Annotated in this window: 44 protein-coding genes and 1 riboswitch (1 of these 45 running past the window's edge); of the genes, 19 read left to right on the top strand and 25 right to left on the bottom strand. The window is 73.2% G+C overall.

Annotated features, from left to right (window positions below):
- Together AB0I29_RS22540 and AB0I29_RS22535 are read left to right on the top strand one after the other, a co-directional pair.
- Positions 1-679: the 3' portion of a DUF4194 domain-containing protein gene (locus AB0I29_RS22540; RefSeq protein ID WP_285105232.1), read on the top strand. The gene continues 41 nt to the left of window position 1, outside the view; 679 of the gene's 720 nt are visible here — the last part of the coding sequence; the start codon falls outside the window, past its left edge; it ends in the stop codon at positions 677-679.
- Positions 676-4,899 carry an ATP-binding protein gene (locus AB0I29_RS22535; RefSeq protein WP_357485984.1) on the top strand — a complete coding sequence of 1,408 codons (4,224 nt, stop codon included), beginning with the start codon at positions 676-678 and terminating at the stop codon, positions 4,897-4,899. Before AB0I29_RS22540 ends, AB0I29_RS22535 begins: the two co-directional genes overlap by 4 nt.
- Before the next feature lie 221 nt (positions 4,900-5,120).
- On the opposite strand, the gene cofE is transcribed toward AB0I29_RS22535, so the two are convergent.
- Positions 5,121-5,915, bottom strand: a complete 795-nt coding sequence (gene cofE / locus AB0I29_RS22530) for a coenzyme F420-0:L-glutamate ligase (protein WP_357485982.1) — start codon at positions 5,913-5,915, stop codon at positions 5,121-5,123.
- Positions 5,916-6,022: 107 nt separating this feature from the next.
- On the opposite strand from cofE, the gene AB0I29_RS22525 reads away from it, so the two are divergent.
- On the top strand, positions 6,023-7,594 hold the full coding sequence (locus AB0I29_RS22525; RefSeq protein WP_357485980.1) for a serine/threonine-protein kinase: 1,572 nt from the start codon (positions 6,023-6,025) through the stop codon (positions 7,592-7,594).
- A 13-nt stretch (positions 7,595-7,607) separates the two neighbouring features.
- Here the strand turns inward: AB0I29_RS22525 and AB0I29_RS22520 are convergent, their stop codons facing one another.
- The 3 genes from AB0I29_RS22520 to AB0I29_RS22510 all read right to left on the bottom strand — a co-directional run bounded on the left by AB0I29_RS22520 (position 7,608) and on the right by AB0I29_RS22510 (position 10,298).
- Entirely contained in the window at positions 7,608-8,600 is a 993-nt protein-coding gene (locus AB0I29_RS22520) for a TIGR03557 family F420-dependent LLM class oxidoreductase (protein ID WP_285105240.1), read from the bottom strand.
- Between the two features lie 83 nt (positions 8,601-8,683).
- Positions 8,684-9,559 carry a hypothetical protein gene (locus AB0I29_RS22515; RefSeq protein WP_357485977.1) on the bottom strand — a complete coding sequence of 292 codons (876 nt, stop codon included), beginning with the start codon at positions 9,557-9,559 and terminating at the stop codon, positions 8,684-8,686.
- Positions 9,560-9,569: 10 nt separating this feature from the next.
- Complete coding sequence (locus AB0I29_RS22510; RefSeq protein ID WP_357485975.1) at positions 9,570-10,298, bottom strand: DUF6597 domain-containing transcriptional factor; 729 nt, start codon at positions 10,296-10,298, stop codon at positions 9,570-9,572.
- Positions 10,299-10,423: 125 nt separating this feature from the next.
- Between AB0I29_RS22510 and AB0I29_RS22505 the strand changes: the two genes are divergently transcribed.
- Positions 10,424-14,044: an ABC transporter ATP-binding protein gene (locus AB0I29_RS22505; RefSeq protein WP_357485973.1), complete on the top strand. Its 3,621-nt coding sequence runs from the start codon at positions 10,424-10,426 to the stop codon at positions 14,042-14,044.
- 8 nt (positions 14,045-14,052) lie between these two features.
- On the opposite strand, the gene AB0I29_RS22500 is transcribed toward AB0I29_RS22505, so the two are convergent.
- The 4 genes from AB0I29_RS22500 to AB0I29_RS22485 form a co-directional block, all read right to left on the bottom strand.
- Entirely contained in the window at positions 14,053-15,852 is a 1,800-nt protein-coding gene (locus tag AB0I29_RS22500) for an ABC transporter ATP-binding protein (protein ID WP_357485971.1), read from the bottom strand.
- The gene (locus AB0I29_RS22495; RefSeq protein WP_357485969.1) at positions 15,849-17,555 is read right to left on the bottom strand and encodes an ABC transporter substrate-binding protein; all 1,707 of its coding nucleotides are present in this window, start codon (positions 17,553-17,555) and stop codon (positions 15,849-15,851) included. Before AB0I29_RS22495 ends, AB0I29_RS22500 begins: the two co-directional genes overlap by 4 nt.
- Before the next feature lie 101 nt (positions 17,556-17,656).
- Positions 17,657-18,664, bottom strand: a complete 1,008-nt coding sequence (locus AB0I29_RS22490) for an ABC transporter permease (RefSeq protein ID WP_285105250.1) — start codon at positions 18,662-18,664, stop codon at positions 17,657-17,659.
- On the bottom strand, positions 18,661-19,662 hold the full coding sequence (locus AB0I29_RS22485; RefSeq protein ID WP_357485966.1) for an ABC transporter permease: 1,002 nt from the start codon (positions 19,660-19,662) through the stop codon (positions 18,661-18,663). The genes AB0I29_RS22490 and AB0I29_RS22485 overlap by 4 nt, the downstream gene beginning before the upstream one ends.
- 322 nt (positions 19,663-19,984) lie before the next feature.
- Here AB0I29_RS22485 and valS point away from each other — a divergent pair, with 322 nt between their 5' ends.
- On the top strand, positions 19,985-22,750 hold the full coding sequence (gene valS / locus AB0I29_RS22480; protein WP_357485964.1) for a valine--tRNA ligase: 2,766 nt from the start codon (positions 19,985-19,987) through the stop codon (positions 22,748-22,750).
- A gap of 74 nt (positions 22,751-22,824) precedes the next feature.
- Here the strand turns inward: valS and AB0I29_RS22475 are convergent, their stop codons facing one another.
- The 3 genes from AB0I29_RS22475 to AB0I29_RS22465 all read right to left on the bottom strand — a co-directional run bounded on the left by AB0I29_RS22475 (position 22,825) and on the right by AB0I29_RS22465 (position 25,233).
- Complete coding sequence (locus tag AB0I29_RS22475) at positions 22,825-23,331, bottom strand: DUF1877 family protein (RefSeq protein ID WP_285105254.1); 507 nt, start codon at positions 23,329-23,331, stop codon at positions 22,825-22,827.
- A gap of 174 nt (positions 23,332-23,505) precedes the next feature.
- Complete coding sequence (locus tag AB0I29_RS22470; RefSeq protein WP_357485962.1) at positions 23,506-24,684, bottom strand: Vms1/Ankzf1 family peptidyl-tRNA hydrolase; 1,179 nt, start codon at positions 24,682-24,684, stop codon at positions 23,506-23,508.
- A 201-nt stretch (positions 24,685-24,885) separates the two neighbouring features.
- On the bottom strand, positions 24,886-25,233 hold the full coding sequence (locus AB0I29_RS22465) for a chorismate mutase (RefSeq protein WP_285105256.1): 348 nt from the start codon (positions 25,231-25,233) through the stop codon (positions 24,886-24,888).
- 150 nt (positions 25,234-25,383) lie between these two features.
- Here AB0I29_RS22465 and AB0I29_RS22460 point away from each other — a divergent pair, with 150 nt between their 5' ends.
- Positions 25,384-27,216 carry an AMP-dependent synthetase/ligase gene (locus AB0I29_RS22460; RefSeq protein WP_357485959.1) on the top strand — a complete coding sequence of 611 codons (1,833 nt, stop codon included), beginning with the start codon at positions 25,384-25,386 and terminating at the stop codon, positions 27,214-27,216.
- A 129-nt stretch (positions 27,217-27,345) separates the two neighbouring features.
- On the opposite strand, the gene clpX is transcribed toward AB0I29_RS22460, so the two are convergent.
- From clpX to AB0I29_RS22410, 10 genes are all read right to left on the bottom strand, one after another.
- Positions 27,346-28,635, bottom strand: coding sequence for an ATP-dependent Clp protease ATP-binding subunit ClpX (clpX, locus tag AB0I29_RS22455; protein WP_285105259.1), 1,290 nt, complete (start codon positions 28,633-28,635; stop codon positions 27,346-27,348).
- A 289-nt stretch (positions 28,636-28,924) separates the two neighbouring features.
- Positions 28,925-29,638, bottom strand: coding sequence for an ATP-dependent Clp protease proteolytic subunit (locus AB0I29_RS22450; protein WP_285105261.1), 714 nt, complete (start codon positions 29,636-29,638; stop codon positions 28,925-28,927).
- A gap of 43 nt (positions 29,639-29,681) precedes the next feature.
- On the bottom strand, positions 29,682-30,293 hold the full coding sequence (locus AB0I29_RS22445; protein WP_285105319.1) for an ATP-dependent Clp protease proteolytic subunit: 612 nt from the start codon (positions 30,291-30,293) through the stop codon (positions 29,682-29,684).
- Positions 30,294-30,548: 255 nt separating this feature from the next.
- The gene (gene tig / locus AB0I29_RS22440) at positions 30,549-31,937 is read right to left on the bottom strand and encodes a trigger factor (protein ID WP_285105263.1); all 1,389 of its coding nucleotides are present in this window, start codon (positions 31,935-31,937) and stop codon (positions 30,549-30,551) included.
- 254 nt (positions 31,938-32,191) lie between these two features.
- On the bottom strand, positions 32,192-33,001 hold the full coding sequence (locus AB0I29_RS22435) for a carbohydrate ABC transporter permease (RefSeq protein ID WP_285105265.1): 810 nt from the start codon (positions 32,999-33,001) through the stop codon (positions 32,192-32,194).
- Positions 32,998-33,921, bottom strand: a complete 924-nt coding sequence (locus tag AB0I29_RS22430) for a sugar ABC transporter permease (protein WP_357485955.1) — start codon at positions 33,919-33,921, stop codon at positions 32,998-33,000. The genes AB0I29_RS22435 and AB0I29_RS22430 overlap by 4 nt, the downstream gene beginning before the upstream one ends.
- Positions 33,918-35,222: an extracellular solute-binding protein gene (locus AB0I29_RS22425; protein ID WP_357485953.1), complete on the bottom strand. Its 1,305-nt coding sequence runs from the start codon at positions 35,220-35,222 to the stop codon at positions 33,918-33,920. Before AB0I29_RS22425 ends, AB0I29_RS22430 begins: the two co-directional genes overlap by 4 nt.
- A 73-nt stretch (positions 35,223-35,295) precedes the next feature.
- Positions 35,296-36,429 (bottom strand): NAD(P)/FAD-dependent oxidoreductase, encoded by a 1,134-nt coding sequence (locus tag AB0I29_RS22420; protein ID WP_357485951.1) that lies wholly within the window; start codon positions 36,427-36,429, stop codon positions 35,296-35,298.
- 29 nt (positions 36,430-36,458) lie between these two features.
- Positions 36,459-36,848 carry a hypothetical protein gene (locus AB0I29_RS22415; RefSeq protein ID WP_357485949.1) on the bottom strand — a complete coding sequence of 130 codons (390 nt, stop codon included), beginning with the start codon at positions 36,846-36,848 and terminating at the stop codon, positions 36,459-36,461.
- 308 nt (positions 36,849-37,156) lie between these two features.
- Positions 37,157-38,260 (bottom strand): glycoside hydrolase family 5 protein, encoded by a 1,104-nt coding sequence (locus tag AB0I29_RS22410; RefSeq protein ID WP_357485947.1) that lies wholly within the window; start codon positions 38,258-38,260, stop codon positions 37,157-37,159.
- A gap of 189 nt (positions 38,261-38,449) precedes the next feature.
- Between AB0I29_RS22410 and AB0I29_RS22405 the strand changes: the two genes are divergently transcribed.
- The 3 genes from AB0I29_RS22405 (at position 38,450) to AB0I29_RS22395 (ending at position 42,712) form a co-directional block, all read left to right on the top strand.
- Positions 38,450-38,746: a hypothetical protein gene (locus tag AB0I29_RS22405; RefSeq protein WP_285105274.1), complete on the top strand. Its 297-nt coding sequence runs from the start codon at positions 38,450-38,452 to the stop codon at positions 38,744-38,746.
- A 73-nt stretch (positions 38,747-38,819) separates the two neighbouring features.
- Positions 38,820-41,243, top strand: a complete 2,424-nt coding sequence (gene cofG, locus AB0I29_RS22400; protein WP_357485944.1) for a 7,8-didemethyl-8-hydroxy-5-deazariboflavin synthase CofG — start codon at positions 38,820-38,822, stop codon at positions 41,241-41,243.
- The gene (locus AB0I29_RS22395; RefSeq protein WP_357485942.1) at positions 41,240-42,712 is read left to right on the top strand and encodes an NAD(P)/FAD-dependent oxidoreductase; all 1,473 of its coding nucleotides are present in this window, start codon (positions 41,240-41,242) and stop codon (positions 42,710-42,712) included. The genes cofG and AB0I29_RS22395 overlap by 4 nt, the downstream gene beginning before the upstream one ends.
- 3 nt (positions 42,713-42,715) lie before the next feature.
- On the opposite strand, the gene AB0I29_RS22390 is transcribed toward AB0I29_RS22395, so the two are convergent.
- Genes AB0I29_RS22390 through AB0I29_RS22380 form a run of 3 tightly spaced genes read right to left on the bottom strand, consistent with a single transcriptional unit; the run spans position 42,716 to position 46,812 of the window.
- Entirely contained in the window at positions 42,716-43,363 is a 648-nt protein-coding gene (locus tag AB0I29_RS22390; protein WP_285105280.1) for a response regulator transcription factor, read from the bottom strand.
- 8 nt (positions 43,364-43,371) lie between these two features.
- Positions 43,372-44,706, bottom strand: a complete 1,335-nt coding sequence (locus AB0I29_RS22385) for a histidine kinase (protein WP_357485940.1) — start codon at positions 44,704-44,706, stop codon at positions 43,372-43,374.
- A gap of 57 nt (positions 44,707-44,763) precedes the next feature.
- A complete protein-coding gene (locus AB0I29_RS22380; RefSeq protein ID WP_357485938.1) occupies positions 44,764-46,812 on the bottom strand; it encodes a serine hydrolase domain-containing protein in 2,049 nt (682 codons plus the stop codon).
- 255 nt (positions 46,813-47,067) lie between these two features.
- Between AB0I29_RS22380 and AB0I29_RS22375 the strand changes: the two genes are divergently transcribed.
- The 9 genes from AB0I29_RS22375 (at position 47,068) to AB0I29_RS22335 (ending at position 56,166) form a co-directional block, all read left to right on the top strand.
- Positions 47,068-47,658 (top strand): hypothetical protein, encoded by a 591-nt coding sequence (locus AB0I29_RS22375; protein WP_357485936.1) that lies wholly within the window; start codon positions 47,068-47,070, stop codon positions 47,656-47,658.
- A 77-nt stretch (positions 47,659-47,735) separates the two neighbouring features.
- On the top strand, positions 47,736-48,758 hold the full coding sequence (locus AB0I29_RS22370; RefSeq protein WP_357485934.1) for a proline racemase family protein: 1,023 nt from the start codon (positions 47,736-47,738) through the stop codon (positions 48,756-48,758).
- Positions 48,755-49,714 (top strand): ornithine cyclodeaminase family protein, encoded by a 960-nt coding sequence (locus tag AB0I29_RS22365; RefSeq protein ID WP_357485932.1) that lies wholly within the window; start codon positions 48,755-48,757, stop codon positions 49,712-49,714. The genes AB0I29_RS22370 and AB0I29_RS22365 overlap by 4 nt, the downstream gene beginning before the upstream one ends.
- A gap of 116 nt (positions 49,715-49,830) precedes the next feature.
- A complete protein-coding gene (locus tag AB0I29_RS22360; RefSeq protein WP_357485930.1) occupies positions 49,831-51,180 on the top strand; it encodes an FAD-binding oxidoreductase in 1,350 nt (449 codons plus the stop codon).
- Between the two features lie 208 nt (positions 51,181-51,388).
- Positions 51,389-51,541, top strand: a riboswitch (cyclic di-AMP (ydaO/yuaA leader).
- 3 nt (positions 51,542-51,544) lie between these two features.
- Positions 51,545-52,378, top strand: coding sequence for a C40 family peptidase (locus AB0I29_RS22355; protein WP_357485928.1), 834 nt, complete (start codon positions 51,545-51,547; stop codon positions 52,376-52,378).
- Between the two features lie 92 nt (positions 52,379-52,470).
- Positions 52,471-53,898 (top strand): cytosine permease, encoded by a 1,428-nt coding sequence (locus tag AB0I29_RS22350; protein ID WP_357485926.1) that lies wholly within the window; start codon positions 52,471-52,473, stop codon positions 53,896-53,898.
- Entirely contained in the window at positions 53,895-54,503 is a 609-nt protein-coding gene (locus AB0I29_RS22345) for a cysteine hydrolase (protein ID WP_357485924.1), read from the top strand. Before AB0I29_RS22350 ends, AB0I29_RS22345 begins: the two co-directional genes overlap by 4 nt.
- A gap of 69 nt (positions 54,504-54,572) precedes the next feature.
- Positions 54,573-55,466: an SMP-30/gluconolactonase/LRE family protein gene (locus AB0I29_RS22340; RefSeq protein ID WP_285105295.1), complete on the top strand. Its 894-nt coding sequence runs from the start codon at positions 54,573-54,575 to the stop codon at positions 55,464-55,466.
- A 148-nt stretch (positions 55,467-55,614) separates the two neighbouring features.
- On the top strand, positions 55,615-56,166 hold the full coding sequence (locus tag AB0I29_RS22335; protein ID WP_285105296.1) for a hypothetical protein: 552 nt from the start codon (positions 55,615-55,617) through the stop codon (positions 56,164-56,166).
- An 84-nt stretch (positions 56,167-56,250) separates the two neighbouring features.
- Here AB0I29_RS22335 and AB0I29_RS22330 read toward each other — a convergent pair whose 3' ends face one another.
- Positions 56,251-56,745 carry a YbaK/EbsC family protein gene (locus AB0I29_RS22330; RefSeq protein WP_357485921.1) on the bottom strand — a complete coding sequence of 165 codons (495 nt, stop codon included), beginning with the start codon at positions 56,743-56,745 and terminating at the stop codon, positions 56,251-56,253.
- 411 nt (positions 56,746-57,156) lie between these two features.
- On the opposite strand from AB0I29_RS22330, the gene AB0I29_RS22325 reads away from it, so the two are divergent.
- The coding region (locus AB0I29_RS22325; protein WP_357485919.1) for a sigma-70 family RNA polymerase sigma factor at positions 57,157-57,671 on the top strand (515 nt) is incomplete at its 3' end.

Genomic DNA, 57,671 nt, shown 5'->3' with positions numbered 1-57,671 from the left:
CGACCCGGCAGACCTCCGCACCGCGCGCCCCGGGCGACCGGCCGGCACGTCGTCGGGTGGCGCCCCGACGTCGGGCGGCGTCGCTCCCGGAGCCGGCGGCGAGGCCGGGAGCCATCTGTGGCCCGGCGACCACGGCACGCTCCCCGCGCCCGCGCGCCTCGCGCTGGCGCGCCTCGTGCGCGGCCCCTACCTCGCGGCCGAGCCCGAGCCCGACACCTGGCGTGCGCTGCTGGCCCACGAGGACGTGGTCCGCGAGCGCCTCGCCGACCAGTACCTCGACCTGGTGGTCGACGCCGACGCGCAGGTCGCGTTCGTGCGGGACGTGCCGGCGGCCGACGCGCCGCAGGTGGTGCGCGAGGTAGCGCTGACGTTCCTGGACACGGCACTGCTGCTGCACCTGCGCGCGCTGCTGCTGGACTCGTCGGACGGACGGGTGGCGATCAGCCGCGACGAGGCGGCCGACCACCTCGCCGTGTACCGGCGGCGCGGCGGCGGTTCGCCGATGGACTTCAGCCGGCAGCTCGACGCGACGTGGGCCCGGCTGATCGAGTCCGGCATGCTGGAGCCGCTCAGCGGCGACCGGTGTGCGGTCTCCCCCGTGCTCCGGACCGTGTTCGGGGCGGACCAGGTCGCGGCGCTGAGCGCCGAGTACGTCCGGCTGGCGAAGGAGAGCGCATGAAGACCACGCACCCGTCCCCCACCGGGCAGTGGCGCCTGGCGCGCGTCGAGCTGGTCAACTGGGGCACGTTCTCGGGCCACCACGTGGTGCCCGTGCCGCGCGAGGGGTTCCTGCTCACGGGCCACTCCGGCTCGGGCAAGTCGTCGCTGGTCGACGCCGTCGCCGCGGTGCTGACCCCGCCCGAGCACCTGCGGTTCAACGTGGCCGCGGCCGGGACGGCCGCCACCGAGCGCGAGGCGGGCGACCGCGACGTCGTCTCGTACGTGCGCGGCGCGTGGCGGCACCGGACCGACGAGAGCACGGGCGAGGTGGTGGCCGACCACCTGCGCCAGGGCGCCACCTGGTCCGGTGTGCTGCTGCGGTACTCGAACGGCACCGACGCCGACGACGGCACCGTGACCCTCGTGCGCCTGTTCCACCTGACGCGGGGCTCGTCGACGCCGTCGCTGCTGCACGTCGTGGTGCCGGGCGAGGCGGGGCTGCTGGACTTCGAGCGGTACGTGCGCTCCGGCCCCGACGTCGCGGGCGTGACCGCCGCGTGGCCCACCGCGACGGTGAGCGAGCGGCACGCGCCGTTCGCCGCGGCCTTCACCCAGGCGCTGGGCATCGGCTCGGAGCAGGCGCTGGTGCTGCTGCACCGCACCCAGTCGGCGAAGAACCTCGGCAGCCTGGACGACCTGTTCCGCGGGCACATGCTGGACGAGCCCGGCACGTTCGAGCTGGCGGCCCAGGCCGTGAGCCAGTTCGCGGACGTGGCGCGCGCCTACGCCGACATCGAGACGTCCCGCCGGCAGATCGAGCACCTGGGCCGGCTCTCGGCGCTGACCAGGACGTACGACGAGGGGACGGCGGCGGGGGTGCGCGCGGCGACGCTGCGCGGCTCGCTGGAGACCTTCAAGGACGCGTGGAAGCTCGACCTCGCCCACGGTGCGCTCGCGGGCGCACGGGCGGCGGAGGAGCGGGCGCAGCACCACCGCAAGGCCGCGGACACCGAGGTCGACGTCGCCGCGAACACCCACCAGCAGGCCGTCAACGTGCTGGGCGCGCGTGGCGGGCAGGCCCTGGCCACGCAGGCCGACCGCCTGCAGCGGGCGGGCGAGATCGCCGCCCTGGTCCGCACGCGGCGCGGTGAGCTCGCGACCGACCTCGAGTCCGTGGGCATGAACATGCCCGAGACGTTCGCGGAGTTCGCGGCGCTCAAGGAGAAGGCCCGGTGGGAGCTCGGCGGCGCCAGGCCGCCGGCCACGGGCGCGGTGCCGACCCTGACGGGTGCGGTGCCCGCCGTGGCCGCCGCGTCGACCGGGCAGGTGGCGGCCGTCGCGACCGGCGCCGTCCCGGCGGTCACCACGGAGGCGCTGCCTGTCGTGGCGACAGGCGGCGTGCCGACGGGCGCGGTGGCCACGGTCGGCCGGTCCCGCGCGCCCGAGGCACTGGACGGCAACATCCGCGAGGCCCTGGCGGCGCGCTCCGCCGTCGGGCAGCGGCACGAGGCCGTCGCCACGCGGATCCAGGCCGTGCGGCAGACCCAGACGAACGTGCCGGCGGCGCTCGCCACGGCCCGCCGAGCGGTGGCCGAGGCCGCCGGGCTCGACGTCTCGGTGCTCCCGTTCGCGGCCGAGCTGCTGCGCGTGCGCGAGGACGACGCAGCCTGGCGCCCCGTGATCGAGGAGATCCTGCGCCCGCTGGCCACGCTCGTGCTGGTCTCCCCCGCGCACCGCGCCGCCGTCGCCCGCGCCGTCGAGGCCGGCCCCGGGCTGCGCTACCGCGTCGTGGGCGTGCGCAACGACGCGCCGCGGTCCACCGACGACTCGTCGCTGGTGCACAAGGTCGAGGTCAAGGACGGTCCGGCGTCGGGCTGGCTGCACCGCCGCCTGTCCGAGCAGTACGACTACCTGTGCGTCGACGAGCCCGCCGGGCTCGACCTGCACGAGCGCGCCGTGACCCGCGAGGGCCTGATCAAGCACGGGCCGGAGGAGATCGAGCAGCCGGTGCTGCCCGGTGTCGAGGACTGGGCGCTCGGCTGGGACGCCGACGACCGGCTCGACCAGCTCCTGGAGCTCGCGCGCGAGACGCAGGCCCGCCTCGCCCGGGCCGACGAGGCCGTGGCCGACGCGGTCGCCGAGCAGCGCGAGGCCGTGCGCCGTCAGCTCACGCTGCGGCACGTGGCCCGCCGCGAGTGGCGCGAGGTGGACATCGAGACCGCCGAGGCCGACCTGACCGACGCCCAGGCGTCGTTCGACCGGCTGCTGGACGGCACGATGGACCTGCTGCAGGCGTCGCAGGACGTCGCGGCCGCCGAGACCCGGCTGGACCAGGCCCGCGCCGCCGCCGCCGAGGCCGCGGACGCACTCGCCGAGGCCCGCGCGCACCGTCGCTCCCTGGAGCACGTGGTCGCCGAGCTCGGGGACGCGCCGACCAACGCGATCCCGCTCGCGCACCGCCAGGAGCTGGAGAAGCGCTACGCCGCCGTCCGCAAGACGGTGACGCACGAGGTGATCGACGACGTCTCGCTGACCGTGTCCCGCACGCTGGACGCGGAGCGCGAGGCCGGGCTGCGCACGTCCGGCGCGGCCGAGCGGGAGATCGTCGGGCTGCTGGCCGAGTTCCGGCGCCGCTGGCCCGCGATCACGCGCGACCTCACGGCGCAGGTGGGCGACCGGGCGCGGTACCTGGAGGTGCTGGAACGCATCCGGACGTCGCGTCTGCCCGAGCAGGAGGCCCGGTTCTCGGACCTCCTGACCGACCAGGCCCGCCGCGCCCTGCGCAAGCTCGCCGCCGAGATCCGGCAGGCGCCGGCGACGATCCGCGAGCGGATCGTCGGGGTGAACACCTCGCTGCGCCGGTCCCCGTTCGACACCGACCGGTTCCTGGAGATCCGGGTCAAGGAGCGGCGGCCGGCGGCCGTCGAGGAGTTCCTGACCACGCTCGACACCCTCACCGGCGACACCGAGCCGGAGTACGAGGTGCTGGAGCGACTGGTGCGTCGGCTCGGGTCGAGCGACCCCGCCGACCGCGCCTGGCGCGCCCTGTGCCTCGACACGCGGCGGCACGTGCACTTCACCGGCGTCGAGGTCACCGCGGGCGGCATCGCGCTGGCCGTGCATGACTCCTCCGCGGGCCTCTCCGGCGGTCAGCGGCAGAAGCTCGTGGTGTTCTGCCTGGCCGCGGCCCTGCGGTACCAGCTCGCCGGGGCGTCCGACTCGGCGACGCCCGCCTACGGCACGATCCTGCTCGACGAGGCCTTCGACAAGGCCGACACGGCATTCACCCGCACCGCGATGGACACGTTCACCGCGTTCGGGTTCCACATGATCCTGGCCACGCCGCTCAAGCTGCTGCAGACCCTCGAGGACTACGTGGGCGGCATCGGCCTGGCGACCTGCCGGGAGATGCGGGAGTCGCGCGTGGACGTGGTCCTGCTGGAGACCCCGCTGCCCGACGTCGACCCGGTCGCCACCGCGACCCGGGGCGGGGCCGGCGGTGGGGCGGGTGCGGCCGGAGGTTCGGGTGTCAGCGGTTCGGGATCTGGCGGCTCGGGATCCGGCGGCTCGGGATCCGGCGGCTCGGGATCCGGCGGCTCGGGATCCGGCGGTTCGGGATCCGGCGGTTCGGGTTCCGGCGGTTCGGGATCTGGCGGTTCGGGATCTGGCGGTTCGGGATCTGGCGGAGGTTCGGGTTCCGGCGGTTCAGGTGTCAGCGGTTCCGGTGGCGGGCCGACAACGCCGCCGCCGTCGCGTGGTGCTGGTGCCGGTGCCGGTGCTGGTGCCGCGGGGGCGGGTGCTCCGGCGTCGGGCGCTCCTGCTGCGCAGGTCACGAACGGACCGGTGACCCCGTCGAGCGGGCCGACGCCGGGCCAGGGACAGCAGTCGACCGCGCAGCCGCCGTCGTCCGCCGGACCGGCTCAGGCTGGCGCCGCTACCGCGACCACGGCCCCGGCCCCGGCCACCACCCCGGCAGGCGACAACACGGCGACTCCGGCGCGCGGGCTCCCCGCGGTTCCGCCTCCCCCGCCCGGTCCGGCGCCGACGGGGCTCCAACCACTGACGTCGGTGGCGCACCCGCCGGCGGCCCCGGCCGCGGCGGAGGCTCCCGCCGGGACGCCGTCGGACACGATCGACGACGGCGAGCCGGAACCGGACTGGTCCGCGACGGTGACCGTCGAGGAGTCCGACGCGGCCTCGCCCGTCGTCCGGATGACGTCGCGCCGGCCGTCGCTGTAGGTCGGTCGGACCACGCCCCCTGACTCGGCGCCCGGCACCGGGCGAGTCAGCAGGGTGGTCCGACCAGCCTGCTGACTCGGCACCCGGCATCAGGCGAGTCAGCAGGGTGGTCCGACCAGCCTGCTGACTCGGCACCCGGTATCAGGCGAGTCAGCGGGGTGGTCCGACCAACCTGCTGACTCGGCACCCGGCGTGGCGCGAGTCAGCGGGGTGGTGCGCCGTCAGCCAGCGCCGGCGCCGGTCGCCGCCCGGCCGTCCGCCAGGCCGCGGGCGTAGGCCTCCGCCGAGCCCTCGCGGAACAGGTCGTCCGCGCTGGCCCGCACCAGCGCGCGGGCGCCGGGTCCGTCCTCGGCGATGACGTGCCGGCCCATGCCGCGCACGACGGCGACGGCCCGGCCCGCGGACTTGCCGCGCACCAGCTCGGACGCCGCGGCGATCTCGTCGACGACGGCGGTGACCGTCACGTTGAGCGGCCGCCCGTGCGTGTCGGTGCTGCCCCGCAGGTCGTCGGTCGGGCTGATGCCGGCGCAGCCGATCGCGATGTCGACCAGCGCGTCGCGCCAGGGCCGGCCGGCCGTGTCGGTGACTACCACGCCGATCCGCTCCAGGCCCAGGCGCTGGGTCAGCGCCGACCGGACGGTGCGGGCCGAGGCGTCGGGGTCCACGGGGAGCAGCAGCACGGTGCCCTCCGGGGTGTTGCTCGCGTCCACGCCGGCCGCGGCCATCACGAGGCCGAGCTTGTTCTCGACGATCCGCAGCGGTGGCAGCCCCGGCCGGGCGCGCTGGGCGACCACGCGGACGGTCTCGTCCGTGATCGCCTGCTCACGGTCGTCGGCGGCCACGACCCGGCCCTCCGCCTTGGACACGATCTTCGAGGTCACGACGACGACGTCGCCGTCACGCGGCCGGTCCTGCTCCTCCAGGCCCGCCAGGAGGTCGGCGATCAGTCCGCCGAGGTCGTCGCCGGGGGTGATCTCGGGCAGCCCGTCGGGGGCCCAGACGCTCAGTCGTTCCACGGGACCATCCTCACATCGACCAGCGGGCGGCCGTGCCGGCGCGATACCCTGCCAGGCGTTCGTCACAATTGTCTGTTTGATACCGCGATCGATGGGGGAACCGTCCGGTGTTGCACGACCCGCCCGCACGAAGGACGGCGCCCGTACCGGAACCGGCAGCCCTGCGCCCCGGCGAACCACGCGCGATCGGACCGTTCCGGATCCGCAGCCGGCTCGGCAGCGGCGGCATGGGAGACGTCTACCTCGGGACCACGCGCCGGGGGCAGCAGGTCGCGATCAAGCTGATCCGCGGGGCACAGCTCGACGACGACGAGTTCCGCACCCGGTTCCGGCGCGAGGCGCGTGCCGCGGCCAGGGTGCGCAGCCGGTTCATCGCGAACCTGGTCGACGCCGACGCCGACGCGGACCTGCCCTGGCTGGCGACCGAGTACGTGGCCGGGCCCACCCTCTCGCAGGAGCTGGCGGCCAACGGGCCGTTGGCCGAGGCCGACGTGCTGACCCTGGTGACGGGCGTCGCCGAGGCGCTGTACGAGATCCACCGCGCCGGCCTGGTGCACCGCGACGTCAAGCCGGCCAACGTGATCCTCGGGCCGGACGGGCCGCGCCTGATCGACCTGGGCGTGGTCGCGGCGATCGACGCGACGCGGCTGACCCTGACCGGGCAGCCCGTCGGCACGCCGATGTACATGGCGCCGGAGCAGGCGACCGGCAGCCGCGCGACGTCGGCCGCCGACGTCTGGGCCCTGGGGGCCCTGGCCTACTACGCCGCCACGGGCAACCACCTGTTCGAGGGCGACCACCCCGCCGTCGTCCTGTACCGGGTGTCGGCGGAGGACCCGTCCTACGCCGACAGCCCCGCGTACCTGCGCCCCTTCCTCGACGCCCTGCTGGTCAAGGACCCGGAGCTCCGGCCGTCCCTCGACGCGATCCTGCGGTCGCTCGGCGTGCCGCAGCCCGGCGGTGCCGCGCCGATCCTCGTCGCCCCGGCGAGCGGCCCGGTCGCGTCCGCCTCGGGCCGGGCGGCGAGCGTCGCGCCGGGGCCGGCCCGGACGGATCGCGCCGACCGCTCCCCGCGGCGGACGCGCGGGCGGCTCCTGCTCACGGTGGGCTCCGTGACGGCGGGGGCGCTGGTGCTGGGCGGCGCCACGCTCGGCCTCTGGAACTCGCTCACGGGCGACGACACGGAACGCAGCGACCTGGGTCAGAGCGAGACGGCCGACCCGCCGCAGGATCCCGTGACTCAGTCGCCGGGCGGCAGCACCGGTCCCGGGGCGGGCACACCGGGCACGGACGTCCCGGCCGGGGACGGGAGCGCGGGCGCCCCGTGGGCGCGGGGTACCGCGCAGGTCCTCGCCGACGGCTCGTGCTGGACCGTCAGCGTCGACCGGGTCGAGGGGCATCAGGTCACCCTGACGTTCTCGTGCGACGGGGTGGGCACCAGCGAGTACCGCCACCCGACGCCGAGCAGCTGGCTCCGGGTCTACGCCGTGGGGGTCGACGGCACCGTCCGCCGCGCCACCGCCGCGGACGCCGCCGCGCAGGACACCTTCTGGGCGCACGGCAACCTCGCGGACACGGGCGACGTGACCGCCACCGTCAGCCTGCCCGACGTCGGGCCCCTCGCCTCGGTGGCCGTGCAGAACAAGGACAGCGAGGGCTGGTACTGGGCCGCACGGTGACGCGTGCGCGCCGTCACCGCACCAGCTTGGGCAGCACCTCGCGCCCGAACGTCTCGATCCACTCACGCTGGTTGCGGCCCGCGTTGTGGAGGTAGATGCGGTCGAACCCGAGGTCGACGTACCGCTGGATCGACGCGCGGTGCTCGTCCGGGTCGGCGGAGACCAGCAGGCGCCCCTCGAAGTCCTCGGGCCGGACCATCCGGGCGAGCTGGGCGAAGTCGTGCGGCGAGCGGATGTCGGACCGCGGGAACCGCATGCCGCCGACCGGCCACTCGGTCAGGGCGTTGGCGACCGCCTCGTCGTGGGTGGGCGCCCAGGAGAGATGGAGCTGGAGCGCCTTGGGCATCCGCGCCGGGTCGCGGCCGGACTCGCGGGCGCCGTCCGCGAACCGGGTCAGCAGGGACGCCATCCGGTCCAGGGGTGCGGCCTGCGTGATCAGCCCGTCCGCCGTCCGCCCGGCGCGGCGCGCCGTGACCGGGCCCGCCGTGGCGACCAGGATCTCGGGGGCGGCGTCCGGCATGGTCCACAGCCGGGTCGACTCCAGCTTGAAGTAGGTGCCCGCGTGCTTGACGTCGCGCCCCGCGAGGGACCCGGCGAAGAGCTTCCGGATGATCTCGACGGCCTCGAACATGCGGTTGATCCGCTCGGCGGCCTCGGGCCAGTAGCCGCCCACCACGTGCTCGTTGAGCGCCTCCCCCGAGCCGACGCCGAGCCAGTGCCGGCCGGGGTTCATCGCCGCGAGGGTCGCCGACGCCTGGGCCACCACCGCGGGGTGCCACCGGAAGGTCGGCGCGGTCACCGGCCCGAGGTCGCCCGTGGTGTGCTCCGCGGCGGCCGCGAGCACGTTCCAGACGAAGCCCGCCTGGCCCTGCTGCGGGGTCCAGGGCTGGAAGTGGTCGGCGGCCATGACGCCGGAGAAGCCGTGCGCCTCGGCGAGCGCCGCCAGCTCCACCGCCTCGCGGGGCGCGAACTGTTCGAGCATCGCGGCATAGCCGATGGTCACCACGCGGGACAGCCTACGGCCCCCGCTACCGGATGTGTCAGACGCCCAGATCCCCCGGGTGACCTGAGCGTCTGACACATCCGGGTTCAGATGCGGCCGTGCGCCCGGAGCGCCTTGAGCGCGCCCAGCGTGGCGAGACCGCGCGCGTCCACGGTCTGGCCCGGCGACCAGTGCAGGTAGTCGAAGTCCCAGCCGCCGTCGTCGAGCTGCTCCCGCCCCAGCCGGTCGAGCTCGTCCGCGATCAGTCGCTCGGGGAACAGCGCCCGGCTGGGCGCGCCGGGCTGCGGGGACAGCAGCAGGGGCCGGAGCTTCTCGTCGTCCTCCCCGCCCGAGACGGAGATGGTCCCGTCCTCGCGCAGGGCGGGCCGCAGGCGCTCGACGGCGGTCGCGACCCGGTCCGGCTCGGGCACGGCGTCGAGGAAGTGGATCGCGAACATCACCGTGTACCCGTCCACGGAGTGCTCCCCGTCGAGCTGCTTCCAGCACCAGGCGGTCGCGGCGTCGAGCCAGGGGTGGTCCAGGCCGAGCTCCCAAAGGTGGCCGGCGATCGCGTAGGTGAGGAAACCGTCGTCGTTCGGCACCATCCACGGGGCGGCCGGGTAGCCGGCGGCGGTGGGCAGCACGTGCGGTACGCGGCCATCGGGCAGCGCGACGCCGCCGAGCCAGTCGGCGGTCTCGCGGGCCAGCGTCGTGACCTCGGGGTCGGCGGCCGTGCCCAGCTCGGCCAGCACCTCGAGCGCGGACAGCGCGCCCGAGACCTGGCTGTCCGGCCCGCGCAGGTCGGGTTCCAGGGCGTGGCCCCAGCCGCCGTCGTCGTTCCGGTACGGGCGGAGGGCGTCCAGGACCCGGGCGGGCGGGGCGCCGTCGAGCCGCACCGCGAGGCGGTGCCGTTCCAGCAGGCGGGCGTCGTCGTAGACGAACCGGCGGGCGGCTTCGAGGTCGATGCTCGTCGATGTGCTCATGGCACCGACGCTAGGCGGCGGTCAGGGTCGCGTCTTCCAGAAATCGGACAGGTGTGAGACCGGTGAGGCGACGCACCTCGTCGGACATGTGGGCCTGGCTCGCGTACCCGGCCGCGGCGGCACGCTCCGCGAGGGACGCCGGAGCACCGCCCGAGAGGGCGATCAGCCGCCGCAGCCGGGCCACCCGCCCGAGCATCTTGGGCCCGTAGCCGACGGCGTCCACCGTGCGCCGGTGCAGGTGTCGCTCGCTGACGCCGAGCTCCTGCGCGACGCCGGAGATGCGCGACCCCGGCGCGCCGAGCCGCCGCGCGGCGGCCGCGACGAGCCCGTCCCGCTCCGCCTTGCGCCGCAGCACGGTGCGCGCGAGCAGGTCGAGACGCCCGGCCGGGTCCGCCGCATCGAGCGCGTCGGCGAGCGCCGGGCCGACGTCGGGCCACACCTCCGCGAGCGGAACCCGCTGGTCGCGTACCTCGGACGCCGGGATGCCCAGGACCGCGCCGGCCGCGCCGGGCCGGAGCCGGATGCCGCTGGTACGCGATGTCGGGGCCGCGCCGGAGCCGGAGACGACCGGGCCGGTGTCGGCGCCGACGATCACGAGCTCGCCGTCGATCCGCACGAGGTCCACGCAACCGTCCGGGATGATCCGCTGCTCGTGGCCCGGCGGGGCGTCGTGCTCCCACAGGCAGGCCACCACCGGCAGCAGGCCGGTCGGCGGTGCGAGCTCACGGTACGGGGTCACGGCGTCCACGCTACGCGCCGTCTCCGACACTCCCCCGTGTCAGAGCCACAGGTCACCCGAGGGACCTGTGGGTCTGACAGGTCGGGGCTCGGTCGAGTGTCAGTGACCGGTGGCAGAGTCGTGTCGTGCCCCTCGTACCGGCTCGGCCGAGCCGCAGGATCCGGCTGCCCCGCGATCAGCGCCACAGCCCGTGGCGCCGACGCGCGCTGCGGGTCGGCGTCGTGGCGGTCCCGGCCGCGCTGCTGGCGGCCGGGGCGTCGTCGTACGCGGCGGTGGTCACCGGCCGGATGGCCGCGGACCCGGCGCGGGACACCCTGGTCCTGCTCGCGGTCGTGAGCACGGCGGTCGTCGTGTTCGACGCCGTGACGTGGCTGGTGGTGCAGCGGGGCGTGGCCCGCGCGGAGGCGACCCTCCGGTCCGAGCTGGCGGCGGCCGCCCTGGGCCAGCCCCTGCCGGAGCTGGAGGAGCAGGCCGTGGGCGAGCTCCTGGACCGGGTCAACGGCGATCCCGAACGGCTCACCCGCGCGATCAGCGGCATCGGCATCACGCTCGGCCAGGCCGCGATCAGCCTCGTGGTGGGGTGGGTGGCCGCCGGTCTCGTGTGGTGGCCCGCCTGGGTGGCGTTCCCGCTGGTCGCCGCGGCGGTGCTGGTGTTCGCGCGCCGGTCGGCGCGGCCGCTGCGCGACCTGAGCAGGCGCAGCTCCGAGGCCGGCTCGGAGCACATGGCGCAGTTCGAGGAGGCCGTGGCGGCCCGGGACGACCTGCGCACCGCGCAGGGGCAGCGGTACGTGCTGCGCCGGTACGCCGAGCTGGCGGCGCGCCAGATCCGGCTGCGGGAGGACTGGTCGGTCGCGTTCTCGCGGGTGCGGCTGCGCACGGAGCTGCCGCTGGACGCCCTGGTGGGCGCGGTGCTCGTGGGCGGGGTGTGGGCGGTGAGCGGCGGCGCGCTCGACGTCGCCCGGCTGGTCACGCTGTGGCTGCTGGTGACGGGGTTCGTGGGCCGGGTCGACGTGCTGGGCCGGCTGCTGCCCCGGGTCGAGGAGGCGATCGGCACGTTCCAGCGGGTGCGTGACCTGCTCGACACGCCTCAGGAGCCCGCCGGGGGCGCGTCGTTCCCGGGCAGCCCGGGCGGGGTCGAGGTGGAGCTGCGCGACCTGACCTTCGCCTACGGCGGCGGCTTCGCACTGGGGCCCCTGTCCCTGACCGTCCCGGCGGGCACCACCTGCGCGCTCGTGGGGCGCACGGGGTCCGGCAAGACCACGGTGACCAAGATGCTGTCGCGCGCGGTCGAGCCACCCGCGGGGAGCGTGTTCCTGGACGGCCGGGACGTCACGAGCCTGGACGTGCACGGGTTGCGCACGCGGGTCGGCGTCGTCGGGCAGCGCACCGAGATCCTGGCCGCGACGCTCGCCGACAACATCACGCTCTGGGCTCCGGTCCCGGCCGCCCGCGTGGAGCAGGCCGTGGACGCGCTCGGCCTGCGGGCCTGGGTCGCCTCGCTGCCCGACGGGCTGGACACCCGCCTGGGAGCCGACGGCGTGACCCTGTCCGCGGGCGAGGAGCAGCTCGTCGCCTTCGCGCGGCTCCTGGTGCGCGACGTCGACGTCGTGGTGCTCGACGAGGCCACCGCGCGCATGGACCCCGCCACGGCGGAGCGGGTCACCCTGGCCGCACGGACGCTCCTGGCGGGGCGGACGGCGATCGTCGTCGCCCACCGGCTGCCCACCGCACGGCATGCCGACACCGTGGCCGTGCTCGACGGCGGCCGCCTCGTGGAGCACGGGCCCTGGGACCGGCTGGCGGCGTCGGACGGCCACTTCGCCCGGCTGGTCGCGGCGGCGGGGCTCGCGGACGGCGAGGGAGCGCCCGAGCCCGTCGTGCCGACGGGTCTGGCCCCCGACCTGGTCCCAGCCGGCGGGGACGGGACCGGTGACGTCGCCGCCAGGACGGCGGGCGCCTCCGGTCCGCACACGGCTGCGTCGCATCCCGCCGGATCGGTTCCCGCCGGGCCTCCGCCCACCGGACATCATCCCGCCGAGCCGCGCCCGGCCACGCCGCGGCCGTCGATGGTGCGAGCGGTCTGGAGCACGCTGCGCGCCCGGCCGTCGTGGCTGCTGCTCCCGGCGGTCGTGTTCGAGGTGACGGACTACCTCACCTCGACCGGGCTCGTCGTCGGCTGGCTGTGGGCGTCGGCCGTGGTGGGTCTGGAGCAGGGGTCGGCGCCCTGGCTGCTGGTAGGCGCGATACTCGTGGCCGTCGTGGCCAACACGCTGCTGCCGCTCACCGTCCGGCTGTCGAGCACCCGCTGGTGGGTCGACTCCCGACTGCGGCTGCACCTCTCCCTGCTGCGCGGCCAGACGGCGCAGCGGCGCACGGTGCGCGACGCCCCGGGCGAGATCGCGGCGCGGGCGCAGGAGGACTACCGGCTCACGGGCCACAGCCAGGCCTGGCGCGAGCTCCTGACGGCGCCGATCACCCTCGCCCTGCTCGTCGTGCTGAGCGACAGCCTGCTGGCCGGCGCGATCGGCCTGGCCATGGCCGCGGTGATGTTCGCGGCGCAGGTGCTGGGCAGCCGGTCGGTCGCCGCGGCGGCGCGGCGGGCGGGCGACGCCGCCGCGGAGCTGGGCCGGCTGCTCGGCTCGGCCCTCGACTCCGTGCGGACCGTCAAGCTCGCCTCGGCCACCGGGGGTGTGCTCGCGCAGGTCGCCCGGGTCGACGGCCGTCGCGTGCACGCGTCCCTAGTGGAGGAGCGGACCAACTTCCTGGTCGGCCTGGCGCCGTCGGTGCTGAGCCGCGTCGCGACGGTGCTCGCCTGGACGCTGCACCTGGCCGGCACGTGGTCGCTGGGCACGACGCTCCTGGTCAGCACGTCGATCGGCACGTTCAGCTGGATCGGGTACAGCCTGGGTGCCCTCGTCACCAGCGCCGCGTCCGCCCGCCGCTGGGTCGAGGTCACCTCCCGGTACGCCGGCACCGAACGGCTCGCCGACGTGCCCGACGATGTCGACCTGTTCGCGGGCACCGCGATCCCGGCCGGGCCCGGGCCCCTCGCGGCGCCGAGTCGCCTGCGCGAGCTGCGCCTCGACGGCGTCACCGCGACGCACGACGACGGCACGGTCGGCGTCTCCGGCGTCGACCTCACCGTCCGGCGCGGCGACCTGGTGCTCGTGGTGGGCCGGGTCGGCTCCGGCAAGTCGTCCCTGCTCGGCGCGCTGTCGGGACTGGTCGACGTCGGCGGGCGGCTGTCCTGGAACGGCGCCGCCGTCACCGATCCTCAGACCTTCCTGCGCCCGCCCCGCGTCGCGCACGTGGCCCAGGTGCCGCACGTCGTCTCCGGGACCGTCGCCGACAACGTGCGGCTCGACCACGAACGCCCGGTCGACGGTCCCGTCCGGTCCGCGGGCCTCGACCGGGACGTCGCCGAGGCGGGCGGCACCGGCACGATCGTCGGGCACCGCGGCCTGCGGCTCTCGGGCGGCCAGGTCCAGCGGCTCGGCCTGGCGCGAGCCCTGGCGACGGGCTCCGACCTGCTGCTCGTGGACGACGTCTCCTCCGCACTCGACGCCGTCACCGAGGCCGAGGTGTGGACCGGCCTGCGCGCCGCGGGCACCACGGTCCTGGGCACCACGTCGCGCGCCGCGACCCTCGCCGTCGCCGACCGCGTGGTGGTGCTCGACGGCGGGCGCATGGCCGCCGTCGGACGCTGGCGCGACCTGGCGCCACGCTGGTCCCACCTGGCCGGCTGACCCGACGGTCAGGCCCGCACGCCCTGCCGCTCCGCCCGGCGGTCCGCCTGCGCGTCCGGATCCGCCACGGGCGCGGCCGTCACGAGCGCCCACGTGTACGGGTCGGCGGGCGCGCCCAGCACCTGCGCCGTCGGGCCCGTCTCGACGATGCGCCCCTCCCGCATGACGGCGACCCGGTCGGCCACCCGCTCGACGACCGCCAGGTCGTGGGACACGAACAGGCACGCGAAGCCGAGCTCGGCCTGCAGGTCCCGGAACAGGTCCAGCACGTGCGCCTGCACGGAGACGTCGAGCGCGGACGTCGGTTCGTCCGCCACGAGCACCTGCGGACCGAGCGCCACGGCCCGGGCGATCGCCACCCGCTGCCGCTGCCCGCCGGACAGCTCGTGGGGGTACCGCAGCCCGTACTCGGGGCCGAGCCGGACCAGCTCCAGCAGCTCGCGCACGCGGGCGTCCCGGGCGGTCCGGTCCAGCCCGGAGTGCAGGCGCAGCGGCTCGTCGACCGACTGCCCCACGGTCCAGCGCGGGTTCAGCGTCGAGGCCGGGTCCTGGAACACCACGCCCGTGGCCCGACGGCGCTCCGCCCGCTCCCGGCGCGACGCGCGCGCCAGGTCGACGCCGTCCACGACCGCACGGCCCGACGTCGGCCGCAGCAGCCCGGCGACCACCTGGCCGAGGGTCGACTTGCCCGAGCCCGACTCCCCCACCAGGCCCAGCACCTCGCCCCGGCCGATCGAGAGCGTGACGCCGTCGGCCGCGACCACGGGGTGCCGGCCCCCGTAGGTGACGGTGACGTCGTCGAGCAGCACGACGCCGCCGGACGCGTTCGCGGCGCGCACGTCCCGCGGCTCCGCCTCGGCACGAGGCGCCGCCTCGACCTGTGGCCTCGGCCCTAGCCCTAGCCCCGGCCCCGGCCCCGCAGGCTCCACCCTCACCGCGGGCTCGCCCAGCCGCGGCACCGCCGCGAGCAGCGTGCGCGTGTACTCCTCGCGCGGCGCCGCGAAGAGCTCGCGCACCGGCGCGGCCTCCACGATCCGCCCGTCGCGCATCACCACCACGTCGTCCGCGAGGTCGGCCACCACGCCCATGTCGTGCGTGATGAGCAGCACCGCCGTGCCGCGCTCGTCCCGCAGCCCGCGCAGCAGGTCGAGGATCCCGGCCTGGACCGTGACGTCCAGCGCCGTCGTCGGCTCGTCCGCGATGATCGCCACGGGGTCCTGCGACAGCCCCATCGCGACGAGCGCGCGCTGGAGCTGACCGCCGGAGAGCTGGTGCGGGTACGCGGCGGCCACCCGCTCCGGATCGCGCAGCCCGGCCTCGGCGAACAGCTCCAGCACCCGCTCGTGCGCCGCCCGCCGGGTCGGCCGGTCCGGCCCGCGCCGGTGTGCCCGCAGCGCCTCGGCGACCTGGTCGCCGATCGTCAGCACCGGGTTCCAGGCGCTCATCGGCTCCTGCGAGACGAGCGAGAGCACCGCGCCGCGGACCTCCCGGAAGGTCTCCGCGGAGGCATCGACCAGCTCGGTCGCCGCTCCTCCACCGGGTCCGGCTTCGGCACCAGCCCTCGCGCCGGCCCCGCCGTCCAGCCGGATGGACCCGCCCACCGCCGCGGCGTCGGGCAGCAGCCCGAGCACCGCCATCGCGGAGACCGTCTTGCCCGAGCCGGACTCGCCGACGAGGGCGGTCACCCGCCCCGGGCGCAGCGCCCAGGAGACGCCGTCGACGGCGGGCCGCTCGGCGTCGTCGAACACGACGGACAGCCCCTCCACCGTCAGGAGGGGCTGTCCGTCGTCCACCAGGGTGCCGGTCACTTGGCCAGCGAGACCTGGAGGTAGTTCGGGTAGGCCGGGAAGTCCGGGATCCGGAAGTTCTCGACCTTCGAACCGTGCAGGAACGAGTTCTTCGTGTAGATCAGCGGGACCACCGGGGCGTCGCCCAGGATCAGCTGGTCGGCCTCGACCCACAGCGAGGCCGCGGCGTCCACGTCGGTCTCCTCGGTCGCGCGGTCGATCAGGTCGTCCGCGTCCGGGTTGCTGTACCGGGCCAGGTTGTACCCGCCGTCGCCCACCTGGGACGAGTGGAACAGCGGCTGGATGTTGCCGTTCGCGCTCGGGAAGTCCGGCTGCCACGACGACAGCGTGAGGTCGTACTTCGAGCCGTCGCCCTGCGTGACCGTCTCGGTCCACACGTCCTCGGCCTGCGGCACGATCTTGACCTTGAGACCGGCCCGCTCCAGGCCCTGCTGGATCGCCTGGGCCTTGGCCAGCGTCGGGGCGTCGTCCTCCACCACGAGACGCAGCTCGCGGCCCGACCAGCCGGCGTCGTCCAGCAGCTTCTCGGCCTGCTCGACGTCGCCCTCCGGTGCCACGTCGTTCACGCCGTTCGAGTACTCCTCGCGGCCGGGGATGCCGGGCGTCACCAGCGTGGTCGCGAAGTCGCCCGCGATCTCGCCGCCGGACGCGACGCGGTACGCGTTCTTGTCCACGGCCAGGCTGATCGCCTTGCGGACGTCGAGGTCGTCCAGGCCGTCGGCCTCGGTGTTGATCGCGAGGTACGCGAGCGCCCCCGGGCCCGAGGTGACCAGGCGGTCCTTGGCCGGGCCCTGCTGGACCTGGGCGAGCTGCGCCGGCGGCACGAACGTGGCGCCGAACGCGGAGGCGTCGGTACCGGAGTCGGCGATGAGCCGCTGGGCCACGACCGTCTCGTCCTGGCTCAGCTCGAAGACCACCGAGTCCGGGCCCGCGGTGCGGGCGTCGTCCGTGGCCGGGTCCCACTCGGGGTTGCGCTCCAGGGTCACCGAGGTGCCCTCGACCGTGTCCGCCACCCGGTAGGGGCCGGTGGCGACGGGCTGGGTCGTGTAGGTCTGGATGTCGTCCTTCGCCTCGGGGACGGCACCGAACGCCGGCATCGAGACGATCCACGGCCAGTCGCCGTACGCGCTGTCGAGGTGGAAGACGATCGTCTTGTCGTCCGGTGTCTCGATCGAGTCGAGCTCGTCGCCCTGGTACGGGCCGCCGTACTCGTCAGCCCCCTCCAGCAGGTTCTTGTGGTAGCTCAGGCCGCCCGACAGCTCGGGGGCGAACGAGCGCTCCACGGAGTACTTGACGTCCGCCGAGGTGATCGGCGTGCCGTCCTCGAACTTCAGGCCGTCCTTCAGCGTGTAGGTCCAGCTCGCCCCGTCGTCCGACGGCGTGCCGGTGTCCGTCGCGAGGTCCGGGACCACCTCGGTGGTGCCGTCGGCGTTGGTCTGCCACGCGGTGAGCCGGCGCTCGACCAGGCCGAGCGTCGTGATCGCGAGGTTCTGGCTGGTGGCCGGGTCCCAGTTGATGGCGGGGCTGGCCGTGAGGATGCGCAGCTCGCCGCCCTGCTGGACGGCGGTCGCCTCGTCGCTCGAGGCCGCGCCCGGCTGCGAGTTCGCGTTGCAGGCCGTCAGCGCGAGCGTGGCGGCGACGGCGATGCCGGCGACCGCGACGCGGCGGGCAGGCCTGCGGGTCGTACGTGGTGCGAGGTTCATCTGGTCCTTCTCGTCTCTACGGAGTTCTGGGGTGCTGCGGCAGTACGGGACACGGGGTCCCGCGGGGTACGGGGTCGGACGTCACCGACGACATCGCCGGGTCATCGGGTTCTCCCTCCGCGCCGCACCCGCGGGTCGAGCACGCCGTAGACGACGTCGACCGCCAGGTTCGCGATCACCACGATGGCCGCGGTGAACACCGTGACGCCCACCAGCAGCGGCACGTCGGTGGCGCCGACCGCCTCCATGAGCAGGGCGCCGACCCCGGGCATGGAGAACACCCGCTCGGTGATGACGGTGCCGCCGAGCAGCGCGCCGAGGTCCAGCGCGAAGAGCGTGACCACGGGGATCGCCGCGTTGCGCAGCGCGTGCCGGGTGACGACCCGGCGTTCCGTGATGCCCTTGGCGCGGGCCGTGCGGACGTACGGTGAGCCCAGCTCCTCCAGCATCTGCGAGCGGGTCAGCCGCGTGTAGACGGCAGCCGACAGCAGTGCCAGCACCGACCACGGCAGCACCAGGTGCCACGCCCAGTCCACCGGGCTCTGGGCGAACGGCACGTAGCCGGACACCGGGACCATGTCGAGCGTGAAGCCGAACAGCAGGATCCCGAGCAGGCCCACCAGGTAGCTCGGCGCGGAGACCCCCGTGATCGCCCCGATCATGAGCCCGCGGTCCAGGGCGGTGCCGCGGCGCACCGCGGCCACGGCGCCGGCACCCACGCCGACCACCAGCCAGAGCACCGCCGCGCCGATCGCGAGCGACGCCGTCACGCCGAAGCGCCCCGCGATCAGCTCGGTGACCGGCGCGTTCCGGGCGAAGGAGTAGCCGAGGCACGGCCGCGGGCAGTCGATGGACGCGCCCGCCGAGCCGAAGGTACGGCCGGTGAACACGCCGCGCACGAACTCCCACCACTGCTCGACGACGGACCTGTCGAGGCCCATGAACGCGCGTGCCGTCTCCAGCCGCTCGGGCGTGCAGGGCCGGCCGCAGGCGAGCTGCGCCGGGTCGGCCGGCAGCAGCACGAACAGCGCGTAGGTGAGGAACGAGACCGTGAGCAGCACGAACACGAGCGTCGCGAGCCGGGTCGCGAGGAACTTGACGAGCGTCATCGCGCACCCCCGCGCCGGCGACGACGCTTCGAGCCGCCGCCCCGCGGGTCGAGCGCGTCCCGCAGGCCGTCGCCGAACGCGTTGAACGCGAGAGTGACGCCGAACAGCGCGAGCCCCGGGAACAGCAGGTAGACGGGGTCCACGGAGAACCAGGTGACGGCGTCGCCGATCGACCGGCCCCACGACGGCGTGGGCGGCGGCACGCCCACGCCCAGGAAGGACAGCGCGGCCTCCGACCCGATCGCACCCGGGATGGAGATGGTCGCGAACACCACGACGGTCGAGGCGAGGTTGGGCAGCACCTGCCGGAACAGCACGTGCGCGTGCGAGGCACCCAGCGCCTGGGAGGCACGCACGAACCCGGAGGCGCGCAGCGCCATGACCTGGCCGCGCACCACGCGGGCGATCGACGACCAGCCGAACAGCCCGATCACGAGCACCAGGAGCAGCAGGCGGGGGAACCATTCGGGCGCGACGGCGCCGACGGCGATCATGAACACCAGCGCGGGCAGCCCGATGAGGACGTCGACCAGCCGGGCCACCACCCAGTCCACCCAGCCGCCGAAGTAGCCCGCGACCAGGCCCAGCACCGTCCCGACCAGCATGGACACGACCGTCGCCCCGAGACCGACCAGGAGCGACGTGCGCGAGCCCATGACCACGATCGCGAACAGGTCGCGGCCCGTCAGCGGTTCGACCCCGAACCAGTGCTCCGCGCTGATGCCGCCCAGCGGCCCGGCGGGCGCCCCGGTGGGCCCGAGCGCGTCGAGGTCGTAGGTGTAGGGGTCCACGCCGAGCGCCCGGGTGATGAGCGGCGCGGCCAGCGCCACGAGCGCGTACGCCACGGCGACGACGGCGCCCACCAGGGCGAACCGGTCCCGGGCCAGACGGCGCCAGAGCGACACGCGGCCGACGGCGGCGACAGCGCTGTCGGCGACGGCGCCGAAAGCGGCCGACGAGGTCGGGGCGACCAGCTCGTCGGAGCGGTCGAGCGACATGGGACTCCTAGGAACGACGGGACATGACGGGGAGGCGGTGCGGCGAGCACCGACAACACGACATGCGCACGATTCGTCTCCTGGAAAGCGTCGAACGGCCGGGATGACGGTCTGACCGGTGTGCCCGGTTCCGGGCCAGGCAGAACCATAGTCCATGCCTCTGGCAACCATCGACCATCTCGAATGATCTGTGGCGGACGTCTCGCCGGCGCACCCCGCTCGCCCGTGCCGTCGCGGCCGGGTACCGACCCGTCCGCCCACGCCCTCCCGGCCTGTGGAGAACGTGCGCTTCGGCTTGCTCGAATCTGGGACACTGGTGCGCATGAGCATTCCCGCCTCCACCGGGCCGACGGACCCGGCTGCGACCACTCCCGCACCTGACACGACACCGACCCGGACCGCCACCGCGGTACCGGGCGCCGAGGTCGTACGCGCGGTGGTCAAGGAGGTACCGGACAAGGTCAGCACGGACGGCCTCGAGGTCAAGTTCGACGAGCGCTGGACCGCCGAGCAGACCTTCGCCTTCGACCGCACAAAGACCCGTGCCGAGATCTACTCGATCGACACCCCGCCGCCCACGGCGTCGGGCTCCCTGCACGTGGGGCACGTGTTCAGCTACACGCACACCGACATCGTGGCCCGTTACAAGCGCATGCGCGGCCTCGAGGTCTTCTACCCCATGGGCTGGGACGACAACGGGCTGCCCACCGAGCGCCGCGTGCAGAACTACTACGGCGTGCGCGTCGACCTCTCGCTGCCCTACGACCCCGACTTCACGCCGCCGTTCGAGGGCACCGACAAGAACGTCAAGGCCGCCGACCAGGTCCCGGTCAGCCGGCGCAACTTCGTCGAGCTCTGCGAGCGGCTGACGGCCGAGGACGAGAAGCAGTTCGAGGAGCTCTGGCGGCGCCTCGGCGTCTCCGTGGACTGGGCCCAGACGTACCAGACCATCGGGGACTCCTCGCGCGCCACGGCGCAGCGGGCGTTCGTCCGTAACTTCCAGCGCGGCGAGGCCTACCAGGCCGAGGCCCCGGGCCTGTGGGACGTCACGTTCCAGACCGCCGTGGCCCAGGCCGAGCTGGAGGCCCGCGACTACCCCGGGCACTTCCACAAGGTCGCCTTCCACAAGCCCGACGGCGAGCCCGTCTACATCGAGACCACGCGCCCCGAGCTGATCCCGGCGGCGGTCGCGCTCATCGCCCACCCGGACGACGAGCGCTACCAGCACCTGTTCGGCACCACCGTGACGTCCCCGCTGTTCGGGGTCGAGATCCCGGTCCTGGCGCACCACCTGGCGGAGCCCGACAAGGGCGCCGGCATCGCGATGTGCTGCACCTTCGGTGACCTCACCGACGTGCAGTGGTGGCGCGAGCTGCAGCTTCCGACGCGCTCGATCATCAACCGCGACGGCCGCATCACGCGCGAGCTGCCGGAGTGGCTCACGGGCGGTCCGGGCGCCGAGCTGTTCGAGGCCGAGGTCGCGGGCAAGACGACCTTCAGCGCCCGCAAGGCCATCGTCGAGGCGCTCACCGCGTCGGGCGACATGCCGAGCGAGCCCGTGGCCACCCAGCGCAAGGCCAACTTCTTCGAGAAGGGCGACAAGCCCCTCGAGATCGTGACCTCGCGCCAGTGGTACATCCGCAACGGCGGCCGCGACCAGGAGCTGCGCGAGGAGCTGCTGGCCCGCGGCAAGGAGCTCGACTTCCACCCCGACTTCATGCGGGTGCGCTACCAGAACTGGGTCAACGGTCTCAACGGCGACTGGCTGGTCAGCCGCCAGCGCTTCTTCGGCGTCGCGATCCCGCTCTGGTACCCGGTCGACGCGGCGGGCGAGGTGGACTACGACCACCCGATCGTCCCGGCCGAGGAGGCCCTGCCCGTCGACCCGACGTCGCAGGCGCCCGCGGGCTACACCGAGGAGCAGCGCGGCCAGGCCGGCGGCTTCGTGGGTGACGCGGACGTCATGGACACCTGGGCCACCTCGTCCCTGACCCCGCAGATCGTCGGCGGCTGGGAGCGGGACCAGGACCTCTTCGAGCGCGTGTACCCGATGGACCTGCGCCCCCAGGGCCAGGACATCATCCGTACGTGGCTGTTCTCCACCGTGGTGCGCTCGCACCTGGAGAACAAGGTGCTGCCCTGGAAGAACGCGACGATCAGCGGCTGGATCCTCGACCCGGACCGCAAGAAGATGTCCAAGTCCAAGGGCAACGTCGTCACGCCGATGGACCTGCTCGTCGAGCACGGCTCCGACGCGGTGCGGTACTGGGCGGCCTCAGCCCGCCTGGGTACCGACGCGGCGTTCGAGGTGGGTCAGATGAAGATCGGTCGCCGCCTGGCGATCAAGGTCCTCAACGCCTCGAAGTTCGCGCTGTCGTTCGGCGGCGGCGCGGGCAGCGAGATCGCGCTCGACCCGGCGGCGGTCACGGTCTCCCTGGACCGGTCGATGCTCGCGGGCCTGGCCGGCGTGGTCGAGCAGGCCACGGCGGCCCTGGAGGCCTACGACCACACGCGTGCGCTCGAGCTGACGGAGACGTTCTTCTGGACGTTCTGCGACGACTACCTCGAGCTCGTCAAGGACCGCGCGTACGGCGCCGGCGCCGACGTCGCCGTGGTCTCCCCGGAGACCACCTCGGCCCGCACCGCCCTGGCCATCGCGCTCGACACCATGCTCCGCCTGCTGGCGCCCTACCTCCCGTTCGCCACGGAAGAGGTCTGGTCCTGGTGGCGCGAGGGTTCGGTGCACCGTGCGCCGTGGCCCGTGGCGGAGCCGCTGCGCGCGGCCGGCGGCGACGCCGACCCGGCCGACCTCGCTGCCGCCGGGCACGCGCTCGCCGCGCTGCGCAAGGTGAAGTCCGAGGCCAAGGCCTCGATGCGCACGCCCATCGTGGCGGCGTCGCTGGCCGTCCCGGCCGGCTCGCTGACGGCGGTCGAGACCGCGGTCGAGGACGTCAAGGCCGCCGGCCGCGTCACCGGCCCGCTCGACCTGGTCGCCGCCGCGGAGGGCCAGGGCGACCCGGCCGTCCAGGGCGGGATCGTCGTCACCTCCAGCGAGCTGGGCGAGGCCCCGCCGCGCAACAAGGGCTGAAGCTCGGGCAGACAGACCGGGGGCGGGACGCTGACCAGCGTCCCGCCCCCGGTCTTTTCCACGACCGTTGTGGCTCAGTTGAGCATCAGCACCACCGCGTCGCCCGCCTCGGCAGCGGCACCGTAGAACGCGGCCAGCTCGCCGTACGCGACGGCCAGGCGCTCGTGATCGGTCTCCGCGGCGTGCTCGCCCGGGTCCGGGCACACGTCCTCGTCGCACACGTGGTCGGCCACGGCCAGCGGAGCCAGCGTGTCGAACGACGTGCCCACCAGGAATGCGGCCGCCTTCTCCACCTCCTCCGGGCCGAGATAGCGCACCGGCGTGATCCCGTCGGTGGAAGCCAAAGCCGCACCGCCCTGCACCGGGTCGACGGGCATGCCGCCGTGCACCCGGAGCACCGTGTGGAGCGGACCCCACACGGTGCCGATGCTGAAGTACCTGGCCTCCTGTGCCGGAAGATCCACCTCCACCCATTCGCCGGCGAGCTCGTCGATGTGCTCCAGCGCCCAGGTCAGATCTGTCCGTGCCTTGTCGAAGTCGTCGGCGGCAAGCCGCGCGTACTCACAATGAATCATCCCCATGGCCCGAGACCGTACCGATAATGCGTTTCCGTGTGTATGGGCAAAACGGACACATTCCGGCGCAACAATTTCTCATACGCGGTAAATCGGAAATTCCATCCAGTCTGGCGCCCGTTCTGAGCGCCTTTTGTCCGATCAACCGGCCGAGAATTCACATCGAATTCACGTGGGAGGTCAGTGCAGCCGACGATCGTCGCCGGACATGCTCGCCACCACCTCGGTGGGCGTCCCGTCGTCCCGCCAGCGCAGGGTCGCACCGACGCCGTCCATGAGCTCCACCGAACCCTCGGGCGCGAACGTCAGACCGGCGTCCTGACCGACTGCCGCCCGCACGAGCGCGACCGTGGCGGGCAGCTCCTCCAGCCGCTCCGTCACCCCCATCGCCTCGAGGTCGGACCGGTCGCCGGCGATGTGCATCGGGTCAGGGCCGATCCACAGCTTGCGCCCGTTCATGGGCCCGGGGCCCGTGCCGTACTCCTCCGCGAGCACGAGCTCCTTGACCTGCCCGCGCGCGAGCACCGCCACGACGTCGTCCACCGAGGTCACGGCGTTCGACTCCCGGCCGAGCTCCTGACGCAGCTCCGCCAGCACACGCTCGCGCCGCCGCTCCCGGTACGAGTCCAGGACGTCGGAGACCCGCTCGGCGAAGGCACCCTCGTGCACCCCGCCGCCGCGCCCGCCGCCGGGCACCTCGACCAGCTTGTCGGCCGTCGGCGCGGTCAGTGCGGCCCGGGTGAGCGAGACCGCCCGCTTGTCCCCGGTGAGCAGCACCAGCTCCGGGTCGGACTCCGCCACGTGCCGTTCGATCTCGGCCGCCACGGCGGCGGCGTTGCGCTCCCAGGAGTCCTCGGCACGGGACTCGATCCGCGCCCGCTTGATCCCCGAGGAGCTGGTCTTCTCGATCTCGTCGTGCGGCGCCTGGAAGGTGCTGTGCACCTTGGCGTCCGGCCCCGCGCGAAGAAAGTCCGCGCCCGCCCGGTCCACCGTCACCTTGAGCACCTCTACCGACTCGTCGGCGGCCAGGGCCGCCTGCAACAGGGCCGGCACCGCCTCCCAGGAACCGGAGCTCGCAGTCGGCGGGTTGTTCACCACGCGGTCCACCAGCACGCCCGTCTCGTCGGCGATGACGACCCGGCCGTGCGGTCCCGGGACCCTCGTGGGTCGCAGCACCACCTCTTCGATCGCGTCCAGCACGGCGTCCGGGGTGTTCTGCTGCGCCAGGTCCCTGCGCACGGCGTTCCAGCGCCCGCCGACGTCGCGGTCGGCGGCGTGCTCCGACGGCGTCGCGTCGAGGCACAGGGTGGCGAACGGTCCCGGGTGGCCGAGGAGGGGTTTGAGCCAATCGATCTTCATGAACACCTCCGCATCACCCGCCGAGGTCGAGGCGATGCCCTACCGCATGACCTCGCCCCGGCGTTGACTCCAGGAAACGACGGATCCCGGGCACACGCCACCCCTGTGGGGGAAATTTCCGTGACCTGTACAGGAGATATTCCCACCCGACGTTTGCCCAGCGCTCGGAGAGGGCAAAAGAGCGTCAGGCACAGGTCACCTTCAAGCGTAGGTGTCGACCTCGGGCAGGTTGTCGCCCTTGTGCTGCGCGGCGATCAGCTCGTGGTGGCGGATCACCTCGCTCACGATGAACTGGCGGAACTGCTCGGCGAACTCGGGGTCCAGGCCGGACTCCTCGGCGATGCTCGTGAGCCGGGCGATCTGCTCCTGCTCACGGGCCGGGTCCGCCGGGGGCAGCCCGCCGACCGCCTTGAGCTCCCCCACCCGACGCGTCACCCGGAACCGCTCGGCGAGCAGGTAGACCAGCGCCGCGTCGATGTTGTCGATGCTCCCGCGGAGCCGGATGATCTCGGACGGCACCGGAGCGCTGGTCGGTTCGTTGTCAGACACAAGAAGAGGCTAACCGCCCGTGACCGCCCCGGGCGAAAGGCTGTTCCGACCTGAGACGGGGATCCGCTACAGTCTGCCGAGCAGGCCGCAACTTGGTGAAGGCCCGGTACTGGGGCTTCACCTCTTCAAGACTTCAACGGAGAGCAGCACATGACACTTGCCACGTCGCCGGCATGGGTGGAGGTGCCGGCGGGCACCAGCATCAACACGATCCTCGCGGACCGCGTGGCCCGCTCCGGAGACGAGGCGCTCATCGAGCGGCGTGACGCACCAGACGGCCCGTGGATCAAGGTGTCGGCCAGCCAGTTCGAGGACGAGGTGCTCGCCGTCGCCCGCGGCCTGGTGGCGCGCGGCATCAAGACCGGCGACCGCGTCGCGATCATGTCGCGCACCCGGTACGAGTGGACGCTCCTCGACTTCGCCATCTGGGCCGCCGGCGCCGTCGCCGTGCCGGTCTACGAGACCTCGTCGGCCGAGCAGGTCCAGTGGATCCTGTCCGACGCCGACGTGCGGCTCATCGTGGTCGAGTCCGCCGCGCACGCCGAGACGGTCAAGCAGGTGCGGCCCAGCCTGCCCGGGCTCGAGGACATCCTGCTGATCGACGAGGGCGCCGTGCTCGACCTGCGCAAGGCCGGCACCAACCTCTCCGCCGGCATCGTGGCCGAGCGACGCGACGCCGTCCGGCGCGACGACCTGGCGACCATCATCTACACCTCCGGGTCCACCGGACGCCCCAAGGGCGTCGAGCTCACGCACGGCAACTTCGCGCACCTGACCCTGAACGCCGCCGCCGGCATCCCGGAGCTGCTCAGCGCGGAGAACGCGCGCACGCTCCTGTTCCTCCCGCTGGCGCACGTGTTCGCGCGCTTCGTCGAGGTCGCGACCATCGCCGGCCAGGCCGTGCTGGGCCACGCCCCGGACATCAAGAACCTGGTGGCCGACCTGGGCTCGTTCCGCCCGACGTACCTCCTGGCCGTGCCGCGCGTGTTCGAGAAGGTCTACAACAGCGCTGAGCAGAAGGCGTCGTCCGGCCTCAAGGCGAAGATCTTCGCCTGGTCCGCGCGCGTCGCCGAGGACTACTCGCGAGCCCTGGACGTGCCCGAGGGCCCGGGCCGCACGCTCAAGGTCAAGCACGCGATCGCCGACCGGCTGGTGTTCAGCAAGCTCAAGGCCACCATGGGCGGGCAGCTCAGCTGGGCCGTCTCCGGCGGCGCGCCGCTGGGCGAGCGCCTGGGCCACTTCTTCCGCGGCGCGTGCGTGACCATCCTCGAGGGCTACGGCCTCACGGAGTCCACCGCCCCGACGGCGGTGAACCTGCCCGGGAAGATCGTCATGGGCTCGGTGGGCCCGGCCTTCTTCGGCACGGGCATCCGCATCGCCGACGACGGCGAGGTGCTGCTGAGCGGACCGCACATCTTCCGCGGCTACCGCAACCAGCCTGAGCTGACCGCCGAGGCCCTCGTCGACGGCTGGTTCCGCACCGGCGACCTCGGCCGCCTCGACGAGCACGGCCACCTGCACATCACGGGGCGCAAGAAGGAGATCATCGTGACCGCCGGCGGCAAGAACGTCGCGCCGGCCGTGCTCGAGGATCGAATGCGGGCGCACCCGATCGTGAGCCAGGTCGTGGTGGTCGGCGACCAGCGCCCGTTCATCGGCGCCCTCGTCACGCTCGACGCCGAGATGCTGCCCGGCTGGTGCGCCGCGAACGGCCTGCCCAAGCTGTCGGTGGCCGACGCCCGCGTGCACCCGAAGGTGCTCGCCGAGCTCGACAAGGTGGTCGCACAGGCGAACGAGGCGGTCTCCAAGGCCGAGTCGATCCGCAAGATCACGGTGCTCGACCTCGACTTCACCGAGGCCAACGGGTACCTCACACCGTCCATCAAGGTGAAGCGGGCCAAGGTGCTCGCCGACTTCGCAGGAACCGTCGACGCGCTGTACGGCGCCCCGGTGCCGAACGCGCAGCCGGCCGCCACGCGCTGACCTCGACCCCACCGCGAACCACGCGGCCCGCTGACGACAGCCCGCGGACGACAGAGAGCCGGAGCACACCCACAGGGTGCGCTCCGGCTCTTCGTATGCCGCTCTCCGGCCCGCGGAGCGGGCGAGGGGCTACGCGCTCTTCTCGCGGGGCTGACGGCCCCGCACGGGGCTCTTGCGGGGCACCACGGTCGGGTTCACGTTGTCGAGCACCACGGAGCGGGTGATGACCACGCGCTCGACGTCGTCGCGACTCGGCACGTCGAACATGACCTGCTGGAGCACCTCCTCGAGGATCGCCCGCAGGCCGCGTGCGCCGGTGCCGCGGAGCAGGGCCTGCTCGGCGATGGCCTCGACGGCCGGCTCGTCGAACTCGAGCTCCACGCCGTCGATCTCGAACATGCGCTTGTACTGCTTCACGAGCGCGTTCTTGGGCTCCGTCAGGATCCGCACCAGGGCGTCGCGGTCGAGCGACGAGACGGAGGCGATGACGGGCAGGCGGCCGATGAACTCGGGGATCAGCCCGTACTTCTGCAGGTCCTCGGGCCGCACCTCGGCGAAGAGGTCCTCGTCCCGGGCGATGGACTCCATGGGGGCGCTGAACCCGATGCCGCGCTTGCGGGATCGGGCCGCGACGATGTCGTCCAGCCCCGCGAACGCGCCGGCCACGATGAACAGCACGTTCGTCGTGTCGATCTGGATGAACTCCTGGTGCGGGTGCTTGCGCCCACCCTGCGGGGGCACCGAGGCCGTGGTGCCCTCGATGATCTTCAGGAGCGCCTGTTGCACGCCCTCGCCGGAGACGTCACGCGTGATCGACGGGTTCTCGGCCTTGCGGGCCACCTTGTCGACCTCGTCGATGTAGATGATGCCCGTCTCGGCCTTCTTGACGTCGTAGTCCGCGGCCTGGATGAGCTTGAGCAGGATGTTCTCGACGTCCTCGCCCACGTAGCCGGCCTCGGTGAGGGCGGTCGCGTCGGCGATGGCGAACGGGACGTTCAGCATCTTGGCGAGCGTCTGCGCCAGATAGGTCTTGCCGGTGCCGGTGGGGCCGATGAGCAGGATGTTCGACTTGGCGATCTCCACCGGGTCCTGGTCGTCGGGGCTGATGGAACGCCCCGCCTCGCCGGCCTGGATCCGCTTGTAGTGGTTGTAGACGGCAACGGCCAGGGCGCGCTTGGCGGGGTCCTGGCCGATGATGTACTGCTCGAGGAAGTCGAAGATCTCGCGGGGCTTGGGCAACTCTGTCAGACCGAGCTCCGCAGCCTCACCGAGCTCTTCCTCGATGATCTCGTTGCACAGCTCGATGCACTCGTCGCAGATGTAGACGCCGGGTCCGGCGATCAGCTTCTTCACCTGCTTCTGCGACTTGCCACAGAAGTTGCACTTCAGCAGTTCCGCGCCGTCACCGATTCGCGCCACTACCTGTCTCCTCGCCTTGTGCACCCTCGCGGAGTCCTGCACGGGCCGGCTGGCCCAGCAGATCCGCGACGTCGAGCGGTCTCAGATCCATTCCACACCACCGGTGGCCTGTTGTCAGCCGGGCGGCCCGGCGGGTCGCCTGACCGATTTTCACCAGATCATGACAATTTTGTCAGATTCTGCGCGGCGTGTCCCACAATGCCCGACGCCGGGGCGGATCGTCCACCGGTATTGGTGGCACGGCCCCGGCGTCGGACGCCTGCGGTCCGGGCGGACCAGACCGGAGCGGTCAGTTCGTCACGACCGCGACGGGCTTGCGCGACTCGAGCACCTCGTCGACCAGGCCGTACTCCTTGGCCTGGGCGGCGGTCAGGATCTTGTCGCGCTCGATGTCGTCACGCACCTGCTCCTGCGTCTTGCCGCTGTGCGTCGCGAGCGTCAGCTCGAGCCACTCGCGCATGCGGATCAGCTCGTTCGCGTGGATCTCGATGTCCGAGGCCTGCGCGTAGCCGCCACCCTCCATCGCGGGCTGGTGGATCAGCACGCGGGAGTTCGGCAGCGCGAGACGCTTGCCCGGCTGGCCGGCGGCCAGCAGGACGGCCGCGGCCGACGCCGCCTGGCCCAGGCACACGGTCTGGATCTGCGGCTTGATGAACTGCATGGTGTCGTACAGCGCCGTCATGGCCGTGAACGAGCCACCCGGCGAGTTGATGTACATCATCACGTCGCGGTCCGGGTCCTGGGTCTCCAGGACCAGGAGCTGGGCCATGACGTCGTCCGCGGACGCGTCGTCGACCTGGACGCCCAGGAAGATGATGCGGTCCTCGAACAGCTTGGTGTACGGGTCCTGGCGCTTGAAGCCGTACGCGGTGCGCTCCTCGAACTGCGGGAGCACGTAGCGTGCGGACGGCATGGCGCCGGCGGTTGCAAAAGGCATCCGCGCACCCGAACGGGCGCCGGCAAGGCGCTCTGCGGCTGCGACGAATTGGGCTTCAGGACTCACGGTCATCTCCTCTTGAGAAAGCTCTTGATGCGTTTCCGGGCGGTCAGCTGTTCATGCCGCCGCCGCCGGCCAGCGCAGCGGTCTCGACGACGTGGTCGACGAAGCCGTACTCCAGTGCCTCGGAGGCCGTGAACCAGTTGTCGCGGTCGTTGTCCTTGATGATCGTCTCGAGCGACTGACCGGTCTGCTCGGCGGTCAGCTCGGCGAGCACCTTCTTCATGTGCATGATGAGCTGCGCCCCGATCCGCACGTCGGTGGCCGTACCACCGATGCCGCCGGACGGCTGGTGCATCAGCACGCGGGCGTGCGGCGTGATGTACCGCTTGCCCTTGGTGCCGGAGGACAGCAGGAACTGCCCCATGGAGGCGGCCATGCCCATCGCGACCGTCGCCACGTCGGGCTTGATGAACTGCATGGTGTCGTAGATCGCCATGCCGGCCGTGATGGAGCCGCCGGGCGAGTTGATGTAAAGCCAGATGTCCTTGTCGGGGTCCTCGGCCGCGAGAAGCATCATCTGCGCGCTGATCGCGTTCGCGTTCTCGTCGCGCACCTCCGACCCCAGCCAGATGATGCGCTCCTTGAGCAGCCGGTTGTAGATGGAGTCGTTGAGCCCGAAGCCAGCACCCTCCGTCCGCGCTACCGGCCCAGCATCCATCCGCAGCAGATCGTTCACGTCCATCTCCTCGGTTCTGACTCTCGTCTGTGGACCACGTCCTAAGACGTCGTGTCGCTCGACCCTAACGTGCCTCCGGCCGCCAGAACTCCCGATTCGACGGCCGTTTCGCCTACAGCGCACCGGTGCTGCCCACGGCGAAGGCAGGGGGAACGCGGACGGCGGTCCGCACCCTCGCGCGAAGGGTGCGGACCGCCGTCGGACGTCCTGCTCCGGCCCTGCCGGGCCGGGGGTGCGTCAGGCCTTCGCGGTCTCCGACGCCTCGGGCGCCGAACCCTCGGGCGCCTCGGCGTCAGCGGCCTCCTGGGCCTGCGCCACGGCGTCGCTCAGGGCGGCCTGGGCCTCGTCGGCCTCGTCCGAGCCGATGAACTCGCTCAGGTCCACGACGTTGCCGTCGGAGTCCTTGACCTCGATCTGGCGCAGCGCGACGGCGAGGGCCTTCGAGCGGGCGACCTCGCCGACCATGGCGGGGATCTGACCGCCCTGCTCGAGGGTCTTGATGAACTCGCTCGGCTCCATGCCGTACTGCTGCGAGGCGCTCACCAGGTACTCGACGAGCTCGCCCTGGCTCACCTGCACCTTGAGCTTCTCGGCGAGGGTGTCGAGCAGGATCTGGTTCTTGATCGCCTTGGTCGCGTCCTCCGTGACCTCGGCGCGGTGCTCGTCGTCCTCCAGGCGGCTCTCGGACTCGAGGTGACGGTGCACCTCGGCCTCGACCACGCCGGACGGCACGGGGACCTCGACGGTCTCCAGGAGCTTCTCCATGAGGGCGTCCCGCGCGGTGACGGCCTGGTTGGAGGTCTTGATGCCGGCGACCTGGCTCTTCAGGTCGTCCTTCAGCTCCTCCAGCGTGTCGAACTCCGAGGCGAGCTGGGCGAAGTCGTCGTCCACCTCGGGCAGGTCGCGCTGCTTGACCGACGTCGCGGTGACGGTCACGTCGGCGTCCTGGCCCTCGTGCTCGCCGCCGGCGAGCGGCGCCTTGAAGGTGGTGGTCTCGCCACCGGACAGGCCGGTCAGGGCCTCGTCGAGCCCCTCGAGCATGTTGCCGGAGCCGATCTGGTACGAGACGCCTGACACGGAGTCGACCTCCTCGTCACCGATGACGGCCTTGAGGTCGATGACGACGTAGTCGCCCTCGACGGCCGGGCGGTCCACGCCCACCAGGGTGCCGAAGCGCTCGCGCAGGGCGTCCAGGCGCTCGGTGACGTCCTCGTCGGTCACCTCGGTGGAGTCGACGGTCAGCTCGACGTCGGAGAGCTCGGGGAGCTCGATCTCGGGGCGCACCTCGACCTCGGCCGTGAACTTCAGCTGGCCCTCGCCGGCCTTGGCCGGGACCTCGGTCACGTCGACCTCGGGCTGGGCGAGCGGACGCAGGTCGGTCTCGCCGAGCGCGTCACGGTAGAAACCGGAGAGCCCGTCGTTCACGGCGTGCTCGATCACGGCGCCCCAGCCGACCCGCTGCTCGATGATGCGCGGGGGAACCTTGCCCTTGCGGAACCCGGGGACGTTCACCTGCTCCGCGATGTGCTCGTAGGCGTGATCGATGCTCGGCTTGAGCTCGTCGTAGTCCACCTCGACGGTCAGCTTGACCTTGGTGGGCTCCAAGGTCTCGACGGCGCTCTTCACTTCGATGGTCTCCAGAATGTCGGGGGTGCGCGCACGCCGGCGTACTGCGTCCCGGGTGGCGCGGGGATGCTCTGCTTCAGTTGCGGCTGCTCGCTGGCAGCGACGTACGACAGGCGCACGGGCAACCCGTCAATAGTACGCCTCACGACCACAGGCGCCGAATGCTGGCCGGTGGCGTGCCGCACACCTCCAGCCTCCCACAGCCGGACGCCTGCGCCACCGATGTCAGCCGAGAGCGCAAGCCGCGCGCGCCGTCACCGGCCCATGCCGGCGGTGAGGCCCGCGACGATCTGCCGCGTCGCCACGAGGAACAGCACCACCAGCGGGAGGGTCGCGATGACCAGGCCGGCGAACAGCGTGGACCACGACGTCTGGTACTCCCCGAAGAACGTGGTCAGGCCCACGGGCAGCGTGTACTGCGTCCGGTCGCGCACGAGGATCAGCGGGTAGAAGAAGTCGTTCCAGATGGGCACGAAGCGGAAGACCACCACGGTGGCGACCGCGGGCCGCACAAGCGGCAGCAGCACCGACCAGAACGTGCGCAGGGGGCCGGCGCCGTCGATCCGGGCAGCGTCCTCCAGCTCGTCCGGGAGCTGGCGCAGGAACGTGGCCAGCACGAACACCGAGAACGGGATCGAGACGGCCGAGTAGACCAGGATCAGCCCGGTCCGGGTCGACGCGAGGCCGATCGTGTCCAGCAGGTAGAAGATCGGCACGATCATGAGGAACACGGGCATCATCAGGCCCGAGACGAAGACCTGCTCGATCACGGCCATCAGGCGTGAGCGCGACCGCGCCAGGGCGTACGCGGCCAGCAGCGAGACCGCCGTCGACAGCACCACCGACACCGTGGTGACCAGCACCGAGTTGACGAAGTAGGTGGAGAACGACGCCTCGACCCACGCCTCGCGGTACGCGTCCAGGGACGGGCTGTGCGGCAGGCCGAGCGGCTCCACCACCAGCTCCTGATCGGTCCGGAACGAGTTCCACACCATGACCAGCAGGGGCAGCAGCGCGACGGCGGCGTAGCCCCACAGCAACGTGCCGACCGCGGCCCGCCTCACGTCAGCCGCCGTTCGACGCGACGGAACCAGCGCGTGAACGCGACCGAGACCCCGACGATCACGACGAACAGCACGATAGCCACCGCCGACGAGATGCCGATGGCGTTGGACGCCCCCGAGTGGAACGCCGTGCGGTAGAAGAGGAGCGACATGACGTCGGTGGCGCCGGCCGGGCTGCCGCTGGACCCACCCAGGGCGTACGGGATCGGGAACGCCTCCATGGAGAAGATGAACGTCAGCACGCTCACCGTGCCGATCACCGGCGTCAGGAGGGGCAGCGTCACGTGCCAGAAGCGCTGGCGGGAGCTCGCGCCGTCGAGCATCGCGGCCTCCTCCAGCGTCGGGTCGAGCGCGCCGAGGGCCGCGCCGTAGACCAGGAGCGGGAACCCGACCCACTGCCAGGCGGTCACCAGGACCACCACCCACAGGGCGGTGTCGGGGTCGCCCAGCCAGGGCTGGGCCACCGCGTCGAGGCCGACGGCGCGCAGGGCGGCGTTGACCGGGCCGAACAGCGGCGAGAGCAGCAACGACCAGAGGTAGCCGACCACCAGCGGCGAGACCAGGTACGGCATCGTGTACAGCACCTGGAACAGGCGCCGCAGCCGGCCGCGCCGGTGCAGCACGTACGCCAGCAGGAGGCCCAGCGAGTTCTGCACCACCATGGCCCCGGCGAACAGGAGCGCGTTGTGCCCGAACGCGCGCGGGAGCTGGGTGGCGTACGGCTCGGTGGTGAACAGCGCGACGAAGTTGTCCAGCCCCACGAACGCGTCCTGCGCGGTGCCGCGCCAGGAGAACAGCGAGTAGGTCAGCGCCGTGGCCATCGGGTAGAGCACGAGGACGGCGAACAGCGCCGCGGCGGGCAGGATGAAGAGCAGTGCGACCGGCGTGGGCAGTGCCGCGGCTCGACGGCGACGGCTCACTCGCCCGGCGTCCACCAGGCCGACAGGCCGTCCTGGATCACGTCGGCGGCACCCTCGGCGTCGGTGTCGCCGAGAAAGAGCTTCTGCCCCGCCTCACCCATCAGGTCCGTGCCCACGGGGTCGCCGTAGCGGTAGTCCACGAGCAGCAGGTACGGCGCGGGGTTCTCCTGGTACAGGTCCCACATCTCCTGCTGCAGCGGGTCGGAGAACTCGACGCCGGGGATCGGCGAGAACTGCTTGAGCTCGTCGGCCACGAGCTGCCCGAACTCGGGCGTCGCCAGCCAGTTCAGCAGGGTCTCGGCCTCCTCGGGGTGCTCCGTGGTGGCCGACAGGCCCCAGCTCCCGTCCGCGTAGCCGGCGCTGACCGGGTGGTCCAGGGCCGATCCGGGCGGCGGGGGCACCTGGAAGACGCCGAGGTCCAGGTCGGGGTTGGCGTCCTGGAAGAACGCGAGCTCGTACGAGCCGCCGGCGAACATCGCGGCCTGCTCCGAGGTGAACAGCACCTGCGCATCCGTGTACTGCACGCCCGTCACGTCGTCGGGCATGTACTGCTGGAGGTCCTTCAGCGTCTGGATCGAGTCCACGTAGGCCGGGTCGGTGAAGTCCGTCGCGCCGTCGCGCAGGGCCTCCTGGAAGTCGGCGCCGCCGTACTGGGCCGCCGTCAGGGCGTCGTGCACGGTCGGCACGAACCAGCCGTCGCGTGCGCCGACCGCGAGCGGCGTCACGTCGTGCTCCAGGAGCGTGTCGTTCAGCGCGATGAAGTCGTCCCAGGTCTCGGGCTCCTCCAGTCCGTGCTCCTCGAAGATCGCGGTGTTGTAGTAGACCTGGATCGTCTGGCTGGCCAGCGGCACGCCGTAGACGGCGCCGTCCTCACGGCCGCGCGAGCCGTCGAGGATCGCGTCGTCGAAGTCCGCGAGCGCCGGGACGACGTCCTCCAGCGGCTCCAGGTTGCCGCCCTCGACGAGCGGCTGGAGCAGGCCGTAGGAGCGCACCTGCGCGATGTCGGGCCCGTCCGACCCGGTCAGGCCGGTGCGCAGGATCTGGTCGTACTCGGTGTTGAGGTGGGCCTGGAAGTTCACCGTGATGCACGGGTTGGCCTTCTCGAAGACGTCGAAGATCCGCTCGTACGTCTTGAGGTCCTCGGTCCGCCAGGACCAGACGTCCAGCGCCACCGCGTCGCCGTCGCACCCCGCCCCTGCCGCCGCGCCCGGCTCGGGGCTGTCCGCGGACGGCGCACAGGCGCCGAGGGTCAGTGCCACGAGAGCTGCGGCGGCTGTGGCAAGGGTCGTTCGGCGGCTCATGCGCGGGACGCTGCCGGTCGGAGGTCGAGGTGTCAAGCATTTCGACCGAATCGATACGTCGTGTCGGATCCGCCTACCTGCCGCGGGTCGCGTGCCGTGCGATCCGGCGGGCGTCGGCCGCCATCTCGAGGAACATGCCGCTGATCGGGTTGGTGAAGCCGGTGAAGTAGAGGCCGGGTGCGGCCGGGCGGCCGTTGGTCGCGAGGGGCTTGCCGCGGTCGCCGAGCACGCCCAGGTGGCCCACGACCGGTTCGAGCGCGCGCCGGTACCCGGTCGCGGCCAGCACGACGTCGGGGGTCAGGCGGGCGCCGTCGGCCAGGACCACCTCGCTGCCCTCGAACCGTTCGACGGCGCGGACGACGCGCACGGTGCCGGCCTGGACCGCGGCGACGATGCCGATGTCCTGCAGGGGGACGGAACCCTGGGCGACGCGGGTCGCGATGCCCACGTCCGGGATCGGCAGCCCGAGGTCGGACAGGTCCGGGACGCCGGCCCTGCGGACGGCCACGCCGACGGCGTCGACGAGGCGATCGGGCAGGTGGCGCACCAGGACGCCCGTGTACTGCGCGGCCCACGGGCCCTGGTTGCGGGGCACGATGTGCGGCGGCGTCCGGACGGCGAGGTGGACGCTCGCCGCGCCGTTCTCGGCGAGGTCCTGCGCGATCTCGGCGCCCGTGTTGCCCACGCCGGCCACCAGCACGTGCCGGCCCGCGTACGGGGCGGGGTTGCGGTACCGGCTCGCGTGCACGACCTCACCGGTGAACGCGTCCTGGCCGGGCCAGTCGGGCACGTGCGGGGTGTGGTTGTAGCCGGTGGCGACGACGACGGCGTCCGCGGTGCGGGTGCCGTCGGTGGTGGTGATCGTCCAGCGGCGGTCCGCGCCGGCGTCCGCGACGGGCCGGTCGAGGTGCGTGACCTCGACGCCGTGCTCGACCCGGAGGTCGTGGTGGGTGGCGTACGCCTCGAGGTAGCGGACGACGTCGTCGCGCGCGACCCACCGGCCGTACTCCCGCGGGATCGCGAGCCCCGGCAGCCTGGACAGCCCGCGCGTGGTGTGCAGGTGGAGGCGGTCGTAGTGGTGGCGCCAGGCGTTCCCGACGTGCTCGGACTTCTCGAGCACGGTGACGTCGGCGCCGCGGGCCTTCAGGGCGGCAGCGGCGGAGAGGCCGGCGGGTCCGGCGCCGATGACGGACACGGTGAGCACCATGGAGGGAGCGTAGTGCTCCCTGCTCCGGGTCAGCCCGCGGGCGGGCCGTGCAGCACCTCGTGGTCGCGGAAGAGCAGCTCGTCGGCGGTGGTCTCGACGATCACGGCAAGCAGGTCGGTGGTCGCCGTCGTCGCGTGGATCTCGCCGGGTTCCCAGACCACGGCCTGGCCGGGCTCGATCTCCCAGCGCTCGTCGGCGGCGCCGTCGGCGCCCTTCGACGTGACGACGCCCTCGCCGGCCAGGACGGCGAGGACCTGGAGCGACGTCGCCGGGTGCTCCCCCAGCGTGCCGCCCGCCACGATCCGGGCGACGTGCACCGTGGTGCGCTCGGCGTCGGGCACCTGCGGCAGGAAGTCCATGTCGACGCCGGCGCTGCCGAACCGCGTGATCTCTCGGGCCGGGAGCTGGATGATCCGCATCGGACGATCTTCTCAAACCTCGCTCCGGGGTGCGTCGCAGCCGGCTGAGGGCGGCCGGGTGGGCAGAACTCCGGCCGGCTGGGCCCCGCCTGATCTGGCTCTGCAGGATTGTCCTGCAGAGCCGGATCAGGCGGGGCTGAGGTGTTCGTCGTTCAGCCCTGCCAGCACCTGCTGATCGAGTGCACCTTGCGGGCGATGCTTCCAGACCGACGCTTCCAGGCGACGCGACCATGCCTGCGCGACCAAGCCTGCGCGACCAAGCCGACACGACCAGGCCGACGCGACCAGGCCTGCCCAGAGCGGCCGACCTAGAAGTCGTCCGCCGTGCGGATCCGGTCGCGGATCCAGGTGCCGGACTCCTTGAGGCGGTCCGTCCCGTACGAGCCGCTCCCGCAGGTCCCCTCCCGGAAGACGGCGCCGGAGCGGTGGTCGTCGGAGAAGTTCCAGTTGACCCAGCTGATCTTCTTCTGCGCCGCGAGGTCGAGGTAGCGCTGCGACATGGCGAAGTCGTTGGCGCCCTCGCCCGCGTAGTCCTGGGTGCCGAACTCGGTGATGAACATCGGGATCCGGTCGGCGGCGCGGGACAGGGTGTCCAGGTACTCCTGGCCGTGCGACGCCGCGTAGAAGTGGAACGTGTACATGACGTTCGAGGCGTTGACCGGGTTGTTCACGACCTCGGACTCGCTCGCGCCGTCGGAGACGCCCAGCGAGGACCAGGCGCGGGTGCCGAGCAGGATGACGGCGTCCGGGTCCTTGGCGCGGACGACCGGGACGATCTGCTCGTGGTAGCCCTTGATGGTCTGCCACGACACCCCGTTGGGCTCGTTCGCGACCTCGTAGATGATGTTGTTCCTGCCGTTGTTCCGCTCGGCGATCGCGGTGAAGAACGTCTTGGCGCGCTCCAGGTTGAAGTTCGGGTCACCCGGGTCGAGCATGTGCCAGTCGACGACGGCGTACAGGCCCCGCGCGGTGAGCATGTCGATGTACTGGTTGACCAGCGCGGTGAACCGGGCCGGGTCCGTCTCGTAGCCGTCCTCCTGGACGTACGTGGAGATCCGCACGACGTCCGCGTTCCAGTCGTACGCGAGGGTGTCGAGCGACGCGTCGTCCACGCACTGCGAGTACCACTGGGTGCCGTGCGTGCTCATGCCGCGCAGCTGGATCTGCTTGCCCTGCTCGTTGCACAGGCGCACGCCGCAGACGCTGAGCTGACCGTTCGCCTCGACGGGCGTGGCGGCCTCCGGTGCGGCGGCGGGTGCCGCGGCGGGCTCGGCCGGGCCGGGCCGGGCCGCCGTCGGCGCCTCGTGGGCGGCCACGGCGGTGGCCGCGAGGCTGGGCACGACGGCCGCCCCCGTCGCCAGGAGCGCGGCCGTGGCGAGGGCGACGATGATCGGTGCGCGGCGGAGAACCATGGGAGACCACCTCAGTCGGTCAGGAGCCGGAGCAGACCGGCGGCATTGCCCGCCTGCTGGTCCCAGGGACGCTAGCAAGATGATCGAGCGGGTGATATCCGGGATTCCCACACCGCGCATGCAGCCGGATGACCCCCTTTGTGTCCTACGGTGAGCGCGAACAACCACCCGCACACCCCAGGAGACACGATGAGCACGTCCGTGGAGCTGACCCGATTCCGGGTGCTGCCCGAGAGGATCGACGCGATGCTGGCGGCACGGCCGGCGATGCTCGCCGACTTCGAGACGGACCGGACCGGCTTTCTCGGGGCGCGCCTCGTGCAGCTGCCGGACGACGAGTGGCTCGACATCGTCGAGTGGCGCACGTCGGAGGACTTCGCCGCGTCGCGCGAGAAGGGCGCCAACCTGCCCGGGATCGCGCGGTTCTTCGCGACGATCGCCTCCCTCGTGACCGCCGAGGAGGGCACCCTCGCCGAGGTCGGGTGACACCACGATGACATAGTGTCGGGCAGTCCCCTCCGGACCATCGCGATCCGGTTCCCGCACCCGAGGTGGGCTCATGACTGTTCCCCTGACACTGCGCATGCCCGCGCGCCCCGACGACCAGCCGCAGCCCCCGGACCCCGCGGTCCTGGCCGCGGCCCTCGACCGGCTGGAGGCGAGCGGCGGCAGCGCGCCGGGCAGGCCGGACGCCGAGACCCGGACCGACGCCGAGGTGCTGCTGCACGCGCGCGGCGCCGACCTCGACCGGCTGCTCGCCGTCGCAGGGGCGCTCCGCGACCAGGGCCTGACGGAGGCCGGCCGCCCCGGCGTCCTCACCTACTCCCGCAAGGTGTTCGTCCCGCTGACGCACCTGTGCCAGGACCGGTGCCACTACTGCATCTTCGTGCAGACGCCGGGCAAGCTCGCCAAGGCGGGCATCTCGCCGTACATGTCGGCCGAGGAGGTGCTCGACGTCGCCCGGCAGGGCGCCGCGCTGGGCTGCAAGGAGGCCCTGCTCACGCTCGGCGACCGACCGGAGAACCGCTGGCCGGTGGCCCGGCAGTGGCTCGACGACCACGGCTACGCCTCGACGCTCGACTACGTGGGCCACATGGCCCGCCTGATCCTCGACGAGACGGGTCTGCTGCCCCACCTCAACCCGGGCGTGATGTCGTGGGCGGAGCTGCAGCGGCTCAAGCCGGTCGGCCCGTCGATGGGCATGATGCTGGAGACCACGTCGTCGCGCCTCTGGACCGAGAAGGGCCAGGCGCACTTCGGCTCCCCCGACAAGGACCCGGCCCTGCGCCTGCGCGTGATCGACGACGCCGGCCGCTCCCGCATCCCGTTCACCACCGGCGTGCTGCTCGGCATCGGCGAGAACTACGCGGAGCGGGTCGACTCGATCCTCGCGCTGCGCGACGCGCACGCCCGGCACGGTCACGTGCAGGAGGTGATCGTGCAGAACTTCCGCGCGAAGTCCGCCACGGCCATGATGGGCGCCGCCGACCTGGAGACCCAGGAGTACGCGGCCGCCGTCGCCGTGACGCGCGTGCTGCTCGGCCCCGGGATGCGCGTGCAGGCCCCGCCGAACCTGACCGACGCCGCCGAGCTCCAGCTCCTGGTCCGCGCCGGCATCGACGACTGGGGCGGCGTCAGCCCGCTCACCCCCGACCACGTCAACCCCGAGCGCCCCTGGCCGCACATCGAGGACCTGGCCCGGCTCACCGCCGAGGGCGGGTACACGCTGCGCGAGCGGCTCACCGCGCACCCGCACTACCTGCGCGAGGCGCGTGCGGGCGCGGAGTGGCTCGACGACCGGCTGCGCGACCGGGTCCTCGCCCTCGCGGACGACTACGGCCTGGCCCGCCACGACGCCCTCCTGGGCGAGTTCCCCTCGTCCGTTCCGTTGAGTGCTGGACATACGCCCCGTTCCGCCTCGGAGAAGGGCGAAAATCCAGCACTCAGCGGGGCGGGTGGGCGGTTGGCGGGGCTGTTGAGCGACGTCCACGGCGATCCCGGTGGGGCGGACGACGCCGCGTGGGTCGAGCTGCTCGGCGCGGACGGGACCGACCTCGAGGAGCTCGCCGCGCTCGCCGACCAGGTGCGCCGCGAGCGGGTCGGCGACGCCGTCACGTACGCCGTGAACCGGAACATCGACGCGTCGCTCGGCCTGCCGCCCGAGCGGGTCGCGGAGCTCGCCGCCGAGGCGGTCGCGCTGGGCGCCACGGAGGTGTGCGTGCAGGGTGTGCCGCCGACGGCGGCCGGCGCCGACGCCTACCTCGACCTCGCCCGGGCGGTGAAGCAGGGCGGGCCCCGGCTGCACCTGCACGCGTTCCGCCCGGCCGAGCTGGCCGACGGCGCAGCACGCGCCGGCCTGCCCCTCGCCGACTGGCTCGGGCTCCTGCGCGAGGCCGGCGTCGACACGGTGCCGGGCACGGGCGCGCGGATCCTGGACGACCGGGTCCGGGCCCTGCTCACGGGCGGCACGGACATCCCGGCCGACCGCTGGGTCGAGCTCGTCACCGCCGCGCACACCGCGGGCCTGCGGTCGACGGCGACGATCGTGCACGGCCACGTCGAGTCGGCGCGCGACCAGGTGCGGCACCTGCGCGCCCTGGCCCGGATCCAGGACGCGACCGGCGGGTTCACCGAGCTGATCCCCATGCCGTGGCTGCCGTCCGAGTCCCCGGTCCCGGTGCCCGGCGCACGGGTCTCAACCCTGCGCGAGAGCCGCGCCCTGCATGCCGTCGCGCGGCTCATGCTGGCCGGGCGGATCGACCACGTGCAGGCCGCCTGGACCAAGCTCGGGATGCGCGGCGCGCAGCGCGTGCTCGCGGGCGGCGCCGACGACCTGGGCGGCGTGCTCCTCGATGGCGCGCTGGACCCCGACGCCGGGCCGGAGCAGGGCCGCGAGCTCACGGTCACGGACGTGACGCGGCTGGCCGCCGAGCTCGGCCGTCCGGTGCGGCAGCGCACCACCACGTACGAGCAGGTGGGGTGACGGCGGCGTACGCGGACAGGCACGACGGCGGCCCGGCCGCCGACGTGGACATGGCGGTCGTCGGCGCGGGGCTGGCCGGCGTCGGCCTCGGCGTGCGCCTGCGGCGCGCCGGGCGCACGGGCTTCACACTCCTGGAGCGCGCCGACGACGTGGGCGGCACCTGGCGCGACAACGTCTACCCCGGCGTCGCGTGCGACATCCCCAGCGCCCTGTACTCCTACTCGTTCCTGCCGCAGCCGCGGTGGTCGCGGGTGTTCGCGCCCGGCGCGGAGATCCACCGGTACGTCCGCGACGTCGTCCGGTCCGAGGGCCTGACCCCGCACCTGCGCCTCGGCACGGGCCTCACGTCGGCCCGCTGGGACGACGACGCCGCCACGTGGCGACTGACGACGTCGCGCGGGCCACTGACGGCGCGGGTGCTGGCCACCGCCGTCGGCCGGCTGAGCGAACCCCGCGTGCCCGAGATCCCGGGGCTGGCCACGTTCCCGGGCCGGGTGTTCCACTCCGCCCGCTGGGACCGGGAGCTGCCCGCCGGGCTGCGCGTCGCCGTGGTCGGCACCGGCGCGAGCGCCGTGCAGCTCGTGCCGGAGGTGGCCCGGCGGGCGGCGTCCGTCGTCGTGCTGCAACGCACCCCGCCCTGGGTGCTGCCGCGCGGGGACCGGGCGTACGCGCCCGGCGAGGCGCCGCCCGACCGCGCGGCGCTCGCCGCGGAGGCGGAGCGGCTGTTCGACGCCCGGATCGCGGGCACGACGGCGGAGACCGAGCTGCGCGAGCGGGCGCAGGCGCACCTGCGTGCCCAGGTGCCGGACCCGGCGCTGCGCGCCCTGCTCACCCCGGACTACGCGGTGGGCTGCAAGCGCGCGCTGTTCAGCGACGACTGGTACCCGGCCCTCCAGGAGCCGCACGTGACGCTGGAGCCGGGCCCGCCCGTGGCGGTCGAGGGGTCCACGCTGGTCGCGGCCTCGGGCGCCCGGCACGAGGTGGACGTGATCGTGCTGGCCACCGGCTTCGAGACCACGCGCCCGCCGTTCGCGCACCTGGTCACGGGCCGCGACGGGCACACGCTCGCCGAGCACTGGGCGGACGGCATGACGAGCCACGCCTCCACGGTGGTGCACGGGTTCCCCAACCTGTTCGTGCTGGACGGCCCCAACGCGGGACTCGGCCACCACTCGGCGCTGGAGGTGATCGAGGCGCAGATCGGCTACGTGCTGGGCGCGCTCGACCACCTGGACACGACGGGCGGACCGCTGGAGGTGTCCGCGGCGGCCGAGGCGGCGTACACGCGCGAGGTGGACCGCCGCGCGGCGGAGACGGTGTGGCTGCGCGGCGGCTGCCGGAGCTGGTACGTGGACGAGCGCTCGGGCCGCCTCACGCTCCTCTGGCCGGGCCGCGCGGCGGAGTTCCGGGAGCGGTTCGGCGCCTTCGACCCGACGCCGTTCGCCCCCGACGGGCTCCGGGTCGGCTGAGGCTCAGCCCGGGACCAGGCCGTTCTGGTAGGCCCACACCACCGTCTGGAGACGGTCGCGGGTGCCCACCTTGGCCATGGCGCGGCCGAGGTGGGACTTCACCGTGCTCGTCTCCACCACGAGCTCCTGGGCGATCTCGGCGTTGGACAGTCCCCGGGCGAGCTGCCGCACGATCTCGGCCTCGCGAGCCGTGAGCTGGGCCGCGGCCGCCGCCTCGTCCGCGGCGGAGCGGGGCGGGGCCGTGCGCCGGGCGAACTCCGTGATGACCCGGCGGGTCACCGCCTGGTCGATGAGGCCGTGGCCGTCGGCGAGCCGGCGGACGGCGTCGATCAGCTCCTCGGGCTCGCAGTCCTTGAGGATGAACCCGCTGGCGCCCGCCTCCAGGGCGCCGAACACGTACTCGTCGAGGTCGAACGTGGTCACGACCAGCACGGCCGTGTCGGACCCGAGCGCCACGATCTCGCGCGTCGCCGCGAGCCCGTCGCCGCCCGGCATGCGCACGTCCATGCAGACGACGTCGGGGTGGTGGCGGCGTGCGAGCTCGACCGCCGCCGGGCCGTTCGAGGCCTCGGCGACCACCTCGATGTCGTCGGCCTCCTCCAGGAGGAACCGGAACCCCGCCCGGACCACCGCCTGGTCGTCGACGAGCATGACCCTGATCATTGCTGTCCCCCCTCGGCGAGCGCCGGGCTCGCCTGCGTCGTGGTCGTGACCTCGTGGTGCAGCGGGAGCGCCAGCCGCACCCGCCAGCCGCCCGACGGCGTCGCGCCCGTGCTGAGCGCGGCACCCACCAGGTGCGCGCGCTCGCCCATGCCGATCAGTCCCATGCCCCGGCGGTCCGAGCCGCGCGCGGAGTCCGCGGGCGCCCGCCCGGCGGCGCGCTCGTTGGTCACCTCGAGCGCCACCTCCCGCTCCTCGAAGCGCACGGCGACGTGGACCGGCGCGCCGGGTGCGTGCTGGCGTGCGTTGGACAGCGCCTCCTGGGCGACCCGGTAGAACGCTGCGTCGGCGATGGGTGCCAGGGGCCGCGGCCGGCCCGCCCGGTCCAGGTCGACGGTGTCGCCCAGGGCGCGTGCCGTCCGGACCAGGTCGTCGAGGGCGTCGAGCCCGGGCGGCGGCGCGTCGTGCGGGTCCTCGCCGGACCCGCCGGAGCCCGGGCGCTCCCGGAGCACGCCGACGATGAGCCGCAGGCTGTCGAGCGTCTCCTTGCCCTGCGCGCGGATCCAGGCGGTGCCCTTCTTCGCGGTCTCGGGGTCGCTGTCGATCTGCCGCTCGACGGCCGCCGCCTGCACGACCAGCCCCGAGAGGTGGTGCGCGGCGACGTCGTGCAGCTCGCGGGCCATGCGGGAGCGCTCGGCGAAGATGGCCGCCTGGGTGGTCGCGCGCTGCGTGCGCAGCACCTCGGCGGCCCGGAGCCGGACCAGCTCGGTGTAGTTGCGGCGGGTGGCCACCGCGTTGCCGACCAGGGCGCTGACCACGTAGGTGATCAGGCCCGAGGCGAGATGGTTGAGCACCGGCACCAGCAGGTCGTTCCCGGTCACGAGGGCGGTCCCGGCCGCGGCGAGCGCCGCGACCGGGACCGCGGCGCCCGTGACGGCCAGTGCCCGGCGCACGGGCAGCAGCGTGCCGACGGTGTAGCCGGCGATGACCTGCGGGATGCCGCCGACGGACAGGTCGGCGGGCGACGCGAAGACGATCATCACCTGGCAGGCCACCACGAGGCCCAGGCAGAGGACGGGGCGGACCCGGCGCAGGACGAGCGGGAGTGCCTGGAGGCACGCGGCGACCATGAGCACCACACCCTGCGCCGGGCCGATGGTCGGGCCCTCGATCCCGAGCACGAACTCGAACAGGCTCAGCAGCAGGGCCGCCGTCAGGACCAGCACGACCGCCGCCAGGAGGCGGTCGCGCGCCACCGCGCTGGTCAGGCCCAGCCGGTTCAGCAGCGCGTCGAACCGGCGGGGACGCACGGGGAGCGATACGTCGTCGAGCACGATGGGCCTGCCTGTCGTGGACCCGCTTCTCGTGGACCCGCCTGTCGTGGACATCGATCAGTACGATACCGACGGCGCGAGCAGCCGGAACTCGAGGGCGAGCCAGGCGACGCCGACCAGGGCGAGCGCCACGAGGGCAGTGCCCACGATCCGGCGCCAGCCGTGGCGGTGCCGGGCGGCGCCGACCACCTGCAGCACGGCCGGGACGATGCCGAGCACGCCGACCGCCTGGGCCGCCTGGAGCTGCCGCAGCGACGCCTCGGGGATGTCCTGCAGGCTCATCACGGTCGTGACGGTGATCGCCCAGCCGGCGAGGGCGAGCACGGCGCAGACGGCCGCGATCTTCGTCAGGATCCGGGACACGCGCCCGGTGCCCGGCGGCAGGGACTCCTTGCGCACCCGGCGGCGGATCGCGCCGACCGGCCACGCCACGGCGGCCACCAGCAGGATCAGCGCGGACGCCCCGAGCACGGAGAGCACCACGCCCTGGGCGCGCTCCGGCTGCCCGGGCAGCAGCGTGAAGGCTCCCTCGTAGACGATCGCCTGGACCTGGTCGCCGGCGACGCGCACGGCGAGGGTGCGCTGGCCGTCGACCTCGCGCCAGACCCACGGCTCGACCTCCTCGTAGAGGGCGGGCGTGGCCGAGCCGGGTCCGGGCGTGATCAGCAGCCGGCCGTCCTCCGTGGCGGTGAACCGGGTGGGGCTCAGGACGTCGAGGGTCGCGAGGAAGTTGCTCTGCACGCCGCGTGAGGAGACGTAGCTGCCCTCGGCGATCGCGGCGTGCTCGCGTGCGGTGTCCTGGTCGACGGTCACGCCCGGGACGGGGGTGACCGCGGCGTCGTCCGCCGGGAAGTAGCGGTCGGTGAAGCCCTGCAGCACGGCCTCGCGCAGCGGGACGGTGGCGTAGCCGTCGGTGCCCGAGCTGTTCAGCGAGACGAAGATGCCCGTCCGCTCCTCGGGGTAGAGCTGCAGGTGCGAGTGGAAGAACTGGGTGTCGCCGCCGTGGCCGATGATCCGGTGGCCGTTGCGGCTCTCGTCGAAGAAGCCGAGCGTCATCCGGGGCGCCGCGGCGAGGCCGCCGAGCGTGCTCTCGTCGAGCGCGGGCGCGTGCATCAGGTCCAGCGTGTCGGGCTCCAGCAGCGACCCCGCGCCGGGCTCGCCGAGCTGGGCCAGCATGAAGCGGGCCATGTCGGGGGCGGACGACGTGAGCGAGCCGGCCGGCGGTGCCCCGACGACCTCGAACTGCCCCGGGGCGTCCCACGACGTGGCGTACCCCTGCGACATGCGGTCCTGGAGCGCGGACGGCAGCGGCTGCACGAAGGTCGACGACGTCATCCCGGTCGGCTCGAAGATGTTGCGCTCCACGTACTCCTCGAAGGGCACGCCGCTGACCCGTTCGACGACGTAGCCGGCGAGCGCGTTGCCGTAGTTGGAGTAGGCGGGAACGGTGCCGGGCTCGTAGACCTGCTCGGGCGGGTCCTCGGCCAGGGCGTCGCGGAGCACGACCGGCTGGTCGCCGAACCCGATGAGGCCGCCGACCCGCTCCTCGAACCCGGCCGTGTGGGTGAGCAGGTTCCGGAGCGAGATCGGCTCGTCGAACCGGCGCGGCACGTCGAGGTCGAGGTACTCGGCCACGTCGGTGTCCAGGTCGAGGTCGCCGCTCTCGACGAGCTGCATCACCGCCGTTGCGGTGAAGAGCTTGGAGACGGAGCCGGGGCGGAACAGGGTCTGCTCGGCGTCGACCGGCACGGCCTCGCCGCCCGTGGTGCCCGTGTCGGAGTGGCCGTAACCGCGCGTGGTGACCACCTCGCCGTCGTGCACCACGGTGACGACGGCGCCGGCGATGCCGGCGCTCTCCAGGGAGGCGGGCAGCAGGCCGTCGAGCCAGGCGTCGACGTCGGACTGCTCCAGGGTGTGCTCGCCGGCGGGGGCCGTGACCGGCGGGGGTGGCGTGGGCTGGTCGGCCGTCGGGAGCGCGGCCGCCGTGGCGGCCGGTGCCCCGGCGACCGCGACGGCGAGCGCCCCGAGCACGGCGAGGGCCGCCAGCGCTCGGGGGCGGCGCCGGGCGGGCCGCTCGGTGGGTGTGTGGTCGTGGGACGAGAACATCGTCGCGCTCCTCGCGCTCGGCAGGTGTTCGGTCTGGTCCGGGGGTGTTTCTCCGGACGAGACAACCCTGTCGAGCGGGATGCCGGGACACATCGCCCGCAGGACCACACTCCCCCTCCGACCTTTGGTGGAGGACGCGGTTCCGAGCGGCGGCGTCGAGCACAGTGGTTGCTGCCAGAACCCGCGGCCCGCTGGCAGCAACTGCTGTGGTCAAAACCCGGCGGGAATCACCCCCGCGTGGATAGGCTCTGCGCCGTGATCACCTCGGAGATGGTGTCGATCCTGTCGGTGGGGCTGCCCGCACTCGGCGCCGTGGTGTCGGCGTTCGCGGCGTTCCTCGGCGTGGTGCCCGGCACCGACCGCAAGCTGCACCGGCTCGTGACCATCCACCGGGACATGCCGGAGGGTGAGGGCAAGGAGGCCCTGGAGGACGCGCTCAACGAGCTGGCGACCCGGGCCGCGCGGCGCGCCGTCGGCTCCCGCGTCAGCAAGCAGCGCCCGCGGCGCAAGCTCGATGCGGGCAAGGTGATCGGGGCGATCCTCATCGTCCTGGTCGGCGGCGGCATCGCCTGGGTCTTCTGGTGGCTCGGGTCGCTCGCGCCATGGGCTTGGCTGCAGTGGACCCTGTGGGTCATCGCGATTCTCGTGACCCTCTTCACCACGTTCGTCGTGACGCTCGACAACGTGTTCCAGGACGACGCCGACGCGGCCCAGCGGAAGGCCCGGCGGGCAGCACGGAACGCGCCGACCTCGGACGACGGCCCGGTGCCGGCGGACGCGCCGACGCCGGACGACTCGCCGACGCCGGAGGACGATCCGGCGCCCGCGCCCGCCGACAAGGTCTGAGCCGGGCGTCAGTGCGCCGAGGTGACGTGCGCGCAGCGCGCGTGGACGGCCCACGTCCCATGCCCGAGGATGGCGGCGTGATCACGCAGACCGTCGCCACCACCGACTACCACACGGCGGGCGAGCCGTTCCGGATCGTCGCGCAGCCGCCCGTCCCCCTGCCGGGCGACTCGGTGGCCGACCGCCGCGCCCGCGCCCTGGCGAGCACCGACGCCCAGGACCTGAGGCGGCTGCTGTGCTCCGAGCCGCGCGGGCACGCGGACATGTACGGCGGGTTCATCGTGCCGCCGGACGACGACGGCGCCCACCTCGGCGTGCTCTTCTGGCACAAGGACGGCTTCTCGACCGCCTGCGGGCACGGCACCATCGCCCTGGGCGCCTGGGCCGTCGACACGGGCCTGGTGGCGGCGCCCGGTGACGGCGCGGTCGACGTCGTCGTGGACGTCCCGTCCGGCCGCGTCACCGCACGGGTGCACCGGGCCGGCGGACGCACGGTCGGCGTCGACTTCGTGAACGTGCCCAGCTACGTGCTGGCCCGCGACCTCGCGGTGCCCACGACGCGGGGCACGGCGTCGGCGACCCTGACCTACGGCGGCGCGATCTACGCGAGCGTCGACGCCACGAGCCTCGGCCTGGTGGTCGACCCGGCGAGCTACGCGGACCTCATCGCCGTGGGCCGCGAGATCAAGCAGGCGCTCGACGCCGACGGGCTCGCCGTCCATCCCACCGACCCGCGCCTGAGCGGTGTGTACGGCACCATCCTGTACGAGGACCTCGGCACCGACGCCGACGGGACCGTGCGCCAGCGCAACGTGACGGTCTTCGCCGACGGCCAGGTCGACCGGTCGCCCTGTGGTTCGGGCACCTGCGCCCGGCTGGCCGTGCTGGCCGACGACGGCCGGGTCGGTGTCGGCGGCCCCGTGCTGGAGCACACCTCGATCGTCGGCTCGACGTTCACGGGCGCCGTCGTCGGGACGACGCGGGTGGGCGACCTGCACGCCGTGGTCCCCCAGGTCACCGGCACGGCGTACCGCACGGGCGAGCACCGGTTCGTCGTGGACCCCGCCGACACCCTCGTGCCCGGGTTCGTGCTGCGATGAGCGCGCCCCTCGTGCTGGACGCCGCGGCCGTGGCCGCCGCCTGCTCCCCCGCCGACGCCGTCGCCGCCCTCCGCGCCGCCCTCGCGGCCGGGCTGGACCCGGCCGCCGACCTGCCCCGCCAGGGCGTGCCGGTGCCGGCCGGCGAGCTGCTGCTCATGCCGTCGGACGGCGGCGGCGACCGGGCGCACGTCGGGATCAAGGTCGCCACGGTCGCCCCCGCGAACGCGACGCTCGGCCTGCCCCGTGTCCAGGGTTCGTACCTGCTGCTCGACGCCGCCACGCTCGGCGTCGTCGCCGTGCTGGACGGCATCGCACTGACCACGCTGCGCACGCCCGCCGTGTCGGTCGCGGCGGTGCTGGACCGGCTGCTCGACGCCGCCGACCCGCTCCAGGTCGCGGTCGTCGGCGCGGGGCCGCAGGGGCACGGGCACGTCGCGACGCTCGCGGACGCGCTGGGCGAACGGCGACCGCTGGGCGACGTCACCCAGCTCGTCCGCGACCCGGCCCGCACCGAGGCGACCGACGGCGCCCAGATCGACGGCGCCACCGTCGTCCGGCTGGGCGGCCCGGCGTCCGACGACGCGCTGCGCGCCGCCGACGTCGTGGTGTGCGGGACGTCGGCCCGCGAGCCGCTGTTCGACGCCGCCCTGATCGCGGACCGCGCCGTCGTCATCGCGGTGGGCTCGCACGAGCCGGACGCCCGGGAGCTGCCGGCCGGACTGCTCGCGCGCGGCACCGTCGTCGTCGAGGACCCGGGCGCCGCGCTGCGCGAGGCGGGCGACGTGGTGCTCGCCATCGCGGAGGGCGCCCTGGCGGCCGGCGACCTGGTGCCGATGCGCGACGTCGTCACGGGCGCCGTCCGCCCCGACCCGGAACGGCCGCTCGTGTTCAAGAGCACGGGCATGTCGTGGGAGGACCTCGTGGTGGCCGAGGCGGTGCTGGCGGGGGTGCGGTGACGCGCTGACGGGCGGTCCCGACGCCCGCGTGACCGAGGTCACGCCGTCGTCCGGTCACATCTTCCAGGCCTGGCGAGTCGACTCCTCGTTCGGCACAACCGCTTGGAAGGAACGTCATGACCTCAGCACTCGACACCCTGCGCCGCGACTTCGGCGGCGACATCATCGAGCCGGGCGACGCCGACTACGAGTCGGTGGCGCGTTCGCGGCTCGTCGTGGGCAGCCCGGCCTACGTCCTGCGGCCCAAGACCGTGGGCGACGTGCAGGCGGCCGTCCGGTTCGCCGCCGGCTCCGGGCTCGCCCTGTCGGTCCGCGGCGGCGGCCACAGCTTTCCCGGCTTCAGCACCAACGACGGCGGCATCGTCATCGACCTGAGCCCGCTCGCGACCGTGGAGGTCGTCGACGCCGAGCGGCACCTCGTGCGGATCGGCGGCGGCGCCCACTGGGGCGACGTCGCGGAGGCCCTGGCCCCGCACGACCTGGCGATCTCCTCGGGCGACACCAAGAGCGTCGGCGTCGGGGGGCTCACGCTGAGCGGCGGCATCGGCTGGAAGGTCCGCAGGTACGGCCTGGCCCTCGACAACCTGGTGGCCGCGCAGGTGGTCACCGCCGACGGCGCGGTCGTGACCGCGAGCGCCGACGAGCACCCGGACCTGTTCTGGGCGATCCGCGGCGGCGGCGGCAACTTCGGCGTCGTGACGTCGTTCGAGTTCGCGGCGCACCGGACCACGCGCGTCTTCTTCGGGAAGGTGTCGTTCCCCGGGAGCGAGGCCGCCACAGTGCTCCAGGGCTGGGCGGACTACCTGCGCACGGCCCCGGAGGAGGTCACGTCCATCACCAACCTCGCCAACCCGTTGGCGGGCGGGCCGGAGGCCCCGGTGGAGGTGCACGTGGCGTTCGACGGCGACGACCCCGACGCCGCGGCGGCGGCACTGGACCCGATCCGCCGGCTCGGGACGGTCATCGAGGACGACGTCACGCTGATGGACTACGCGGACGTCCTGGTGGAGGGTGGCACGCCGCCGCCCGGCATCCACGTGATCGCGCACGACGGCCTCGTCGACCACGAGTCGGTCCAGGAGACCCTGCGGATCCTGGCCGAGGCCGGTACGTCGGCGGGTGCGCCGTCCATCGCGATCCGGAGCCTGGGTGGCGCGATGGCCCGGGTGCCGAGCGACGCCACGGCGTACGCGCACCGGGGCGCGGAGCTCATGGTCACGACCTTCACCGGCGGCCCGGCGCCCGTGATCGAGGCCGCCCGGCCGGTGCTGGACGGGCTGTGGGGCAAGCTCGCCCCGCACCTCAGCGGTGCGTACGCGAACTTCCTCACGACGGCCGATGAGACGGACGTCACAGCCGTCTACCCGACGGCGACCTACGAACGGCTCGCGGCGGTCAAGCGGCGGTACGACCCGGACAACCTGTTCGCCCGCAACCACAATGTGCGACCTGGACAGATGTCCTAGTCGGGACCTTCGGCCCGGTGGGCGCCGCCCTCGATCCGGACGGCGCCCGCCGCACTAGCGTAGGTCGGACATTCCGGTCAATAGCTCCAGCACTGGCCGGGATGTCCGTAACGCGATCGTGACTTTCGGGCCCAGGTGGGCTACGGTCGGTCCCGCTCGCGGGGAATTCCGTGGGCACTCGTGGAGGACGCCGAGCCCTGTCACCGCCACGAGATCTGCTCTGAACAGATGACAGGGACGGGGGAACCAAGTACGCGGGCACCGCCAGGTGCCCTTGGGGTGAAGCCGCACCAGCAGGACGCGGCCGGGTCATTCTCCGATCCGAATCCGACAGCTCACCTCGTAGGCGCCGGGAGAAATTGCTGTGACCACACGCATGCCCGGGCGCCATCGTGCTGCCCACGCACCCCTCACCCCGCTGACCCCGATCTCGCGCGCCGCAGCCCGCGGCATCTCCGCGACCGCCCGCCGTGGCGCGGTCGTCGCCGCCGGATCGGGACTCCTCGTCTCGCTGCTCGCCATCCCGGCCAACGCCGCCCCGGCGAACGACCCCAGCACCAACACCGCCGAGCTCGAGACCGTGCGCGACGCGGTCCAGGACGCCGTGCAGAAGTCGGCCGACACCGAGGTGGACACCGCCGCCCTGACCACGGCGAAGGTGGACACCGCCCCCGCCGTGAAGGTGGCCGCGGACAGCGAGTTCGCGCTGGAGACCGGCACCATCAAGGTGACGCCGGCCCCCGAGCCGGAGCCGGAGCCCGAGCCGGAGCCGGAGCCCGTCGTCGAGGCCGAGCCCGCCAAGGAGGAGGTCAAGGCCACCACCGTCGCCGAGGAGCCCGAGGAGAAGGCCGCCCCGGCCGCCACCTCCGGGTCCAAGATCGTCGACATCGCCATGCAGTACCTCGGCGTCCCGTACGTCTGGGCCGGCGCGACCCCCGCCGGGTTCGACTGCTCGGGCTTCACGTCCTACGTCTACGCCCAGGTCGGCATCACCCTGCCGCACTCCTCGGCGCAGCAGCGCTACTCCGGCACCGAGGTCTCGGCCGCCGACGCGCAGCCGGGCGACATCATCTGGTCCCCGGGCCACGTCGCCATCTACGCGGGCGACGGCATGCAGGTCGAGGCTCCGGTCCCGGGCGAGACCGTCCGGTACACCGAGATCTGGCAGGACAGCCCGGTCTACCTCCGGATCGGCTGACCCACCCGGGTCGGCTCCGCCCGACACCTGCTCACGAAGGGCCCGCACCAGGACGGTGCGGGCCCTTCGTGCGTCGTGGCAGGATCACCACCATGAGCAGCGCGCCCACGAGCGTCGAGACCAATGCCCTGAACACCATCGACGAGGCCGAACGGCGCGGCTCGCCGCGCAACCTGTTCTGGCCGTGGTTCGGGGCCAACGTCTCGGTGCTCGGGCTGGGGTACGGCTCCTACCTGCTGGGGTTCGCCGTGTCGTTCTGGCAGGCCGTCGTGGTCGGCACGATCGGCATCGTGGTGTCGTTCCTGTTCTGCGGGTTCATCTCGCTGGCCGGCAAGCGCGGGTCGGCGCCCACCATGGTGCTGTCCCGGGCCGCGTTCGGCGTGCGGGGCAACAAGCTGCCGTCGCTGCTGTCGTGGATCCTGACGGTCGGCTGGGAGACGGTGCTGGTCGCGCTGGCCACGCTCGCGACCTCGACCGTGCTCGGGACGCTCGGCTGGGGCGGCGGAACCGTCACCAAGGTCGTGGCCCTCGCCGTCGTGGCGGGCATCGTGGTCGTCGCGGGCGTCTTCGGCTTCGACCTCGTCATGCGGCTGCAGGTGGTCATCACGGTGCTGACCGCCGTGCTCACCGTCGTCTACATCGTGCTGGTGCTCGACCACATCGACTGGGCCACGGTCGCCGCGATCCCCGCCGGCGGCAGCCCGCAGGTGATCGGCGGGCTCGTGTTCATGATGACCGGCTTCGGGCTGGGCTGGGTCAACATGGCCGCCGACTACTCGCGCTACCTGCCGCGTTCCGCCTCCGGGCGCGGCATCGTCGGGTGGACCACGCTGGGCGCCTCGCTGGCCCCCGTCGTCCTGCTCGTGTTCGGTCTGCTGCTCGCGGGCTCCGACCCCGTGCTGAACGAGGCGATCGGCGCCGACCCGATCGGGGCCCTGTCCACGATCCTGCCCACCTGGTTCCTCATCCCGTTCGCGGTGGTCGCGCTGGCCGGGCTGATCGGCGGCGCCGCCCTCGACATCTACTCCTCCGGTCTCGCGCTGCTGTCCCTGGGGCTGCCCGCGCCGCGCTGGGTGGCCGCCGCCATCGACGGCGCGCTCATGGTCGTCGGCGCGATCTACGTCGTCTTCGTCGCGGACTCCTTCATCGGCCCGTTCCAGGGCTTCCTCATCACCCTCGGCGTGCCGGTCGCCGCCTGGTGCGGCGTGCTGCTCGCCGACATCCTGCTGCGCCGCCGCGACTACGCCGACGCCGACCTGTACGACCCGGCCGGCCGGTACGGGTCCGTGAACTGGGCCGCCGTGCTGCTCGTCGTGGGCGGTACCGGCATCGGCTGGGGCCTGGTGACCAACACCTACGCGCCCTGGCTGGCCTGGCAGGGCTACCTGCTGGGCCCGCTCGGCGGCGTGGACGGGAGCTGGGCGTTCGCCAACCTCGGCGTGCTGGTCGCCCTGGCCCTCGGGTTCGTCGGGACGCTCCTGCTGAGCGCCCGCGCGGTGCGCCGTCAGGAGGAGCGATGAGCGACGGTGCGGACGCCGTCGAGCCGTCCCGGGTAGCCGCCGCCGTCGGGCCGGATGCCGCCCTGGTCGTGATCGACATGCAGGACGTGTTCGCCGTCCCGCCCAGCCCGTGGGCCTCCCCCGACTATCCGCGCGCGCTCGCCGGGACGCGGCGCCTGCTCCCCGCTTTCGCCGGGCGCACCGTCCTGACGCGGTACGTCGCCCCGGCGGTGCCCGACGGCGCCTGGCGCGCGTACTTCGACCAGTGGCCCTTCGCGCTCGTGCCCGAGGACGACCCGCTGTACGAGATCACCGACCTCGCCGACGTCGTCGCCGCGGGGGCGCCCGTCGTCACGCGCACCACCTTCGGCAAGTGGGGCCCGGAGCTGGCGGCCGCCACCCAGGAGGCCGGCGAGCTGGTGCTCGCGGGCGTGGCCACCGACTGCTGCGTGATCTCCACCGCGCTGGCCGCCGCCGACGCCGGCCGCCGGGTCCTCGTCGTCGAGGACGCCTGCGCGGGCTCGACGCCGGAGAACCACGAGCGCGCCCTGGAGATCATGCGGCTGTACGCGCCGCTGATCGAGGTCACGACGGCGGCCGACGTGCTCGGCGCGGCCGCGCACTGACCCCGCGGCTGCTGCCAGGATCACGGCCGCACCGGCAGCAACCGCATGCTCGTCACGAAGGAGACAGCTGTGACCGTCAACAGGATCCGCGCCCGGTGGGAGCGCCACGACGACAGGTTCGCCCCCGTGCGCGGCGACACGTTCGCCGAGGTGCTCTTCGACGAGGGCAGCTGGCTGGAGGGCCCGGCGTACTCGCCCGCCTGGCGGACCCTGCTGTTCAGCGACATCCCGAACGACCGCGTCCTCGCGTGGGACGAGGCCACGGGCGGCGTCGGCGTGTGGCGCAGCCCGGGCGGCTACGCGAACGGCCGGACCGTCGACCGCGCGGGCCGCATGCTCCAGTGCGAGCACGGCACCCGGTCGGTCACCCGCACCGAGCCGGACGGCACCGTCACCACGCTCGCCGACCGCTGGCAGGGCAAGCGCCTGAACAGCCCGAACGACCTGGTGGAGCACAGCGGCGGGAGCATCTGGTTCACCGACCCGACCTACGGGATCCAGAGCGACTACGAGGGCTTCGCGGCCACGCCCGAGATCGGCGGGACCCACGTCTACCGCCGGGACCCGGACGGTTCGCTCACCCGCGTCACCGACGACTTCGCCGGGCCCAACGGCCTCGCCTTCTCCGCCGACGAGCGGACCCTCTACGTCGCCGACAGCGAGCGCAAGCACCTGCGGCGCTTCGACGTCGCCCCCGACCTGACCCTCACCGGCGGCGAGGTGCTCGCCACCTGCGACGCCGGCACGTTCGACGGCGTCCGGGTCGACGACGGCGGCCGGATCTGGGCGGCCGCGCACGACGGTCTGCACTGCCTCGACCCCGACGGCACCCTGCTGGGCAAGCTGCTGCTGCCCGAGGTCTGCTCGAACCTGACGTTCGGTGGCGCGAAGCGCAACGTCCTGTTCGTGACGGCGACCAACCTGCTGCTCTCGATCCGGGTGACGGTCACGGGGCTGCGCTGACCGCTGGTGCTGACCCTCGTTCAGCAGGCTTCAGGCGACCATGAAGCATGCGGTCATGGTCGCGTGGAGCCTGTTGAATCCGAGTCAGCCGCTAAGGGAACAAAACGGGCGCGTTGTTCGCTAGCGTTGCGCCCGGAGGTGGTCGGAGATGCTGAACGTGGAGTTCGCTCGTGACCTGGTGTTCACCGCGGTGCTGTTCGGCACGGTCACCTTCGTGTGGGCCGGGTGGGCGCAGGAGCGGCCGCCGGCCGGCGTCGTCTGGCGGGTCGTGCTCGGGGCACTCAGCGCCGGCGGCCTGGTGCTGCTCGGCCTCGGCCTGCCGACCCTGATCCGCAACTGGGACACCCCCACGGCGATGGCTTCGGGAAGCCCCGCGGTGATCGCCTACATCGTGGTGTTCTGGCTGGAGGTCGCGGTCATCGCCGGGCTCGCGATCTTCTACGCGCGCACCGACCGCCGGCACCTGCTGGCGCCCACCGTCCTGATCGTCGTCGGCACCCACTTCGCGCCGCTGGCGCTCGTGTTCGAGCAGCCGATCATGATGCTCGCGGCCGTGCTCGTCACCGCGGCGGGCGTCGCGAGCCTGTTCCTGCCCCGCCGGGTCGCGGCCCCGAGCTTCTGGTGCGGCATCCTGGCGTCCCCGGTGTTCCTGGTGCTGGGCACGATCTCGCTCACCGCGGGGAGGGGCGCGCTCGGCTGACAGCCGCCGTGAGTGTCAGTGGCTCCCGACAGACTGCCGAGGTGGCGTTCCATGGACACGCCCGACGACGAGCGGGCAGCACTGTCAGCCCTCCGGCGTGACCGGCGTCGGGGTGCCGCCCGTGATGCGGACCAGCTCGTCGAACGTCGTCGGGAAGACCGTCTTGGCGTGCCCCGCCGCCGCCCACACCTCGTCGTAGGCGCCGAGCGCGGTGTCGATGTAGGTACGCACCGGCGCCGGGTGGCCCACGGGCGCGACCCCGCCGATGACCTGGCCCGTCGCCTCCCGGACCTGCTCCTTCGACGCCCGAGTGATCATGGCGCCCACCTGCTCCCCCAGCCAGGCCGTGTCCACGCGGTGGGCGCCGGACGTGAGCACGAGGGTCGGCGTCCCGTCGAACAGGAACACCAGGGAGTTGGCGATCTGGCCCACGCCGATGCCGAGGAACTCGGCGGCCAGCGCCGCGGTCGTCGCGGCGTCGTCCAGCCAGCGGACCTGGCCGGTGGCGCCCGCCTCCGCGAGTGCCGCGGTGACCTTCTCGACGGCGGGGTGGATCGGTGCGGGCACGGAGTTCGACATGCGGCGATCCTAGGCACCGGACCGCCCGCCACCCACTCGATTTCGGCCCCGCCCGCTGAAGTGCGCGGCCCCCCGCGTCAGTCCTCGGGCCCGGTCGTAGGCGTGGGTCTCGACGGGCACATTCTTGTGCCGTCACGCGGCGTGGCTGGCCACCGCCCGGACGGCACATCTGAGACCCATTTCATCCGCCGTCGCGGGCCATATTGAAGTCCCGTTACGTATGCTGGACCGAGCGGGATCGGGCGGAACGTCGCCTTTCGCGTGCCATTTCAGACATCAATCACGTGTAGGCCGATCAACACATTTAACCCGTATCTCCCACCGTAATCCCACTGCGCAGCAGACCCCAGGCTGCGCGTCCCGGGCAACATCTGAGTGGGGACAGCTCTGCGCAGAAAGGGGCACACCGGCGTGACCATCGATGACGCACCGGTCGACGACTGGGTGGTGCACCGGCCCAACGTCGTGCGCTCCGTCGCAGCACGCGTACCCGGCATCGACGCCGAGGAAGCGACCAGCCGCGCGCTGGAGAAGATGGTCCGCATCGTCTCCACCGGCGGCACCATCGACGACCCCGCCCCCTACTGGCGGCGGGCCGCGGTCAACGAAGCCATCTCCATGACCCGCGAAGCCGGGCGGGCACGCCCGGTCGAGGACGACACCCTCGACGGCCTGACCCCACCCGCCGCCGGCGCCGAGCTCGACGCCGAACGCGAAGCCGACGTCAGCATGCTCCGCACCGCCCTGTCCGACCTCGCCGACGACGACCGCAAGATCCTCCTGGACCGCCACGTCCACGACATGGCCGTCACCGACATCGCCACCGACCTCGGCGTACGCCCCCACGCCGTGACCATGCGGCTACGCCGCGCCGAGGAACGCCTCGCCGGCGCCTTCGCCGCCGCCCACGCACAAACCGTCAACGA

This window comes from Promicromonospora sp. NPDC050262 (assembly GCF_040655935.1).
Taxonomy (GTDB): domain Bacteria; phylum Actinomycetota; class Actinomycetes; order Actinomycetales; family Cellulomonadaceae; genus Promicromonospora.
The sequence above is the reverse complement of the archived record's forward strand: the minus strand, read 5'-3'. Positions and strand labels throughout refer to the sequence as shown.

What these genes read in the sequence shown, in the direction of transcription:
- AB0I29_RS22405 (WP_285105274.1), top strand. Translation starts at nt 38,450, where the DNA reads ATGAGCACGTCCGTGGAGCTGACCCGATTCCGGGTGCTGCCCGAGAGG.
- AB0I29_RS22380 (WP_357485938.1), bottom strand. Translation starts at nt 46,812, where the DNA reads ATGTTCTCGTCCCACGACCACACACCCACCGAGCGGCCCGCCCGGCGC.
- AB0I29_RS22425 (WP_357485953.1), bottom strand. Translation starts at nt 35,222, where the DNA reads ATGAGCCGCCGAACGACCCTTGCCACAGCCGCCGCAGCTCTCGTGGCA.
- AB0I29_RS22460 (WP_357485959.1), top strand. Translation starts at nt 25,384, where the DNA reads ATGACACTTGCCACGTCGCCGGCATGGGTGGAGGTGCCGGCGGGCACC.
- AB0I29_RS22490 (WP_285105250.1), bottom strand. Translation starts at nt 18,664, where the DNA reads ATGACGCTCGTCAAGTTCCTCGCGACCCGGCTCGCGACGCTCGTGTTC.
- AB0I29_RS22365 (WP_357485932.1), top strand. Translation starts at nt 48,755, where the DNA reads ATGAGCGCGCCCCTCGTGCTGGACGCCGCGGCCGTGGCCGCCGCCTGC.
- AB0I29_RS22415 (WP_357485949.1), bottom strand. Translation starts at nt 36,848, where the DNA reads ATGCGGATCATCCAGCTCCCGGCCCGAGAGATCACGCGGTTCGGCAGC.
- AB0I29_RS22475 (WP_285105254.1), bottom strand. Translation starts at nt 23,331, where the DNA reads ATGGGGATGATTCATTGTGAGTACGCGCGGCTTGCCGCCGACGACTTC.
- valS (WP_357485964.1), top strand. Translation starts at nt 19,985, where the DNA reads ATGAGCATTCCCGCCTCCACCGGGCCGACGGACCCGGCTGCGACCACT.
- AB0I29_RS22420 (WP_357485951.1), bottom strand. Translation starts at nt 36,429, where the DNA reads ATGGTGCTCACCGTGTCCGTCATCGGCGCCGGACCCGCCGGCCTCTCC.
- AB0I29_RS22360 (WP_357485930.1), top strand. Translation starts at nt 49,831, where the DNA reads ATGACCTCAGCACTCGACACCCTGCGCCGCGACTTCGGCGGCGACATC.
- AB0I29_RS22390 (WP_285105280.1), bottom strand. Translation starts at nt 43,363, where the DNA reads ATGCTCGTCGACGACCAGGCGGTGGTCCGGGCGGGGTTCCGGTTCCTC.
- AB0I29_RS22410 (WP_357485947.1), bottom strand. Translation starts at nt 38,260, where the DNA reads ATGGTTCTCCGCCGCGCACCGATCATCGTCGCCCTCGCCACGGCCGCG.
- AB0I29_RS22470 (WP_357485962.1), bottom strand. Translation starts at nt 24,684, where the DNA reads ATGAAGATCGATTGGCTCAAACCCCTCCTCGGCCACCCGGGACCGTTC.
- AB0I29_RS22495 (WP_357485969.1), bottom strand. Translation starts at nt 17,555, where the DNA reads ATGAACCTCGCACCACGTACGACCCGCAGGCCTGCCCGCCGCGTCGCG.
- AB0I29_RS22515 (WP_357485977.1), bottom strand. Translation starts at nt 9,559, where the DNA reads ATGAGCACATCGACGAGCATCGACCTCGAAGCCGCCCGCCGGTTCGTC.
- AB0I29_RS22445 (WP_285105319.1), bottom strand. Translation starts at nt 30,293, where the DNA reads ATGGATGCTGGGCCGGTAGCGCGGACGGAGGGTGCTGGCTTCGGGCTC.
- AB0I29_RS22335 (WP_285105296.1), top strand. Translation starts at nt 55,615, where the DNA reads ATGCTGAACGTGGAGTTCGCTCGTGACCTGGTGTTCACCGCGGTGCTG.
- AB0I29_RS22345 (WP_357485924.1), top strand. Translation starts at nt 53,895, where the DNA reads ATGAGCGACGGTGCGGACGCCGTCGAGCCGTCCCGGGTAGCCGCCGCC.
- AB0I29_RS22350 (WP_357485926.1), top strand. Translation starts at nt 52,471, where the DNA reads ATGAGCAGCGCGCCCACGAGCGTCGAGACCAATGCCCTGAACACCATC.
- cofG (WP_357485944.1), top strand. Translation starts at nt 38,820, where the DNA reads ATGACTGTTCCCCTGACACTGCGCATGCCCGCGCGCCCCGACGACCAG.
- AB0I29_RS22330 (WP_357485921.1), bottom strand. Translation starts at nt 56,745, where the DNA reads ATGTCGAACTCCGTGCCCGCACCGATCCACCCCGCCGTCGAGAAGGTC.
- AB0I29_RS22535 (WP_357485984.1), top strand. Translation starts at nt 676, where the DNA reads ATGAAGACCACGCACCCGTCCCCCACCGGGCAGTGGCGCCTGGCGCGC.
- AB0I29_RS22485 (WP_357485966.1), bottom strand. Translation starts at nt 19,662, where the DNA reads ATGTCGCTCGACCGCTCCGACGAGCTGGTCGCCCCGACCTCGTCGGCC.